The following is a 57,671-nucleotide window of genomic DNA, read 5'->3' as shown; positions in this document are numbered from 1 at the left end:
GCTGGCGTACTGGCGCATGACTGAGAATGTTGCGCATCAAATGCACCTGGCAGCGCTGCCAGGTGGCCCCCTGAAAGTGTCGCTGCACCGCTGCATACAAGCCAGCACAAAAGCCTGCTCACTTCGTTGATAACGAGAAAACAGCTCCGTTGAAAAACTGCCATCTCGCGTCTGTGGGACACGCAGTGTGACCGGACCAACACGGGTATACAGTGTCCTGGGTCGGTAACCGTTGCGCAAGCCACGACGCTCTTCGCTGCGCTCATAGCACTCGGCACCCAGCGCTTCGGTGGCCTGAAGGTCCAGAATCTGGTTCAAAACATCCGTGACTAGTCCTGCCAAACCCTCCTCGCTGTTAAACAAACCTGCCAATTGCTCTGCGTTTACGTTAATCTTGAAATCAGTTATCGCTTCGTTCTCCTAGGACTTTTGTGTGGAAACATCAGCCTAACCGAACGGGGCGGTGACTACCTCATCTCCGCCGGAAATTACAGCAGTTTAGGGGCTTTATCTCTCGAAGGTCTGAGGTTGTTAGAAGTGTCCTAATAAAGTTTCAAAATCAACTAGGGAGACAATCATGAACATCATCGGCTTTCAACAGCTATCAAAGGCATGTGTTGCGTTCTGTGTGGGATTTTTTTGCTTACTGGTTGGCTACGACAACATTATTGACTTCGAAACCAACTATGCCTTTGTGAAGGCGGTTTTATCCATGGATCAGATGGAGCCGTTTTTCTCGGGCAACAGGGATATGGAGTCCAGAGCGATTACTAATCCCAATATTCATTTGGCTGCTTACTGGTTGATTATAGTTGGGGAACTGATCGCAGGTGCGGTTTGTATGTTTGGCGCCATCGGTATGTTCGTAACCATTAACAAGCCCAAATTTGCAACCGGACAGGTAATTTACCTAATTGGCGCAACGCTTGCGATTCTAGTGTGGTACCTGGGATTTGCCGTAATCGGTGGCGAGTATTTCTCAATGTGGGCAAATAAGATGAACGGTCAGACGAAGGCCTACACCTTTGCCTCGTTTATTTTAATGACCGCGATCTATGTGGCAATGCCATATATAGGGGCATCACAAAAAAACGCCAGTGAGTGAGGTTGCCCCTCAACAACGTAGTTCTTAATTCCAGTTACATTAGAAAAAAGGAGTCTGAAATGTCTGAGTTAAGAAAACGTGCACAGTACACACCGGAATTTAAAATGGAGTGTGTGCGACAAACCTTAAGTGGTGGGTTATCCATTGCTCGTGCAGCCGATCAGCTTGGCATTCCCAACAGCACCCTAAGCAAATGGATTCGTCAGCATAAGCTTGGTGAGCCCGGCACACGTCCTGAAAAAGCTAATCAGGTGACTGCTGAACAGATGGAGATATCCCGTCTTCGGGCAGAAGTTGCTCAACTCAAGGTGGAGCGCGACATCGCAAAAAAAGCCGCGGCGTATTTTTCGCAAGACCTTCTGAAAAGTACGCCTGGATACAAAAAATGAAGGCTCGCTGGACCATTCGTACGATGTACAAAGTGCTTGAGGTCAGTGAGAGTGGGTATTATGGCTGGCGACGATCTGCTCATACTCAATCAATCCGTCGCGTTTCAGATCAACGCTTGTTAGCCGAAATACGAGCAGTCCACCGCATTTCTGAAGGTGAATATGGCTAGCCTAGAGTGTGGCATGCATTGCGTCCACAAGGCATCCGTGTTGGAAAGGAGCGCGTTCGCATTCTCATGCAAACTCATAGCGTGCGAGGCACAGTTAAACGCAAGTTCGTGATCACAACGGATAGTACTCACGGTTTGGCTATCGCGCCCAATCTCTTGCTTCGTCAATTCAACCCAGCGCAACTCAGTCAGATCTGGGCAAGTGATATCACCTATCGTACGCCCAGACAGCGAGACCTCGCAGCAAATAGGGGTAAATCCGATGTTCGGGATGTGGTTTGCTGGTGTTGGGGCCTGGCGCAATACCGACAAGCCCCATTTGACGCATCAGACGCACCACACGGTTGCGGTTGATCGTGTGACCCTTCGTGCGAAGAATGGCCGTCATACGACGGCTACCGTAGAACGGATGCTTGGTGTACTCCTCATCGATTAATGCCAGGAATGCCAGACCCGTCAAGTCAATCGATGCGGGCCGACACAGGTCATAAAAAGTAGAATTTGGCACCTGAGCAAGCTCACATTGCTGAACAATGGACAGTGGTTCATCTGCAGAAATCCATCCGATACGGGTTGATGTGCTCATAGTCCAGACTTTTTTTAAGCCAATCAAGCTCCATCTTCAGCCGACCAATCTCACTGTAGAGCATATCGACATCTTGAAATGGTTCAGTCTTGGGACCACGCTTCTGATCGAATACTGAACTGGCTTGATCGACCAGAGCTTTCTTCCATTGCCCAACAACCACGTGGTGTACGTTGTACTGCTGGCCGATCTCATTTAACGTATGTACCCCACGAATGGCCTCAAGACCAACCTTCGCTTTGAACTGTGCGCTGAACGTACGTCGCTGCTTCTTCACTGTCATATTTCCCTCCTCGGATACAGCTTAAACTACTGTCCGAAAATCGGGGACCACTACAGTTTCAATCTCACGAACACGCCCGTTCCGTCATTATGGCTTGGATCACGTTTTACAACCGAAGCCGACTGCATTCAAGTCTGGGCTATATGAGCCCAATGGAGTATGAAAACAAGTGGGACACCAAACAGCGTAAAATGGTCGCTTAACCTCTGGGGCTAAGGACTACGAAAAACGGGGGCAATATCAGGGCGACCTTGTCAGCTGGCGTGGACGCCGATGAAACGGATGTGCCCCGTTCGTGCATGCGGTTTCTTTTGGTCAATACTTCGCTACAATGATTGACAATCACCAATCAACGCCAAACTGCGCACAAACACGAGGCCGCGATGTGGAGCTTGAGTGGCGAGAGATCAAAATCGTTAATAATGCAGCAAACTTGACATGAATGCATTCTGTGTATGGCTAACGGCCGCGTGGCCTGGTCGGACAATCTTAAGCTCTTGATTCGAACGTGGCCAAAATCCGGACGTAACGCTTTGAGGCGGAACAAACATCGCCCAATTTTTCAACGCGATCTGTGCCTCGGTATTCACAGCTTCGAACCACCTTTGCAGACACAACATACAGATCTGGAGAACTCATGAAAAAACGACTAGTCGTCTGTCTCGCTGCCCTACTGTCGGTCACTGGCGCAGCGGCTGCGCGGGAGCTACCTCAATACGAATCCACCGGCACTATCGAACTTGCCATCGACGGAAAGCAAGCCACGTATCATTCCACCTCCAACACAGTGCCTGGACAACCCGGCAGATTGGTACATACCGCAAACTGGAGGACCTTTGCGCCCATGATTCTGAGCGGTATCAACATGGCACCCGAGGGTATTATGCTGTCAATCACTGCGCAGCCCACGGTCAAACCCGTTTCGTCAGCACCGCAATTGCGGATCAGCTTTTCCCTCGACGAAAACGACCGCAGCCTGCTGGATGACACACCCTTCGAGGTGGTCTACACCATCAACGACGGTCGCCAGACCGACGAGTACCAGCACGCTTCCGGCACACTGGAAATTGAATCTGCCACGTTTGAAGGCGATGTACTTCACGTTGTAGGCGCAGCCAAGGGCACACTTGCCAACACCAAAAACGACTCCGACAGCACATTGAACTATGAAGCCAAATTCAACGTCCGTGCGCCCAAACATTGATTCGCTCGGCACTGCCACGACTCACCTGGTTGACATGAGTATCCGTCTGATCCGCCCGACCTTAGTCGGTGCCGTCGCCCTACTGCTTTCGGCTTGCGCTAGCATGTCAGAAAAAGAATGTCTTAGCGCTAACTGGCTGGACCAAGGCTACCGCGACGGTCGCACCGGCAGACCAGCAAGTCTGCTTGAGGACCACCGCGAAGCGTGTGCCAAGGCAGGCGTCACCCCCAATACGCAGCAATACCATGCAGGCAGGAATCAGGGGCTGCTTGAATACTGCACACCAGCCAACGCCATACACGAAGGCCGCCAGGGAAGAAGCTATGGCAACGTTTGCCCCATGCACCTAGAACGCCAATTCTTAACCAACCATCAGCGCGGCTACCGGGCCTACGAAGCGCAACAAAATGTCGACAGGCTTTATCGCGACCTGCAACGTGCCGAACGTGATCTGAATAAAGAAAAAGACGAAAAAAAACGCAGTGAATTGCGCCAAAAAACTCAACATTTGGACAGCCGCCTGTCGCGTGCACGTCAAGATCTGCACAGCTTGGAGCGGCAACTGTATCATTATTCCCCTTAGTCTTATTAGTATTGGGCGGCTGTCATGAGTTCAACCTAACGCTGGCTGAAAGCCCTCGCCTTGCACAGGCTGAGGTTGATTCTTGCTATACGGCAAAGCGTGTGCACGCCAAATGGTCCACTATCTGTAGAGTTAACATCGAAAAGCCTAACAATGAGCCCTGTGTGTCAACATAAGCCTGAGCCACGTGATTTTGAGATAACGTCTATATCGTCAATCCTAAACAATAGATAACTTATTATTGATTTATACATATTAGATTCATAAAAACGCTACAACAACTTCCAGTTTCGGCTCTTTTCGAGCTTTTTTCTGGGAGTTTTTCGTCGAGTACTGGCGACCCTTTTGATTTCTTCCGAGGACGTTTAGATCAAATGATCGATTTACGTCACCCTTTGGCGGTATTATCTCAACGCATGCCGTGGCAGGTTCTAGAAGCATCTATTTCTCACCATTTTTCTCGTAAAGCCAAAGTCTCTAAAAAGGCCAAACAGCTCGATATGTCTGGTGAAAGTATTCAGGTTAAAGGTGGCGGTATTTCAAATGCAGGCAGACCTAGATTGCCACTGCGATTGATGATCGGTTTGCTGTATCTCAAACATGCATTTGACGAAAGTGATGAGGGGGTCGTTGCTCGTTGGGCAGAAACACCGACTTGGCAATATTTCTGTGGCATGGAGTATTTCGAGCATGGCGACACTCCTCTTAGTGATTATGGTTTAGTCGCTCACAATCAACTGAACATCCCACCTTACAAACTATTCAACCGCCACCTTCCTTTGTCACCCCATAAATTTGACCATCACTCTCAAAAGAAATAAAAGAATATTTTCAATATACTCAACGTGCCGTCACAATCCTGTTAGACTTTCCACGTCGGCAATGCGTCTGTGCACATAATAAACTCTCCATGACACGATGATTTTGACAGTATAACGACAAGTTATTTTGTTTTTGCTGCATTTATTGATCGGTGGATTTCAAACAAAATGAATCTTTTTATTCGTTGTTTGCAAGCCCTTTGTGGCTTTGGCTTGTTTTTAGGCGCGCTCGGTTTTGCAGCATCGTTGACACCCAGCCTGATTCCTCGAAACTTTATCGTACAAGGCATATTGTCAGGGTTTGCCTTTGCTATCAGCTACGGTATCGGCGTTCAGCTGCGCAATCTCTGGCGTTATTTGCAGCTACCCAACCTACCCAAAAAAGTCTTGAAATTCACATCCATCGTTTTGGGTGTTTTATGTGTATTATTGGCAGCCACCGCGCTTTATCACTCCAAGCTCTGGCAGAACTCTGTTCGTAGTTTGGTTGGAATGGAGCCTACTGAGACAGGCTACCCGCTTCTAGTCGCTTCCATCGCCGTCGTAACGTTCATCATTTTGTTACTGATCGCACGGGGATTATTTAGTTTTTTTCGTTTTCTCGCACTCAAATTTTACAATCGTTTCCCCCGGCGAATTTCAATCGTAATTGGTATAAGTTTGGCGCTTTTTCTCACCATTACGCTGACCAATGGCGTTTTAATTAATTACACATTTCAAGCGTTGGACCGATCTTTTGAGCGCTACGATGCTTTACTCGAACCGGACCGTCCACAACCGTTAATTGCCGAACGGGCAGGCAGTTCCTTCTCAAAACTCGGCTGGAATGAACTTGGTCGAGCCGGCAGAGAGTTTGTTGCATCCGGGCCGAATGCGACAGATATCGACGCCTTTAATAAAGCGCAAATGGTTGAGACTGAAGCCAAAGAGCCCATTCGTCTGTATGCTGGCTTACAGGTTGCAGAAACACCGGAGGAGCGCTCAAAGATTCTGCTCGATGAGTTGATTCGCACGCACGCATTTGATCGCTCGGCACTTGTGATTATTACGCCGACCGGCACCGGATGGGTGGATCCTTCGGCCATGGATGGTTTGGAGTATTTACTCCATGGCGATATTGCAAGTGTCGCGCTACAGTACTCATACTTAAACAGTCCAATGGCCTTGGTGTTTCAGCCTGAAAGCGGACTTGAGTCTTCGCAAACACTGTTTCGCACGATCTATGACTACTGGCGAAAGCTGCCAGCCGATAAACGGCCTGAACTATATTTACACGGCCTTAGCCTCGGCGCCTTTCACTCTCAGAGATCCTTGACGTTTTTTGACATTTTAGATGCTCCCATTAACGGCGCAGTCTGGAGTGGCCCCCCATTCCCCAGTGAAAAATGGCGCACACTCACAAATGAGCGCCAAGCAGGAACCCCTGAGTGGTTACCTATTGTTGAAGACGGTCGTTTTGTTCGGTTTATGAATCAAAATGGCACACCCAACGGCAAAGATGATCCTTGGGGAAAACTGCGTTTTGTGTACCTACAATACGCCAGTGATGCCATCACATTTTTCGATAAAAGCATTGCCTACCGAGAAGCGGACTGGATGCAAGTACCTCGTGGGCCGGACGTATCGCCTTTACTCAAATGGTATCCCGTCATTAGCATGCTGCAGTTATTTGTTGATATGCCCCTATCCGATACCGTACCCGCGGGATTTGGTCATGTGTATGCACCAGACGACTACCTGAATGCTTGGCTTGAAGTGACCGGAATCAATGATCGCTCGGCACAATACATCCAAAACCTTAAAACCCTATTACTGCGTAAGAGTGAAACGGGTGATGGCTATGAATTGCGGGGTGGGTAAGCGATTGTTATCCTAAAAACTGACACTCAACGTGAGGAACCTCTAAAAACCGCCTGAGTTTCTGTAGCGCTATTTGTGCCAGTCTGTCCAAAAGGAAAGAACAATGAACCGCTGTGTCTCCCCAACAGATCGTGCTGCGCACTCATTGAAACAGCCATGGTTCGCGCAGGGTGATCCTGTCATCAAAGGCTTTATGACAACCACGCCACGCGACTGCCCTCTAAACTGTCACTGGAGCACAGTCACATACGGGACAAGACCACCGCATGCGCTGTTGCATGGCGATGCAACGGTTGTGATTGTGGGTGCTAGCGGCACCGGTGTGGACAGACGCGAAAAGCTTCAGGATAAAGATATGTGTGGGTGTATTGCAAGGGAATCCAGCCAACAAAGTACGATCTAAAACAAACAAAGCCACATACCACCGCCCGAATTAAATCTCTGAAGGCGTCTGTACGCGCCAAACGCGTCAAAGTAAAACATTCATTTCGATCAATCAAATCGCTCATTGAAAGGATTGTAACCATGTCTAAATCATTCCGTTCCTTACGTACAACTGCCGCTGCTGTCCTATTAAGCACAGCAGCGATCAGCTTAAACACCACCCAAGCTTGCACTCGAGTTGTTTATCACGGTGTCAATGATCAAATCATCACAGCGCGCTCCATGGATTGGAGTGTTGACGTTGAAAGTAATCTTTGGATATTTCCCCGAGGGATGAAAAGAAACGGAGAGGCAGGCCCAAACTCTTTGGAATGGACCTCTAAATATGGAAGTATCATCACGTCCGGATATGATATTTCGACCACAGATGGTATGAATGAAAAAGGTCTCGTAGCCAACCTATTGTGGTTGGTTGAATCAAGTTACCCAAAGTTTGATCACAACAGCGCACCGGGTTTAACCATTGCGGCCTGGGGGCAATATATTTTGGACAATTTTGCAACTGTACAAGAAGCGGTGGATCAGTTACGTCAACACCCCTACACCCTTGTAACTTCTGAAGTGCCGGGTCAAAACCGCCTCGCGACACTTCATTTAGCCATCTCAGACGCCAGTGGCGATAGCGCCATTGTCGAATACATTGATGGTCAAGCCGTCATTCACCACAGCCCAAAATACCAAGTTTTGACGAACTCACCCACGTTCGAGCGTCAATTGGCTTTACACGCGTATTGGACTGAAATTGGAGGGACTGTCATGCTACCAGGAACCAATCGCGCGGCCGACCGCTTTACCCGAGCCGCGTTTTACATCAACGCCATCCCCAGAGATGAAGACTCTCGAAAAACCATTGCCAGTGTTTTTAGCGTGATCCGAAACGTTTCGGTACCATTTGGAATTACCACGCCCGATCAACCCAATATCTCTTCGACCCGTTGGCGTACACTCGCCGATCAAAAGCGCATGCTTTATTTTTTCGAGAGCGCACTCACGCCAAATATCTTTTGGGTCGATCTTAATCAAATCGATTTCTCAAACGAAACTGGACAAGTGAAGACACTCAACCTCGGTCCAAATCAAACCAACACGTTTAACGGTCAAGTTAATGACGATTTTAAAGAAGCTGAACCCTTTCCATTCCTCGGACTTTAAAACACAGTCAAGTGGAGCCCAGACTCGAAACAGCGGTTTTCAAGCGATCATCTGAGGAAGATATCCACTTGACAAAGATCAGGCAACGTATGGCAACACGGCGCTCAAAGCAAAGTTAAGTCTAGTAAACATACATTGCAATGAGGACAACCAACAAGATAGAATTGTCATAAGGTGCACACCCGTTCTGTTCGCTCAAAGGAGGAAAGCCATTTAAGAACAGACGGCCACGACCCTTGCCAGCGCTATGTGCCAGCCTAAGCCACCCAATTGTAAGATAACGCCTCTATCAAAGCGCTCAGAAAATCGACGATGGGGGCACGTACGCTTGCTAAACAAAAAGCATCGAACTCGATGTTGATTTGCTGAAAAAAGGTATAGACGAGCCAACCCCGAAAAGCATACATCACCCGTCGGACTTTAACCTAGGGATGAAACGGACTATGCTCAAACTGATCGCGGCGACAACATCAACCCGAGGACTCAACACAAGCGTACGGCCACAACACCTCAAAAAGTCAGCCCAAGGCTTCAAAACGCATGACACATGGTTTGTCAGATATTGATTTCAAGATCTCGGTCTTAAAAACTTGTGATGTAATGGGCTGGATTTTACGTTAAGCACGTTTGACTCAGATTACAAAGACAGGCACAAAATCATTTGAGTGCTCACATATGGAGCAAAATAACGATGAATGTCGCACATGGGTTTTGGCAAGCATTGGCAGTACACTGGGACCAACTGATCTGGCTCTGGGTCATTATTGCCCTGTTACTCACTGGACTCTTGCTACGACAACAACGGCAAGCGGCTCTATTCACGAGCATTCTGTTAGGGTTGTTTGCCGCACTCATTCTCAGCTCGTCTTTAGCTCAGGCACTGAACTCAACAAAAACTGCCACATTCACCTATCAAATCGCAATCTTTATACTGGGTATTTTGATTATCCGACTGTGCGGCATGCTGATGTTTCGACGGGTGTTGCCACAATTTGAAATCAAACCGCCACGAATTCTTGAAGAATTACTGATTTTATTTGGCTACGTTGCCTGGCTTTTAATCCGCCTTTCTTCTGTTGGGCTCGACCTAGGGAGTTTGGTCGCGAGTACGGCTGTGTTAACGGCTGTCATTGCCTTTGCCATGCAAGATACGCTGGGCAACATTCTTTCAGGTTTAGCGTTACAACTCGATCACTCAATCACAATCGGTGACTGGATTGTCTTAGAAGATGGCACACACGGTGAAGTCATCGAAGTGCAATGGCGCCATACGGCCTTACGAACCCTGTTTAAAGAGATCATCATAATTCCAAACAGCCAACTCATGCGTGGGCAGGTCAAAATTGATGGTGGCAAAGCCATTCCACGACGACGAGAGACGGTTTTCTTCTACGGCAGATTTGAAGTCAAGTCCCAAATTTGCTGTAATTTCGTTTCCTTTCAGTTGGCCAATACTTGTGGGCTGTCAGGCAGCAGCGTCACCACGTGGTGACGCTGCTGCGCGCGCCTGTTCTTGTGCCCAATCACGGTATTCATCCATGTCTAAATACCGTCGAGCTTGCCATTTCTCATTGAGCTCGGCCAACAATGCACCGATCAACCGCCAGGCTGATTCATCATTCGGAAAAATCCCAATGACACGCTCTCTGCGTCTAACCTCTCGGTTCACCCGCTCCATCATGTTGGTGGTGCGCAATCGTTTGTGATACTTCTCAGGCAACGCCATGACCGCCATGGCGTCTTCAAAGCCATTCTCCATGCATGCCACGGCCTTGGGAGCCCGTTCAGAAAACGCTTCAACAAACTCGTCCAGTTGGCGACGGGCCTCTTGCATGCTAGCAGCTGCAAAAATACGCTTGGCGGCCGCGGCCACATCCGCCCGCTGGCGTACTGGCGCATGACTGAGAATGTTGCGCATCAAATGCACCTGGCAGCGCTGCCAGGTGGCCCCCTGAAAGTGTCGCTACACCGCTGCATACAAGCCAGCATGCTCATCCGAAACCCCGTACATCACGTCCTTGAGGCCACGAGCCTTGAGCCATGCAAAGGTCTCGTCCCAGGTCGTGTAGCTTTCTATATCCGCGATGCGCACGCCCAAGACTTCGCGGTAACCGTCAGCTCGAACGCCTGAAATGATCAACGCTGCACGCTGTACAACGCGATCACCTTGGCGTGACTTGATGTACATGGCATCAACCAATACAAAAGCGTACTCACTTCGTTGATAACGAGAAAACAGCTCCGTTGAAAAACTGCCATCTCGCGTCTGTGGGACACGCAGTGTGACCGGACCAACACGGGTATACAGTGTCCGGGGTCGGTAACCGTTGCGCAAGCCGCGACGCTCTTCGCTGCGCTCATAACGCTCGGCACCCAGCGCTTCGGTGGCCTGAAGGCCCAGAATCTGGTTCAAAACATCCGTGACTAGTCCTGCCAAACCATCCTCGCTGTTAAACAAACCTGCCAATTGCTCTGCGTTTACGTTAATCTTGAAATCAGTTATCGCTTCGTTCTCCTAGGACTTTTGTGTGGAAACATCAGCCTAACCGAACGGGGCGGTGACTACCTCATCTCCGCCGGAAATTACAGCAGTTTAGGGGCTTTATCCAATCTGGTTGCCAGTCAGCAAATGCGCTGATCGCTGACCCTGCTTCTCCCTCATCACCCCTGATTCCTCGAACATCAACAATCCCTGAGATCATCCGGGATTGCGGCTCATGCTGCAACCATGGGGTAGATGAGACACTTACCCTCTTTGTGCTTTCTGGGAGCGTCACGTTCTGGGCTGCAGACCGAGAGAAAATACTCAATCAAGGAGACAGTGCCCACTTTCCTGCCAGCATCCCACACAAAATTCAAACACGAGGTGATCAACCTGCATCTGTGCTGTTGGTCACACTGGCTGGGGTTTAAAAGCCACGCTCAAACTTCGCAAGTACTACGACAACGACGGTTTGTGCTATGCATCAGAAAGCACCAAAAATTATGCCCAAGACGACATGACCAATGATTACCGAACAAGCAGTATTGGTCGAGACACGGTGCGTATCAACGACGTTGTTGTGCTTCCTACAATCAAATTACGCAGTGGTGTATGTCCGTAGGCACCCATGACCAAAGCGCTATTTTGATGTTTGTCTAAGTAGTCCGCGATAACAGTCTCTGGTGAGCCACTCAATAAACCCGTGCTCAATAAACGCCCAGCACCTTCTATGCGTTCACGTATCTTGTCGAGCACCTCACGATTCTTCTTATTATCTGCCCCAGCAAAGACGGCATGCAGCTCCAAATCTTCAAATAAGGGCGATGACGTAAACAAATCTAATGCCCGGTTCGCACAAGGGCTGCCATCGTAAGCCAAGACGACTTTCTTTATATCGCTGACATCTCGCGGCGCAATAAAAATAGGTTTTTGGCTTGCGCGCACAACACGCTCAATTTTTGAACCAAGATGCGCAATCGCAAAATCAGCACTAGCACCTCGGTTCCCCATGATAAGTAAATCGCAGTCTTTTTCACGTTCAAGAACTGTTTCAACAATATCGCCATGGCGATGTGTCGTTGTAACATCGCTCACCCCTGCTGCTCGTAACTGATTAGCTGCCGTGTCCAAAATCGCACGACCCGCTTCAATCGCTAGTTTTCCTTGTGATTCTTCCAATCGGGTTAGTTCTTCTAAAAGTTCGCTTTTAACGCCCAAACCAATGGCCCCTGTAAGGTCACGACGTTCTTGCACAGCACTTTTTCGTTGAATAACGTGCAAAATCTCTACAGTCGAAAATAACTTTTTGGCTGCCCAGGCGGCGAGTTCACAAACACTATCTGCATACGGTGATGTATCTACGCAAGCGAGTATTTTTGACATGCTAACTTTCCTTAATTTTGTGGGTTCGAGGCAGAAAGTTGATCATGAGTGGCAAAACGTCCTACGAGGGCAGCACTTTCTTTGTTCAACCCCACAATCTCAACAGTGGCTCCTTCGCGTCTCAGTTTGATGATGGCATCATCTAAAACACCCACAGCTGATATATCCCAGAAGTAGGCATCCGAAACGTCAATCACAACCTTATCAAGCACTTCCTTGAAATCGATTGATTCCGCAAAGTGTTCGGCTGACGCAAAAAACACCTGTCCAGAATAAAAGTAAGTCCGTGTTTTTCCATCATCTGATAACTGGGAATGGACCGTAAAAACTCGTTTGACCTTATGCGCAAAAAACAGTCCGCTCAGTATGACGCCCGCTAACACTCCTTTTGCCAGATCTTGTGTCCAAACAACGACTACAACCGTGACGAGCATCACCACAGATGATTGCCAGGGATATGAACGAAGGTTCTTAACGGAACGCCAACTGAACGTGCCAATGGACACCATGATCATGACAGCGACTAGAGCGGGCATAGGGATACGCACAACGAGTGGCCCTAAGACCACAATCAGAAAAAGAAGAAAAACACCCGCGACTAAGGTGGAAAGGCGTGTACTTCCGCCAGACTTGACGTTAATCACTGACTGTCCAATCATGGCGCAACCGCCCATCCCTCCGAAAAACCCAGTCACAAAGTTGGCAAGACCCTGGCCTTTACATTCCTGTCGCTTATCGCTAGGCGAATCGGTCAAGTTATCGACAATCTGCGCCGTCAACATCGATTCCAGCAATCCCACTGCCGCCATCGCTATTGAAAAAGGCAAAACAATTTGAAATGTTTCAAAGGTAAAAGGAACGTTGGGAATGAAAAATGAAGGAATTGCAGAGGGCAATTCACCCATATCACCCACAGTTCGTACATCTAAATCACCATAGATCGTTATGACGGTCAGTACGATAATGGCAATCAGTGGTGATGGAATCACCGTGGTCACACGGGGTAACAGATAAATAATCGCAAGCCCAGCCCCTACCATGGCATACGTGATCCACGTCACGTTAGTCAGCTGTGGCAATTGGGCCATAAATATGAGTATCGCAAGCGCATTCACAAACCCTGTCACAACAGAGCGTGAAACGTATTGCATCAGAAGGTCAAACCTTAAAAAACCTGCTAAGACTTGTATAAGCCCCATCAGAATGGTCGCAGCGAATAAATAATCAACCCCGTAATTCTTCACTAGAGGTACAACCAATACAGCAACGGCAGCCGTTGCTGCAGATATCATTCCTGGGCGTCCCCCCACAAACGAGATGATGACAGCGATAGAAAATGAGGCGTAGAGCCCCACCCGAGGATCCACACCGGCAATAATGGAAAAACCGATCGCTTCAGGAATTAGGGCAAGCGCAACGAGAATACCCGCAAGAATATCCGCACGCGGATTGGAAAACCATTCTTTCTGAAGGGTTGATACAAACATGAAAAGATTCCACTTGATTGGAAGTAAGTTAAAGCAACGCACCGGAGGTGGCATACCTCAAAGATGACCACGGAGCGCGTTTTTATTTACTTGGAGTTGTCCGAGGGATAGGCGCCCGGCCGAGCCACCCAGTCAGCTGGGTCCACTTATGATCGTGCGAAACGATAGGCAGTTTCCATTGCGGATACCTAACTTCAAATTGTATCAAACAATTTTTCGGGTTCAGACCCTGCGAAACTTATCACGCAACCGCCAGTCTGAAAGCACTGTTATTTAACGCTGTTAAACACCATCCTCTGGTTATTCACGCCTAGTTTCTAGTTTCTGGTTTCTCGAGCACTTTGAAATATGAATGGCCATTTGAATTGACCCACCCTCTACTGTTGAGTAGGCCATTAAAACAGCTGAATCAGGCGTTTTCGATCTGCTCAAATCTCACTGCGTTTATGGTAATCTCGAAAGCATTCTTTGCCTTTGCTCTTTGTAAATATCAGCGTGCCTGCACAAGCTTTGATTTAACAACCAAATGCTTGGTACAACAACGAATAACACCACCATCTGGAAACTAGCATGGCTGTAATTGATCTGGTTAAGTGGGACGGCAATCCCTTCATCTTGGCGTGGCACTTCCCAAGCGACCAATTGTCCACCTGGACACAATTGATCGTCAATGAAACGCAAGTCAAGTCCCAAATTTGCTGTAATTTCGTTTCCTTTCAGTTGGCCAGTACTTGTGGGCTGTCAGGCAGCAGCGTCACCATTGCATCGGATTTATACGTTCAGCTTGATTCGCCTGAACAAAATACGTATTGGTTTACGTTTAACGTCTCACAAGGGTATGGCGGCATTTCAGTGTTTCCGGTGACTGATCCTTACCAGGCTGACGGTCCTCGTGATCTATTGGGTAATCCTTTTGGTGACAATCCTAAAGGGAGCACCAGTTCCGATGTGTTTGGAGCCTTGCGAGCCCTGCCAATGGACGAATCACGCACAGTTTTATTTGAGCCACCGATGCGTACCGATCCGGCGCCACCTTACTGGATGTTTCCAGAGCTAGGGCGGGTACTGTGCTACGAACCCGGTGCACTTTCAGACAATCCGCGTATTGAACGCGAAGGCATGCCACGCGGTGCATTTAAACTGGTCAAATGCCTACCCCAACCTCACCCCGAAGCGAATCCTTAAGAGAATGAAGCTGCTGAAACCCGATTGGTATCACCCACATGACAGGGGGTATCATCAAACGGCGTACGATGGTTTCTAAACATTCAGGGGGCTATGCATGACTGCGTCAAACAATCAACAGACAGATTTTCAAGCGCTTATGCGCAGCCTTGAAGCTGCTCGCGGACAGTCTATACATCTGACAACGGCTCAATTACTCACCTGGACCAGTGGAATCTTTCAACGCGCAGGTCTTAGCGATAAAGATGCTACCACCATGGCACGCACTTGTGTTTATCCAGAACGCGATGGCGCAAAGAGCCACGGATTGTTTCGTGTGCCGAACTATCTGGATGCGCTGACAGCTGGGAATGTCAACATCAACCCAAACATCACCATTGTGCAGGAAACGCCTAGCTTGTTGGTTGTCGATGCAGACAACGGATTGGCACAACCTGCGCTACAAACTGTACAAACACAACTCATTCAAAAAACCCGAGAAACGGGACTATGCGCTCTGCTGCTGCGACGCGCATATCACATCGCTGCCTTGTGGATGGATGTTGAACCACTCGCCAAACAAGGTTTTGTGGCGCTCACTTGCGTCAATGCCAGCAGTTTTGTGGCACCTGCACCAGGTGCCAGTGCGGTCTATGGTACCAACCCCATGGCATTTGCCTGTCCAAGAGAAGGCCATGAGCCGTTGGTGTTTGATCAGGCTTCAAGTCTGCGGGCACGGGGCGATGTCCAGTTAGCCGCGCTTGATGGTGAGGCGGTTCCTGTGGGAACGGGGCTCAATCAGAAAGGCGAACCGACCCAGGATCCAAAGGCCATTCTGGAAGGTGGCACTTTATTGCCATTTGGAGGTTACAAAGGTGCTTCTATTGCCATGATGGTTGAAATCCTAGCTGCCGCATTGACTGGTGGACAGTTTTCTTGGGAGATTGAACGCTGGAATCAGCCCACACCAGAGTCTGCGTCTGCTGGACAGTTTTTATTATGTATCGATCCGACAGTGGCAGGTCAGACTCAGTTTGCACATCGTATTCAGGAATTAGCGCTAAAACTACTGACAAGTGGTCAATCTCGCTTACCAGGCGATCAACGTTATACGGCTCGCGCGCTTGCAGACAAAGAAGGTATTGAGGTCGATACTGAACTGCTGCTCAGTTGGTTTGAACGAACCGATTCGGGCAAACATACATCAACCACTGGACGCTAAATAGTGGTCTAAACAGATTATGTCGTGTATAGCGGTATATGCTAGACAGTCAGATTCATATGGCGATGACAAGCACAAGATCATTTGGGTGCTCACGAGTCAAGTCCCAAATTTGCTGTAATTTCGTTTCCTTTCAGTTGGCCAATACTTGTGGGCTGTCAGGCAGCAGCGTCACCACGTGGTGACGCTGCTGCGCGCGCCTGTTCTTGTGCCCAATCGCGGTATTCATCCATGTCCAAATACCGTCGAGCTTGCCATTTCTCATTGAGCTCGGCCAGCAATGCACCGATCAGCCGCCAGGCTGATTCATCATTCGGAAAAATCCCAATGACACGCTCTCTGCGTCTAACCTCTCGGTTCACCCGCTCCATCATGTTGGTGGTGCGCAATCGCTTGTGATACTTCTCAGGCAACGCTATGACCGCCATGGCGTCTTCAAAGCCATTCTCCATGCATGCCACGGCCTTGGGAGCCCGTTCAGAAAACGCTTCAACAAACTCGTCCAGTTGGCGACGGGCCTCTTGCATGCTGGCAGCTGCAAAAATACGCTTGGCTGCCGCGGCCACATCCGCCCGCTGGCGTACTGGCGCATGACTGACAATGTTGCGCATCAAATGCACCTGGCAGCGCTGCCAGGTGGCCCCCTGAAAGTGTCGCTGCACCGCTGCATACAAGCCAGCATGCTCATCCGAAACCACGTACATCACGTCCTTGAGGCCACGAGCCTTGAGCCACGCAAAGGTCTCGTCCCAGGTCGTGTAGCTTTCTGTATCCGCGATGCGCACGCCCAAGACTTCGCGGTAACCGTCAGCTCGAACACCTGAGATGATCAACGCTGCACGCTGTACAACGCGATCACCTTGGCGTGACTTGATGTACATGGCATCAACCAATACAAAAGCGTACTGACCGTCTAGGCGGCGCTCATTGAATGCTTGCACCCGTGGTTCAAGGTTGGCACTCAGGCGGCTGACCAAGCTCTTGGAGAAGCTCACACCACACAGCTCCTGCGTGATGGCTGCCACCTTGCGTGTTGACACGCCCTGGACAACCATCTCCATCAGAGCCAGCACAAAAGCCTACTCACTTCGTTGATAACGAGAAAACAGCTCCGTTGAAAAACTGCCATCTCGCGTCTGTGGGACACGCAGTGTGACCGGACCAACACGGGTATACAGTGTCCGGGGTCGGTAACCGTTGCGCAAGCCACGACGCTCTTCGCTGCGCTCATAACGCTCAGCACCCAGCGCTTCGGTGGCCTGAAAGTCCAGAACCTGGTTCAAAACTTCCGTGACTAGTCCTGCCAAACCATCCTCACTGTCAAACAAACCTGCCAAATGCTCTGCATTTACGTTAATCTTGAAATTAGTCATCGCTTCGTTCTCCTAGGACTTTTTGTGTTGAGACATCAGCCTAACCGAACGGGGCGGTGACTACCTCATCTCCGCCGGAAATTACAGCAGTTTAGGGGCTTTATCTGCTCACATCGGGAGCAAAATAACGATGAATGTCGCACATGGGTTTTGGCAAGCATTGGCAGGACACTGGGACCAACTGATTTGGCTCTGGGTCATTATTGCCCTGTTACTCACTGGACTCTTGCTACGACAACAACGGCAAGCGGCTGTATTCACGGGCATTCTGTTAGGGTTGTTTGCCGCACTCATTCTCAGCTCGTCTTTAGCTCAGGCACTGAACTCAACAAAAACTGCCACATTCACCTATCAAATCGCAATCTTTATACTGGGTATTTTGATTATCCGACTGTGCGGCATGCTGATGTTTCGGCGGATGTTGCCACAATTTGAAATCAAACCGCCACGAATTCTTGAAGAATTACTGATTTTATTTGGCTACGTTGCCTGGCTTTTAATCCGTCTTTCTTCTGCTGGGCTCGACCTAGGGAGTTTGGTCGCGAGTACGGCTGTGTTAACGGCTGTCATTGCCTTTGCCATGCAAGATACGCTGGGCAACATTCTTTCAGGCTTAGCGTTACAGCTCGATCATTCAATCACCATTGGCGATTGGATCGTCTTAGAGGATGGCACACATGGTGAGGTTATCGAAGTGCAATGGCGCCATACGGCCTTACGAACCCTGTTTAATGAGATCATCATAATTCCAAACAGCCAACTCATGCGTGGGCAGGTCAAAATTGATGGTGGCAAATCCATTCCACGACGACGAGAGACGGTTTTCTTCTACGGCAGCTTTGATCAAGATCCCTCCCATATCATTGAAACAGTTCAAGCATCTTTATTACGTGTTCAAATCGAAGGCACTGACCACACGCAAACACCTGTTATTCAAGCCACCAGTTTTGAGAACGGCGTGATTACTTACGCCGTTCGTTATTGGTTAACCGATCCACAACAAGTCGGTATGAGTGCCAGCCAGATTCGGTGCCACGTTTATACGGTTTTTAAGCGCCATGGCTGGGTCCTTGGTACCCCTACAATGGATTTAGGCTTGATGACACAAGCGCATAAATACAGGACTGACGCAGACCTTGAAGAAGTCAAACAAAACCAAGCCTCTTTAGCATCCGTACCCCTTTTGTCTTTACTCACCGATTCAGAATTACAAGCACTGGCCACGCGACTGAAATTACAAAGCTTTATTGCGGGCAGCGTCCTTATTCGCCAAGGCGAGCCCGGCACAAGCCTCTTTATTTTGGTGAGCGGGACCGCAGATGTTTGGTTGCGGCAAGGCGCAAAACAACACATCGTCGCTCAAGTTGGTCCCAATGATTTAGTCGGAGAGATGAGTCTGCTCACCGGTGAGCCTCGCAGTGCCACGGTCATCACAACTTCTTACGTGCAGTGCTATATCATCGACAAGCAGGATCTTGAAGAAATATTACAAAAAAGGCCTGAACTCGCACAGACGCTCGCAGATTTAATTGAGGCACGTGGGCACGCACTTGTGAATCTTCGCGACACGGCATCTAATCAAACCAACCACAAACCTTCGGAGCTGGCAGTGTTAGAACGTATTCGAAGCTGGTTTGGACTGAGCAAAAAACTTTAGACATCCCCGCAGTCATCTCTGAATCGCCCTTCATCCCTTATCTACTTACAATCGCAAACAACAATAAGCCAGCGCGCGAAAGGTATGATTAGAAAATGAATCGCCACTATCTCAACGTTCCGTTCCAAGAAAAAGATGAAGCCAAAGCTTTAGGGGCTCGTTTCGATTGGGACCGCAAACAATGGTACGTCCCACAAAACGTCAGTCTGACCCTGTTTGAGCGTTGGATGCCCGCAGAGTCTGCGACGAACACACAAGCCATCATCAAACCAGTTCAGGCAACAGTCACCGAACCCAGTCAAGATCTCACCAAACCTATTGGCATGTCGCTCTCGCAATTGCTGGCAGGCGTCTCCTCAATCGTTGCACAAGCTTGGAGTGAAGGTGTTTGGGCCGTGATGGAAATCGTCAATCTACGCGTTCCTCACAACAACCATGTTTATCTAGAGGTCTCTGAGCGCACACCGGACGGTCGTCAGGTGGCCTTTGCACGGGCTATGATTTGGGCAGACACGGCAAGCCAAATTCTGCCTGAGTTCGAACGCTTAACTGGTGCGCAACTCCAAACAGGCATCAAAGTCCTGGTGCGAGCACGCCCCGTATTTCATGTGCAGTTTGGTTTTAGCCTACAAATTGATGGCGTCGATGCCGAATTCACCTTAGGTCATTTGGAAGCGCGCAGGCGAGAAATTCGTGAACGCCTGCAACGCGAAAAGGTGTTTGACAACAACCGTCAGCTCGAACCGGTTTGGGACTTTGAGCGCGTACTCGTCGTCTCACCTAAAGATGCCGCGGGTCTGGGTGACTTTATGGCTGAAGCAGCACGTTTAGAACAATTCGGCCTATGTCAGTTTACGTATCTACACAGTCGGTTTCAGGGCGAAACTGCCGCTCGAGAAATTGCCAATGTGTTGGAACAAGCATTGGCGGCGATGCAACCACAAGACTTACCCGATGCGGTTGTCATCATCCGTGGAGGTGGCGCAGTCAATGATTTGGCTTGGCTGGACAACTATGACCTTGCGCGAACCGTTTGTGATCTGCCAATTCCCGTTCTAACGGGTATCGGACACCAACGCGACTCCACGATTATCGATGAAGTGGCCCACATGCGTTTTGATACACCGAGTAAGGTCATTGTTGCCATTGAAACGAGAATCCGCGAGCGAGCCCGCGAAGCGGCGCTGAACGCTCAAACATTATTTGAATCTATGCGGTCAATCATCGCCCAAGCCAAAGAACAAATTACACAACACCAACTCGATGTGGATCAGCTCGCTCGTGCACAAATCGTGCATGCACGTCAGAGCAATCTCAGGTTTTTAACGGAAATCCGAGCCTCTGCACAAAGTCACTTGCACGCTGCACAACTGCAGTCACAAAAACATTACGCCCAAGTTCGCGACCTGTCTGTCCAACAATTGCATCAGACCACACAAAAGCTGTCTTCCACATTTCTGCAACTACAAAGCCAGACACGCGAACAGATCAACCGTTGTGCCAGTCAATTAAACCGTGAGTATGAGTTCGTACTCAGCACGACTCGGACCATCAACCAACAACAAAACTTGTCTTTAAGCATGGTGTTACGCAATATCTTTGAAAGAGCCCATCATCAGGTCGTTCTTGGTCGCCAAGTCTCTGAGAGTTTGATTGGTGAAATCCTAGGACAAGGCCCTCAAAAAACACTCAACCGAGGGTTTGCGATGGTGCGTGACCGGCAAGGTGCGGTCATCACAGATTCCAGCCTAGCTGCTACCAAACAACACTTAACCATTGAATTTCGAGATGGTGACGTTGATGTAATCGTTCAATCATCACAGAAAGCAAATATTTCAAACTAAGAAACAAGATCGAATCGGAACTCAACGATTCATGGAGAATTTGAAATGACGACACAAACATTCAAACAAGCTTACGATGTCTTACAGCGCCACGCACAGACTCTGCGCAACAGCACAGAGCCCAACATCGACGACTTACTGGCGATTGTCAATGAATCGTCACAAGCCTACAAAGTCTGTAAAGCACGCATTGATGCTGTTGAAAAAGCCTTGGCGCAAGCCATGTCAGAACAAGACTTAGACATAGAGCTCACTGACGTACCAGCACAGCCACTCGATCAAAACGAGGGCACGCAGCCACCCGCCACGCCCGCAAGCGACTATTCAGAAATTGACGAGGATGACGTGCCGTTCTGAACACTGAGCATTCATTTCAGAAGTGCTCATCCGAGCTTTATGCAACAACAGCTGAGAGTATTATCACTGTTGCATAAAAAACATCGGCTCTGTGAGGTGTACTCAGGGAGCCGATGTTTTTTAATTAAATGACAATTTACTTGGGTTGCGTCATCGCTTTAAAGCTGTTCAAAGCTTGGGCCGCTGCCACGCGTAACAAGCCCACATCCGATCCAATCGCAATAAACTCGGCACCAATTTCATCAGCTCGGCGCAACAAGTTCGGATCACTTGTTAAGATCCCTGCCTTTTGTCCGGCTGCTTTAATCTTAATCAACGCCTCTTCGACGGCTTTGACCACAGGCTCAGCCGTTGGGTTACCCAAATAACCCATGTCCGCGGTCAAATCCGCTGGACCGATAAAGACCCCATCAACCCCTTCAACTTTTAAGATGTCGTCAAGCGCATCAAGTCCTTTCTGGCTTTCTACTTGTAGCAACAAACAGACTTCATCACCGGCAGTGCGCAGATAGTCGCTCAGCCCCCCATACTGCGAGGCTCGAGCCAGTGCCGCACCCACGCCTCGCACACCGCGGGGTGGGTAATGCATGGCTTGCACCAAGGCTTGGGCTTGCTCAGCACTTTCCACCATCGGAATCAACAAAGTCTGGCAACCTGCATCCAGAATCTGTTTAATCATCCAGGTTTCCCCAATGGGTGGACGAATCACGGGTGTCACGCCCGAAGCCGCCATGGCCTGCATTTGGGCCACTGCACTGCGTAAATCATTCGGGGCATGTTCAAGATCGATGAGTAACCAGTCATAGCCAGTGGAGGCGAGTAACTCTGCGCCATTGGCATGCCCTAACGCCACCCACAAGCCAATCTGACGCTGCGACGCATTGATCGCGTGTTTAAACTGATTCCGAGGTGCTTGCATCTGTGATTATCCTTGTGCGAAATGGCAGCTAATCGTGCCCAATGAGCCGTAGTCTGCGGTGATGGTTGTACCAGGAGGGGCTTCTAGAGGACGAATGAAGGAACCCGACAAGACGACTTGCCCAGCGCGAATCGCTTCCCCGTAGGTTGCCAAGCGTTGTGCCAACCACACCAAACCCTGAGCCGGATGATTCATCACCCCTGCAGCCAATCCAGTTTCTTCCACTTGGCCGTTCACACTCACAATCGCACCGATCCAGCGCAAGTCCAGATTGTCCACACGGATCGGTTTACCGCCGAGCACAAACCCTGCGTTGGCCGCATTGTCCGCAATCGTGTCGTAGACATTGCGCGCTTGACCGGTCTTGGCATCTTTGCGTTGAACACGAGTATCCAGAACCTCTAAGGCCGGCACCACAAAGTCAGTAGCATTGAGCACTTCATAGATTGAAGGGTTGGGTGAGACATCGGCTTTCATGATGAACGCGAGCTCAGCTTCAATCCTTGGCGCAATGAAACGATCGGCTGCAATCACTTCACCATCCTGGATGCGCATGCTTTCTAGCAAGACACCAGAGTCTGGGGTCGTGATGTTCAAAGCCTGCTGCATCGCGCGCGAGGTCAGCCCAATCTTTAAACCGACTTGGGGGTCACCGCTGGCAATCTTGCGCTGAACCCAAGCATCCTGAATCCGATAAGCGTCTTGCATATCCATGGATGGATAGGTTTGACTGAGCAAAGCCACTTGCTGACGTGTCAACTCGGCTTGCTCCAGACTGGCGGCTGCCTGTTGAATCTCTTCTGCTGTCATCATAAGGTTGTCTTCCTTAAGCGAATTAAATGAAGTGTTTAGACTGAGACACTTGGACTAGGTCTTTAGACCGTTTCGCGTCTAACCGTATTCTGTAATACACCAAGGCCTGTCGCCTCAACACGCACCACATCACCATCTTTCAAATATTTCGGAGGATCAAAGCGTGCACCCGAACCCGTGGGCGTCCCCGTCACAATCACATCACCGGGCAACAACGTCATAAACGTGGACAGGTAACTGATCAGATAGGCAAAGGGGAAGATCATGTTGGCTGTTGTGTCCGATTGACGCAGTTCATCATTCACATACGTCTTTAACGACAAGTCGGACAAATCAGGCATGTCTTCAATGGGCACAATCCAAGGACCCATGGAGCCAGAAGCATCAAAGTTCTTACCTTGCGTGACATTAAACTTACCGTGACGCATCCAGTCGCGCACACACCCTTCATTACACAAGGTCAAGCCAAACACGTGGCTCATCGCGTCTTCTTGGGAAATGCGACGACCCGCCTTACCAATCACCAGCGCAATTTCGCCCTCATAGTCAAACTGCTCAGACTCAGGGGGCAGCATCAAGGGCTGATCTTGCCCAACCAGCGAAGAGTTGGTACGGGTAAAGAGGCTAGGATACTTAGGCAGTGCTGAGTCGTCTTTGTACTCTGCATTACGATTGGCGTAGTTCACGCCAATACACAACACTTTGTCGGCGTTGGGCACAGGCGTCAAAAACTGCACTTCATCTTCACTGAAATCTGCCGTTTGAGATGCGTTCAATGCATCTCGATCCCCCGCCGCAATCAGATCGCGCAGGCTCGCGTAACCGGTTTTAGTGGATAAATCGGTAATGCCCTTGTCGTGCAAAATCCCAAAACGATTTTGCCCAGCGGCATAAAAACTAATGAGCTTTTTCAACGCGTGTACTCCTGCTTGTTGAATGAATTCGTGGCTTTGAAGCGTAAACACCCCAAATAATAAAAACGACTAGACCGACATGATCCGACGACTTTGCAAAGCCGTTCATTCTGAAGTCGTTAAAAATGTATGCGCATCCAAGGTGAGTACGCTTCACGCTGGATGACTACTTGATGTGAATGACGTATTGGTTGCAGCTGACAGCTTTACGGACTGTCAACCGCATCCAATCTCAGCGTTTAGTCGACCTGAGCACCTGCTTCCAGGATCACTTTACGCCAGCGTTCGTTCTCAAGGGTCACAAAGTCTTTAAACTCTTGAGGTGTGCTGATGAAGGGCTCTGCACCTTGAGCCAGCAATTTTTCTTGAAACTCTGGTTTGGCAAGTGTGGTGTTAAAGGCAGTTGCCAATTTCTGAACGATGTCTTCTGGCATACCTGCAGGTCCCACCATGCCATACCAAGCTTTCATCTCAAAATCAAAGCCTGATTCACGCAGAGTTGGCACTTCAGGCATCAATTTAGATCGTTCTGGCGTGGTCACTGCCACAGGACGCACCCGACCAGCTTGTGTATTGCGGATGGCAGACGGCATGTTCTCAAACATCATGTCGATTTCACCGCCTTGCAGAGCCAATGAAGCTGGCGCAGATCCACGATAAGGAACGTGAGTGATTTCAACACCTTCTTGGTTTGTCAGCTGGGCAGCGCCTACGTGTGCTGAAGAACCGTTACCAAATGAACCGTAAGTTAATTTGCCTGGATTTTTACGGGCTTCATCCAAGATATCGTTGACGGTTTTGTACGGGGAGTCCGTATTAACCATGATCACACTTGTCACAGCGGCGACCGACGCGATGTAGGTAAAGTCCGTTAATGGATCATAAGATGGTGCTTTCTGTAAGTTAGGCGCAATCGCCAATGGTGCAATGGCACCAAACAGCAAGGTATATCCATTGGGTTTGGCGTTTTTGACATACTCACTTGCGATCATGCCACCAGCGCCCGCTTTATTCAGAACAATTAAAGGTTGACTAAACAGCGGTTGCATTTCCATGGCCAGCGTACGAGCCGTAATATCAGTCCCCGCACCAGGTGGGAAGGGCACCACAATCGTAATCGGCTGATCAGGATATTCGGCATAAGCTGGCATGTGTGCAGCGGACAGAAGGGTCAATGCCGCAATTCCAGCAACACGAGGTAATGACATAATTTAAGCTCCATCAAGGCTCCCCTGAACCAACAGGGGCTTTAAAATACGAACACAATGGTTGGCGATCACAAATGATCAATTCTGACTTTCTTCGCAGATTTGACCAAATTTTCGACCCCATTGAACCATTAATGATGTCTCGCTAGGGTGTATTGCGTAAACTCGGTCAAGACAAGCTGTGCGATTCTATCAGCACAGCAAAAAATGACTTAAAACTATTTTAATATCAATGGGATAAACAATTAAAACAGTTTCACAAGCAACAATTTTCGCCCGACTAACAACTTAATGATTCGGCCGATCTAAACCAAGATGTTCGCGTAAAGTACTGCCTTCGTACTCTGTACGAAACAATCCACGTCGCTGCAATTCTGGCACCACTAGCTCTACAAAGTCTTCGATACTGCCAGGTAGTGATGGTGGCATTAAATTAAAACCATCGGCACCTTCGTTTCGAAACCAGTGTTCCATTTGATCGGCAATCTGCTCTGGTGTCCCCACCATCGTGCAATGGCCCCCACCTGCAGCGATCCGTCCGAGCAATTGACGCACGGTTGGCTGCTCTGTCTCAATAATGCGCAGCATCGTCGTATAGCGACCTTGTGGCCCCTTAAACTCCGAAGTGGGTGGCAAATCAGGAACCGGGGCGTCTAGCTCCCAATCCATACAGTCCTGACCAACAAACGTCCCAAGCTGGCGTAAAGAAGCCTCAACTGGCAACAATTCATCCAGCTCACGCTGTTTGGCACGTGCTTGCGCTTCGGTTTCTGCCACGTAGGTCACCAAACCCGGCATGATGGGCACATCCACAGTACGGCCCACAGCTTTCACACGACGTTTAATATCGCGGTAATAACTTTGGGCCGCTGGCAAATCGTAAGCCACGGCATATATCGCTTCGGCACACTGTGCCGCGAGCGTGCGACCTTGTTCCGAGGCGCCCGCTTGAAACAACACCGGATGCCCCTGAATCGGACGCGGCACAGTCAGTGGTCCATCCACCAGAAAAAACTCGCCTTCGTGATGAATCGGTTTCACTCGGTCTGGGTGTGCGTAATGCCCCTGTCGGTCAAACAACAAGGCATCGTCTTGCCAAGAGTCCCATAATGCCAGTACTGCCTGCACAAACTCCTCAGCTCGACGATAGCGATCCGCATGCGGTGGCATCGACTGATAGCCGTGATTACGCGCTTCGGCGTCAAACATCGACGTCACGACATTCCAGCCAATCCGACCTTTACTGATGTGATCTAAGGAAGCCAACATGCGCGCTGCATGGAATGGCGTAAAGAACGTACTCGAGACTGTGCTGATAAATCCGATTTTGTCGGTCGCTTGGCTCATTGCCGCAATCGCAGTCAATGGCTCCATAAACCAGGGGCTGCCATCCGACACATTGCCCACAGTCCCACCATCCGCAAAAAACACAGCATCGAATAAACCTCGCTCGGCAATTTGCGCCAGCTGTGCGTAATAAGCAATGTCACCCAGCTGTTCAACGGCTGAGTTTGGGTGTCGCCAGGCCGCTTTGTGATGGCCGCAACCCATGATGAATAAGTTCAAGTGCATCATGCGCGGCTGATTGATTAGAGTTGTTTTCATCAGTTTTTCACCAACCCGCCATCAACGACTAAGTTTTGTCCGGTCACGGCACGTGCCCAGGGCGATGCAAAAAACACAATTGCATCGGCAAACTCAGCCGGTGTGGTGACACGCCGCAAAGGTGTGTTGTCCGCGATGTAATCAAACACCGCTTCAGGCGTCGCTGCCGACGCATCGGTGGTTCGCAACAGACCGCCAGACACCATGTTGACCGTGATATTGTCTGCACCCAAATCTTGCGCAAGCGTCCGCGTCAAAGACAACAAAGCCGCTTTACCTGCGGTGTAGTCGTGATAAGGCACCACCGGATTCTGAAACAAATTCGTTCCAATGTTCACAATGCGACCAAACCCCGCCTCACGCATGCCTTCCAAGGCCGCTTGCACCGTATTGAGCGCGCCGCCCACCACACCATCAAACTGTTGATGCAAATGTGCCAGCGTCAGTTCCTCAACACTCGGTCGGGCGTCACCATTGAATGAAAAGCTTGGCAATGCATTATTGATTAAGGTCGTCACCGGCTGCCCAAAATGCGCTTTGGCCTTTGCAAACATGGCTTGCACGGCCGTTGCGTCTGTAATATCTGCCTGAATTGCCAATAGTTTTTCTGGCGCTTCGCTTTCGAGCTTTTGAGCGGCTTGGGCACTATTGGCATAGTTAATGACAACGCGTGCACCCTCACGTACAAAAGCACGCACCAGATGCTCGCCCAAGCCTCGGGCACCACCTGTGACCAACACGATCTGTTGATCGAAATGAATAGAGTTTTGCATAGACACCTCACAAAGGAGGCGAAGGTATGGGTAAGCAGCTCAGCCAGTCTGCAGTTGACATCCCTTCGCCAGCATAATCTGGATCAGGTTCAACGGGTTTTTTCTCAGTCCTATCAAGAAGACACCCCGTGTCGAATACTCACCATAGCACACAACAAGCGGTTCGCAACAAGCACTTTCCCTAGCAAAAACAAATGCACTGGGATTGACAACCAACAACAACCCTTGTAGGCTGCGAACTATCCAAGGGGCGCCAATCATTGGCTGAGAGTCTGCGTCACTGCAGTAACCCTTTGCACCTGATCTGGGTAATGCCGGCGAAGGGATGGAACTCACACAACATGGTTGCCACGCTTGCGCGTCCTTGTTTGTCTATCGTCATCCCGACACCACTGGGACATTCCGTTAATGACGAACGACAAGGGCAATAACGCACCATGCTAACCACATCTACAGCCGTGATCTGGCTGACCGTTTTTGCGGCGCTTTTTGCGATTCCTGGCCTGCTCTATGCACGTCGTACTCAGGACAAGCTTGAGGACTACCTCGTCGCACGCAACAGTCAAAGCGCAACCGCCACACTCCTGACTTTATTGGCTACCACGCTAGGCACTTGGATTTTGTTTGGTCCAGCACAAGCTGCAACCTGGGGTGGCATCGGTGCGATCACAGGCTATGCGTTGGGTTCTCTGGTGCCTCGTTTCATCATGATTCCATTAGGGCAACGTATCCGCACGCTCATGCCACAAGGACACACTCTCACCGAGTTTGTATTGAACCGTTACGGGCGCATGATGTATGGCTTTGTGCTGATCATTATGCTGCTGTACATGCTCATCAGCCTGACAGCTGGATTGACGGCCATCGCACAAATGGTTGCCCTCATCGCACCGGTTCCACTTTGGATTACAGCCAGCATCGTGATGGTCGCGACTTTGGTTTACACACTATACGGTGGCTTGCGCACCACGATTTTTACAGACAGGCTGCAGATGCTGGTCATCATTCCATTTCTGTTGGTTTTACTTTTGATGGGCTGGAAAGCGACGGGTGGTGCGGCTCCTGTCCTACAAGGCCTGCGTGAACGCGCCCCGCAACTACTCAACCCATGGGATCTAAATGGCTTGAAATCAGGTCTGACATTCTTTATCGCTGTAGTACTGACAGGTTTATTTTACCAAGGTACTTGGCAGCGTATTTTTGCGGCACGGGACAACAAAGCTCTGTTTTTTGGGTTTGCGTTTAGTGGTCTATTGAGTTTTCCGATTATTTTTGCCATGGGGCTCTTTGGCTTGGCGTTTGTCGGCATGGGTTTATCAGGTGACGGATCAGTGGCTTTGTTCAACGTCTTGTTTACACAAACATCCATCTGGTTTGCCATTGGGCTGCTGCCCTTTGGTCTAGCACTGATTATGAGTAGCGCAGACTCAACCATTAGTGGACTCTCCAGTCTTTTTATTGTCGATCTGCGCCGCTTGCTCCCGCAGCTGACAGCACGCCAGTTGCTGCTCATTGCACGCTGGTTGATCATTGTGCTATCCATTCCCGTGCTGTATGTCGCCTCTCAGGGATACAGTATTTTGTATCTGTTTTTATTAGCCGATTTACTGTGTTGCGCCGCAGCCTTTCCAGTTTTTTTTGGGTTTTACAATGCGCGCTACCAAGGTTTTCATGCAGTGTTAAGCACCCTGGGTGGTCTGATTGCTGGACTCACCCTATTCCCAACACCGAGTGCACCCACCACCCATTTATTAGAGTCTTTCCTACTGGCATCACTGGTCCCCGTTGCCATTTCTGTCGTTTTACGGATTCTGCCCAGCAAAAACCGTTTTGACTTTACGCAGCTTGCTCAAGCGGTGCGAAGTTTGAAAGGATAGTTGCGTTTTTTGAGTTAGGGGACACGCCAAGCCGATGATCAACGGGTAAAACGGGATTGACACCGAGTTGTCTGTTGCCTATGTTGGCTAGAACGGTCTATCTAAAAACAATTTAAAAACCCTCTAGAACACTCACCTGCCTCATTGATTAATCAGGCTTTACTGCGTCATCTGCTGTACCAAGCCGAACTGTTATGACAGCTTTATAAAAGTTACATCGCATCATCAAAATCTATCACTGCCTATAAAAACATCAATAAATCAGGAACTTTAAATGAAACGACTCTCTTGGTGTTTGCTTTTGAGTGGTTTGATCACAGGCGGCACTGCTTTATCGCAGCCGCAGCCACAATCAAACTCTAAGATGACCGATGCGATTCTGGTGTTTGATGCCTCCGGATCCATGTGGGGTCAGATTGATGGCGTCAATAAAATTGTGATTGCACGCGATGTGGTCAGTCAATTGTTGACCGACTTACCGGATAATCGACGCTTAGGCTTAATCGCCTATGGGCATAACCGCAAAGGCGATTGCCGTGACATTGAGATGCTCGCTCCCGTTGGTTCGGACCGTGAAACAATTCGAAAGGCAGTGATGGGGCTTAACCCCAGGGGCATGACGCCTATGACCGATGCCGTCCAACAGGCCGCTCACGCTCTTAAATTTACCGAAAACGAAGCGACTGTTATTTTGGTATCCGATGGTGAAGAAACGTGTGCTGCCGATGGCTTAGGCTCTGATCCGATCATAGATGTGATGGCTTATGAGCCTGTCGTCATGGATGACGCCATTCAATCCATGTGGTTGCGTCGCATACAAATCGAGCCCAATGTGGATTGGATGCAATTGCCCATTTATCGACCAGGGCGCAACTAAAGCCCATTTATTTAATCAACAAGGAGTTGTTCAACCATGTGGGATTTTAAGCTTGGCACCGCCATCGGCCTCATGATGCGCACTCTCAATTTTGTCTTGTTACGTCTACTGGTGTATATCGGTATCTCCATTGGCTACATCATCGTCACCGGGGTTGGCGCAGGGATTGGATACGGTATTGGGTCCATTTTCGGGGGGGATGGACAGAGTGTTGGCACGTTCTTTGGCGGAGCTCTGGGTTTTTCGATATTTGGAGCACTCATGTACTGGGCGCGCGCCTGGTTGCTTTATATGGTCAAAGCCGCTCACATCGCTGTGCTCGTGCAACTCGTCAATGAGCAACCGATCCCTGAAGGTCAAACCCATTTGGCATATGGCAGAAAAGCCGTTCAGCAACGGTTTGGCACATCCAACGCTCTGTTTGGCATCGACATCCTCATTAAAGGGGTTGTGCGCGCCCTATCTGGTTTGGTAAGCGGCGTGCTCAATATGCTGCCTGGCAGTGATCGGCTGGGTTCGATCATTCAGGCTTTTTTACGGATGGCCTTGGGGTTTATTGATGAGCTCATCTTGGCGCGCATTATTTACACCGAATCTGAAGAGCCTTGGGATTCTGCTAAAAAATCGCTGGTTCTCTATGGTCAAAACTACAAACCCATGCTCAAGAATGCAGCTTGGTTGGCCGCCATTATCTACCTTCTAAGCATCTTGGTGTTTGTGGTGATGCTCATACCCGCTGGGTTGATTGCTTACTTAATGCCTGGCGTATTCTCAGGCGCAGTCGTCATCTTTGCGATTCTATTGGCTTGGAGTATCAAGGTCGCTGTCTTTGAGCCGCTGGCACTGACTTGCATGATGCAAGTCTATTTCCAGACCATCAAAGATCAGGAGCCTAATCCAGAATGGGAAGCCAAACTGGATGGCATGTCCAAACAGTTCCACAAAATTAAAGAGCGTGCCGCTGAAGCATTTCGTCAACCAGAAAAACCCGCTCCCGCCCAAACGCCGAATACGGACGTCACGACCTAGCGAGATCACGTGTAGACATGCGCCAGGCTTCAATGCAGTCATTAACTTAAATCATAAAAAACAAACTGATCAGTAAGGAGACAACGTGAGTCCTCGATGGAAAAAACGCCCTGATGGTTCAAACTGGGGTGATTTTGGTGCGGATGACCAATTGGGGCGACTAAACCTCTTAACACCCGATCGAGTGAAACAAGCTGCGAAAGAAATCAAAGCAGGAAAGGCCTTTTGTTTAAGCCTGCCGCTGGACTATCCAGGCGGCAACTTGCTCAACGAAAACAGATATCCACCGATTCTCAGACCTAATTTGCGTCATGGCGACGTCAATATGAATTACGTTTTACAACAAAAAAATCCAGACTCACACGATGTGTTGTGTGATGATCTCGCCATTTTGCATCTTCAATACTCCACCCAATGGGATGGTCTATGCCATGTCGGATCACTCTTTGATGCCCTTGACGATGGCAACCCCAAACCGTTTTATTACAACGGATACAGTGCCGAGGACTATATCCTTGCACCTGCATCTGCCCAAGATTGTGGCGTCGGTGAAAACATGTCCTCACACAGCACTTGTGGTGCCAAAGCGTTAGGCATAGAGAACATGGCTTCGACCGGCGTTCAAGGTCGTGGCGTCATGATTGACTTGCACAAACACTTTGGCAATAAACGCGAAGTGGTGAGTTTTAAAGCACTCAGTCAGATTATGGAAAGTGACGGCATTACAGTCGAAGAAGGCGATATGCTGTGCCTGCACACGGGTTTTGCGGATCTGATCTTGCAATTGAATAAGCAACCAGATGCTGAAACGTTACACAACAGCTGCGCCGTTTTAGATGGCAGCGACATCGAGCTCCAAAACTGGATTCGTGAATCGGGTATTTCAGTCATTGCGGCAGACAATTACAGTGTCGAAAACTATTCCGCGAATTTGTCACACCATAACTGTTCCATCTTGCCACTGCATCACTTGTGTTTATTCAAGTTGGGTATCCATCTCGGAGAACTTTGGCACTTCACTCCTTTAGCAAACTGGTTAAGTGCGAACAACCGAAATCGTTTCTTCCTGACAGCGCCACCACTCAGACTGCCTGGTGCAGTCGGTTCACCAGTGACACCGGTTGCGACGGTTTAAGGCACCTTCAAAACCCAAACCTGATCTGACGCCATCCGTCAGATCAGGACTCGGTCCTAATCCATTCCCTCGGTTCTCTCAAGGCGGTTTAGCACAACATACCCAAGGCGCAAATCAGCATGATTAAACTGTCCGATTTGATGCAAGCTACGTATCCTAAAGCCTGACCGAAACATCGTTTGTAGGCGCTCACGATTGGACGCTGAGCGATCTGTCATGTATATTGGATCGTCTGTTTATCAAGGATTCACTTAATTACATGGGTACAAAACCAACAACAATAACCATCAAAGCTTTATACAAAATTCATAGTGTTAAAACCGTTTTTCTTCGCATCCCACCTCCACGCCACATCCATTTTGCTGCTTAGGTGTTTCTAATCGCCTGTCGATTTAGAAGCAGTTTGACTTAGTCAGCAACTCACTTTTCAGCAGTGGCTTCGGGCCTGATGACCAGGCCACGGAAACGTTACAAAACCCAAACACTTAATCTGTGATGATTGTCGCAACTGGCTCTATCCGGTTGGAACGACACCGTCCCTTCACATCCGCTGCGTGAAAACAAGAAATCAAGCATGCCTGGCTGTTTAAAGCCTGGGTGACGTTTGCATCACGATCGATGCCGTCTCTAATGGATGTCAATATTTATGAACGATTCAGTTTTCTACCAATTAAGCTCGCTTAATACTATTTTGTTATTAGTCGGTTTTTATGCACTAACTTTTTTACTCACTCTAATGATCAGTCGTCGCCATGAAAACGTCGATGGCTATATGGTTGCCACCAGTGAGGTTGGCTTTGGTCTGTCAGCCGCCAGTATGATCGCCACTTGGATTTGGGCGGCATCGTTTTATGCAAGCGCAACCTCCGGATTTAAATACGGACTCTCTGGCCCAATTCACTACGGTTTCTGGGGCGCCCTGATGATTCTCTTCATCTACCCTTTTGGGCGACGATTTCGTAAGCTTGCGCCACAGGCGCGCACGCTTGCCGAGGTGATTCAGGCACGCCATGGTCGCTCTAGCCAGATGATTATGGCAATCTCTAACCTCATCGGTAGTGGCATCAGCCTAATGGTGAACTTTACGGCAGCTGGTGCACTGGTTTCTATCCTGAGTCCGTTGAGCTTTATTCAAGGCGTCTTGATTGCAGGCTTGGGTGTACTCGCTTATACGCTGTGGTCAGGTTTTAGAGCGTCTGTCATGACTGACTTTGCCCAGCTTGTGGCAATGATTCTTGCAGCCGTTGTCATCATTCCACTCATCTTCTTTAACGCCGGTGGCACGGACTTCATTGCAGACAACATGTGGCGTCTGAGTGCTGAACAAGCCAACTTTTTCTCAAAAACGGCCATTCTTGAGCAAGGTGCCCCCTACTTTGTAGCGGTATTGGCCTATGCCATTGGGAACCAGACCATTGCACAGCGACTGTTTGCTGTTCGAGAAGATCTAATTAAACCCACTTTTCTGACAGCCACAATTGGTTACGGTGCAGTCGTGATCGGCTTGGGTATGCTGGGTTTACTCGCCATTTTTGCGGGCTTACAGCCAGCCGATGGTGATCTGAACAACATCATTCCGCAAATGGCGTCCTCCTATCTGCCCCCAATTGGCATTGTGCTTTTCTTTGTTTTAGTGATCGGCTCATTGTCTTCAACCGCAGACGCCGATCTTTGTGCGTTGTCCGCCATTGTCATGACCGACATTTATGGTAAGAACATTGCCAAGGGCCGCCCAGATCCCAACCGTATGTTGCTGTGGGGTCGCATGACTATGATTGTGGCCACGATGTTTGGTGTCGTGTTTGCCAGCCTGCGACTAGACATTCTGGTCATGCTGGTTTTTGTGGGTGCACTTTGGGGTGCCATTGTCTTTCCAGTAATTTCAAGTTTTTACTGGGAGCGCGTCACCAACCGAGCCTTTACGACCTCTGTGCTTTGCGCAGTGGCCTTATTTACTGTTGTGCGTTTTGAGTTGATTCCAATGACAGGCTCAATTGCCGTGTTTTTTGAAATCATCGCAGCGGTGGGCGGTGCAGTGGTTCTGGGTCTGATGACTTTTGCATTTTTCCCCCGCATTGTGGCCATTACCGTCGCTGTGATCGCATTTGCACTGCTGGCTCAATACTTTGTTGGGTTCTTGCGTGATTACACAGTCTTACTGGGCTCACTCACTTCGTATGGCGTGAGTACGGCTGTCTGTATTCTCATGAGTGCGTTTAGCAAACACCAATTCGATTTCAAACTGTTGGCCAAACGTGTGACCGCGTTTGAATAATTAAACAACCAAAGGAAAATCATCATGAGTGTGAACGAAATTGTTGCCTATATTCTTGTCTGGCCGGTCATCTCGGCTGGCATTCTGACTTTATTAGTCGTTTCACTAATTCGAGATATTCGACGGGCCCGCAAAGACGGCACATCGATGTTGTAATTCTCTGAAATTACCGATGGCCACAGCCTTTCTATTTCATGAGGCAACGGCCATCGGTAAACCCATCATCGCGAGTCAACAAACGCTCTAAGTCCACACCATTTGCGCTAAGCTTAGGATTGAAATGGATAGCCAGTTCAGATCGTCTTTAACGCTTTAAGCAAGTGTTCATCTTGTAAGTAAAACCCACACAACAATCCGTTAGCAAAGAATGCGGTTCGATTTTGATCATCGTCGCTGTCCTATTGACGGCACTGCTGGGATTTGCGGGTCTGGCGATTGATTTTGGGAATTTTTATTTACAAAAAGCCCGCATGCAAAGCTTGGCCGATGCATCCGCTTTGGCTTGTGCACAATTCGATTGTGAAGAAAACGACCCACGGTTAGATGCGGTGAAATCGCCTTACGACATGGAGGGTGTCACAGTACGAATCACGCAACTGGATGTATGCTCAGAAAAATATCCCACCGAATGCGCGATTGCTGACGTTCATAAACAATGGGACACTTACTTTATTCAATTATTCGGTGTGCCAAAACTGTCTGTCGCGACAACAGCAACAGCTTTAGCCGGGCAGGCTGAAGAAACATAACCTAAGCCATCCGAAGACCCCGTGCTGATGGCACTTGCAAGTAACGGTGCTGGGATTAACTTCACACGTCACAATGATGTGGCCGGATTCAATATTTATGGTGAGGTCATTTCCAACTCATCGAGCAACCCCAACATCTCAGCAAACGCCTATTGGGACAACTCATACCCTATTTTGGTGAATGGTGACATCTTTACACGCACCCAAACCAATCAATCAGTTCAACCTGCATCAGGCTACAGCACCAAACAGATTTCACAACCTATCGAAGATCCTTGCATCGACGACATCGAAATCCCCACTTTTCCGTCGAGCTGTAACTATCGCACCTGTCCATCGTTTGACAGTACTTTATTGAACTGCGTCACAGGTCTGACACACAAAATTCCACCTGGTACTTATAGCTGGATCAACATCGATGCCAGAAAAATGGATCACGCGAACCAAGGCATTATCTCAACGTGCAAATATCGAATGGAAGACGTCTACAAAATCACAGGTGGCTTATCCATCAGCGTCCAAGGCGTGCGTGGTGGGGTCGACGCAACCAATGCGGTGTTTCTATTTGGACCCAATGCCTCACAAATCAGTATTGATATGCGAGAGCAAGAAAATAAAGAAACCCCTGACAACCGGGTTGTGTCCCAAGCATCGACCAAGGGAGCTTGGAAAGGTATCTTGTTTTACCAACCGACAGGCAATCTTCATTTCAACGGCATCAACATGGGCCATGCCAGCAATATCGTTTCGATGGATGGATTAACGTATGCGCCCAAAGGGAACGTGTGGATCAACAAAAATGGCTCACCCGGTGCCACACTCGTTTTAGGCAACATCATTGCTAAAGACATGTCGCTCGTCACGAACAACGGAAGCAATACACTCATCCGTCCAGCCTCCATGGAAAGCGTTTGCTCAATTGGACCCGGTGGTGGAGAGGATCCAACCCCCACGCGACGCAGGCGATCGCGCTTGGTTAAATAGAAAGTTAAGTAGAAAACCACAAATTTGAAGACTGACAATCTTTAAGACTGTTCGTTTGCACGCCAAACTGATACGCTTATCCAAAATCAATCAGGACAGGAATCGCCATGGAATGGATCATCTTATGGATTCTACTCTCTGTGCTAGTCGCTTTTTATGCGTCCAAATTTAAGCGAAACGCGCTCGGTTGGTTTATCGTATCCATGCTGCTTTCACCGTTATTTGGCGCTATTACGCTTCTGATTGCTGGTTACAACCATGCAGAAGATGAGCCTCAGGATCTGAAGACTCAATTCACAAGCGGCGTCACGCGCTCAGTTAAAAGCCCTTATGTCTGGCTATTAGTCGTTGCCCTTGCTATTAGCTTATTTTTGGTAGGCTATACCGGTGGTGCGCTGCCAGATTAAAAGCACCATATTTTTACTTTAACCGTTACCCACACAAGCACTTGTATATTCAGACAGTTTTAGGCTGTCTGTCTTTTTGTTTTTATCAAACATCTCATGACCCCCGAAATCTTGTTGCTCTACGTGCCTGCTTGCTTCGCACTCAACATGGCACCAGGTCCGAATAATTTACTGTCTGTGTCCAATGCCAGTCGATTTGGCTTTGGACCGGCCTGTCGAGCAGGCGTCGGACGCATTGTGGCTTTTGCGATCATGATCGCCATTGCCGCATCAGGATTGGCGGTGATTCTCCATACCGCCGCTTTTGCGTTCACCGCCATTAAGATTGCGGGTGCTATCTATCTGTTTGTATTGGCTTGGCAACTTTGGAATGCACCGGTGTTTTTTGCACCGCAGGGATTAAACGCAGAAACCATGCCCACACACAATCTATGGCGCATGATCCGACAGGAATTCTGGATTGCCGCCGGCAACCCCAAAGCGATTCTCATCTTCACCGCGTTTTTGCCACAATTCATCAATACCCAGCAACCCGTTGCCTTTCAGTTTTTTATTCTGGGTTTGTTATTTTTGCTCTTGGAATGGGTAGCGATCGGTGCCTATGCCTACATGGGCGCCTATCTGGGCAAGTGGTTCGCACAACCCGGGCGCAAACGCCTCTTTAACCGAGTCTGCGCAGTCTTACTGGGTGGTGCAGGTTTGGGTTTACTCGCAGCCGTGCGCGAGTGATCACAAAGTGAACAACTCGCCGCTTAACTAGCTTGCTTGATCCACACATCAATGAACGTGATTGCGCGAGCAATTCGCTCAATTCAATTTAGGCAGTGCAGTATGCAAAAAGCCTTGCTGCACAGGTGGATAATCGCGCAATGCTTCTTCAATTGGCTCTGTTCCCCAACCCGGACGATCAGGAATCGTCAGATAACCATCCACAATCTCAGGCACGTGAGTAAAGATTTTCTCATCCCAGGGAATTCGATCAATATCGATTTCCATGATGCGCAGGTTCGGAACCGCTGCACAAAAGTGTGCGTTCATCATGGTGCACAGATGGCCATAGAAGTTGTGACAAGCGACGTTGGTTTCGTAGGCATCACAAGCCGCAGCGATTTTCATGGACTGCCACACACCATTCCAAGGCGTGTCGACAATCGCCACATCAACGCTGCGGTTTTCAAGGTAGGGTAAGAACTGTTGCAAACCAATCAGTGTTTCAAGGCTAGCAATCGGATTCTTACTGTGTTGACGAATCATTGCCAAACCCTTTGGATCCAACATATCGAGTTCAATCCAAAAGAGATCCAAATCATTGAGCTCACGCACAATCTCCAGATAGCCTTCAGTTCGAGCATTGAAGTTCAGGTCCACCAAAATATCCATGTCAGGCCCCGCATGCTCACGCATCACTTCTAGATGACGTTTGAGATTCTTGCGCACACTTTTCTCGACACTGCGACCTGGGTCGAACTGACGCCCAAAACCGGGTGCCCAATTAGAGATTCGATCTTGCTCGTCATACTGAAAAATGTTGGTCTTTAAACCCGTGTATCCCCAGTCGCGCGCGTCTCTGGCAATTTGCTCAACACCTTTGATGTCATGAATGGGTGGCGTAAAGTGATCGACGCGCGCCCGGTAGGAGACGCAGTGCGACCAATACACCCGCACGCGATCACGAATTTTTCCACCTAATAATTGATAGCAAGGCACATCGAGCTTTTTTGCTTTAATGTCCAGCAACGCGTTTTCAATGGCACCCAAGGCCTGGCCCACTACACCGCCTGAACCGGGTCGGGTGACATTGCGCAAATCGGCATGAATGAACTCATGCAGCATGGCATCTTGACCGATCAAACGGTGAACCAATTGGTTAATAGCCGCTTCAACCCCTGGAGAACCGAAGTTCTGATCAAACTCGCTCCAACCCACAATGCCGCATTCGGTTTCGATCTTCAGAAAGTAGTAATTGCGCCATGAATTGCTGCAACTCAAGGTCTGAACATCTTTGATAATGGCTTTTTTATTCATTGAAGCAATCCTTTGGCAATCATCGAAACACGAAGTAAGAAGCGGGAAATAAGAAACGATTGACGGTGAACCTTCACGCACGTTATCTCACGAACTCTACGCAAGCGGCGCACTTCTGACACCTAGCATTAGTCCTAGTGTGAGGAAGTGATACTTTGTGCAAAAACCATCAATCAGAACAACTTAACTTTTTGATTTATAAAAAGTTAACCTCATTACACACGCCAATCCACTTTGTCAGGCCTTATCGATCCAATTGCAAAAATGCTTGATTAGGGTGTTTGCGCCACCATCAAGCGCCTACTTGATCGCCCATTCACAGATATTTTTCAGCAGTTTTTGATGCCTTGGTTTCTATCCTAGGCTTTATGGCACAGTTTAATGATCCGTACACACTTGTGTCACATCGTGTTTTATTGACTAGGACTGTGAAAGATTATGATGCCAAGTTTTTTCTGCCCCACTGAAATTCACCCCGGTAATGGCGCTTTACAAAAACTGCCTGAACTGATGCAGCGCTTACAGTCTAAATCTGTTCTGCTGGTGATTGACGCAGCGGTTCTAAAAACACCATTTGGTCAACAGGCACAAACGCTTTTAGGCCAAAGTGGCGTCTCAGTACAAACTTATGACCACGTCGAACCCGATCCCGGTGACGACTTGGTACTGGCCGGCTTTGAAATCGCCCACAGCCACCACGTAGACACAATCGTGGCCATCGGTGGGGGCAGTGCGATCGACATTGCCAAAGCCATTGGCATTCTCGTCACCAACGGCGGCAAGATCCAAGATTACGAAGGTATTGATCGTTATACACAGGCACCCTTACCACTCATTGCCGTCCCCACTACGGCTGGCACCGGCTCAGAGGTCTCAGGTTCTTGTGTCATTACAGACAAAGCTTCTGGCCGAAAAATGTCTATCCGGCATGCCCGTATGAATCCCGCACGCCACGCCATTTTGGATCCGCAAGGGTTGGCAACCGTTCCTGCACATGTTGCAGCACATGCCGGCATCGATGCTTTTGTGCATGCGCTGGAGTCTTACACCTCACGTCAATCCAATGCCATCACCGATGCTTTGAATCTTCAGGCCATTGAGATGATTTCTGCCAGTCTGCCACTTTATGTTCACGATCGACACAACGCAAACGCCGCTCTGCAAACTTTGGTCGGCTCAACTTTGGCGGGTATGACATTTGGTCAAACAGGTTTAGGCAATGTCCATTGTATGGCTCGGTTTGTCGGCGCAAAGTATGGTCTTTCTCATGGTCTATCCAATGCGTTATGTCTGCCAGTCGTTGCGCGTTTTAATGCGGCTGCAGTTGCACCACGTTATGCCCGTGTGGCACAAGCCATGAGGGTCTGCACCCCAGACACACCAGAAGAACAAGGTGTCACACAAGCTTTGCAAGCCATTGAGCGTCTCTGTCTTGAGGTCGGTATTCCAGAAGGACTACGAGCCGTGGGTGCAAACACAGACGATTTTGCGCAAATCGCAAAAGACTGTTTAGCAGCTGGCTACAACCGTTGGAATCCTCGCACGACAACTGAGGCAGATTTTCTGGCGCTCTTACACGACGCTTACTAAATAGATAACATGAGGGGTTCAAGTGACGGGTACGGTCCATCCACAAGTTGATAATGTGCGAGCACATGCTCGCGCACGATCCGACGATTGACTTTACCTTGCGGATTGCGTGGCAGCTTTGGGAGCTGTACGTACAAGCGCGGATGTTTATACCGCGACAACGATGCGACCCGATCACGTGCTTGTTCGGTCCAATCCGAAACCGGATTCTCCGCCGCAGCAATAATGATCTCACCCCAGTAGTCCGATGGCAGTGACAAGACACTGACCTGCATGGCATCAGGCCACCCTGTAAGTAAAGCTTCAATTTCATCAGGATTGACGCGGTAACCACCGGTCTTAATCACATCAGCCACTCGCCCTGTTAACACCAGACGGCCTTCGTCGTCCAGATAGCCGAGATCCCCTGTCTGGTGCCAACCATCCGGTCCATGCGCCTTGAACCCATCAGCGGTCAACGCACCATCCGACATCTGTCGAGCTCTGAGCCAGATTTCACCATCGGCACCTTGATCGTTGTCTGGATCAGGATTATCAATCCGAAGTTCAACACCCGGCGCAGCAAATCCAACACAAGCGCCACTGGCCAGATTCTGTTGCTGATAATAAGCCTGTGTCTGCTGCGGTGTCAGAACTGTAATAGGGTTCACACACTCCGATTTGCCATAAGTGATACGCACAACCGGACCAAACATCGCCTGTGCACGCTGGTAAATCGCTGGGGTTAATGGCTGCGTCCCAGTAAACACACACTGCACATGATCAAACCGTTGCCCTTGAAACAGATCCGTCAGTTTGACTAACACGGTCGGCGGGGCAAAAACAGCTTTCACCGTGGGATCGGGTAGCAGCGCACGTAAAGCCACCTCATCCACACCATTTAAAAGCACGACCTGTGCCCCGTAATCACACCAAGCATAGGTCAGTAAAGACGAGCCGTGAACAAACGGTGTCATCAAAATAATTCGATCGCCCGGCTTTGGCACAAATGGAAACGTGGCCTTGAGCAATTGCTCACCCGTCCAGCGTTTTGCGTGGCTATACACCATACCTTTTGGGCGACCCGTGGTTCCTGAGGTAAAAATGATGCGCCCAGGCAAATGCCCAGGCACAGCCTCAAAACCCACACTAGTGTTCTGATCCAACTCGATCGTTTGAATATCGATCGGCTCCAGGCCCGCGTCTCGAAGAGCTGACATACGGTCTGCTGCCGTCAACACATAACGAAATCCAGCAAGTTGAGCGCACCACATCACTTCATCGAGCGTACTGGAATATCCGACCGGAACCTCGGTCGCACCCCCTAAACGCACCCCATAGGAAGCCCAGACAGCGGCAGGCGTATTGGGTAGCAAAGTGGCCACCGTTTCACCCGCACGAAGCTCAAGCTGTCGAAATAAGACGTTTGCCACTGCGTGTGCGTAGTCATGTAATTGCCAATAGGTTAGGTTTTGTCCATAACCATCATTAACAGCAATTTCATGACCGTATTGACTGGCCAGGCAGCGTAAAGCCCCTGACCAGTCAATATGCCCTAATAGTGGCGTATCGGGCCCATGAGGAGATCGGGTAGCCATGTCGAAATAATTGGGATGTAAGTAACCATCGCAAGCAGAACAACCATCATGATAAAGAAGGGCATTGTGCCGCGCAGAACCTGTGTCAACGGAATATTTGAAATATTACTGATCACAAAAAGATTCAATCCAACCGGCGGTGACATCAAGGCCAATTCCATGTTGATCACGAGCATGACACCGAAATGAATCGGATCAATTTCTAGCGGTGCCAACAATGGAAAAAGAATCGGCACCGTGATCAACATAATTGAGAAGACTTCAAGGAACATGCCTAAAAAGATCAAACCAATGTTCACAAGCAACAAGAACTGCCAGCCCTTGATGTTGTATTCCTTCATCACCTGCATCATGTAATTCGCGATGCCGGTCTCCGTAATCAGATGTCCGAAAGCCAATGCAGTCGCAATAATGATCATGATCGCAGCCGCACTTCGAACTGAATACGTCAGCACAAGGAAGAAATCTTTAAACTGCATGCCGCGATAGACAAAGAGCGCCAGAATCATGGCAACAACTGCGGACAATGCAGCCGTCTCTGTCAAAGTCACAAAACCGCCATACAACCCACCCAACACGACAACGGGCACGGCCAATGCCGGTAGTGCAACGACCGTTTTATGGATACGTTCTTGGAGCGGAATGACTTCGCGAGCGACATAATTGTTTTTCTTTGCAAAGAAATACACATAGACGCACATCATCCCTGCACTAATAAGTCCGGGGATCACACCAGCCAAGAAAAGGCGCGGAATCGACGCATCCGCCAGAACACCGTACACAACGAACGTGAGCGAAGGCGGAATCAAAATACCCAGCGTGCCAGCAGCTGCCAGAATTCCGCCTGCAAACGATGATTTATAACCTTCACGCAACATCGCCGGAATCAGGATCGTACCCATCGCAATCGCAGTCGCAACGGACGAACCACACATCGCCGCAAAAATGGAACAAGTCACCACAGAAACCAGTCCCATTCCACCAGGCATACGACCCAGCCAAGATGTCACGGCTTCAATCAACGCTTTCGCAACACCTCCTCGCTCCATGAAGATGGCTGCAATCACAAAATACGGAATTGCCAGAAGTGTCGGTGAATTAAGCTCATCCAGAATTTTCTGGGCAAGCGGCATCAAACCATCTTCGGCTGCAAAAACCACGCCTGACGTAATACCCATCGTCAGAAAGATTGGAACGCCTAGAATCAGCAGCAGGACAAATATAGGTAGCATCATTCCCAACATATTATTTCCCCTGTCCTGTCAATCGGCGCTTGATGCGCATAAGGTACGCCACACCCATAACCAAAGCACCTGCTGGCAAAGATGCAAAATAAATCCATAAAGGTGTACGTAACATGGTGGTTGAAACGTCACCAAACTCCCAAGACTCATAGGCCACTAGGAAACCGTAGTACCCGATAGTGACGCAAAAAAGCAGTCCCAAAAGATCAGCCAACCACCCCACCAGCTTCTGCATAAAAGGTGGGAACATATTGACAAAGAAGTCCGACTTCACATGTCGATCCGTCAATGTCAATGTCCCTAGCGAAAGAAACACCGCCCAGATGACCATATAGACTTGAAACTCTTCAATAAAGTCGAAGATGTAGTCATGTAAAAACCATCTGGAGATCGCGTTATAAGCACAGAGGATTAGTGCGATAAAAGTCAACCCTCCAACAAAAAACACCTCAATCGGATTTGATGCAGGAATTGCATTGGCTCCTTCATCTAAGTCCTCCTGTGCTTTTTTACGTAAAGCCTCATAAAGCCGGCTTTTGTCTTGATCAGACGTGTCCTGGGCGATGTTTTCTTTTTGCATAATGAATAGCCTTCAATCAGTACTCGACACCTGCTTCTTTAAGTGCTTCGTAGATCTTATTCGTGACTTCTGGGTCGATCTTCATTTCTTCAACCAACTGAGGCTGAATCTGCATGAGCTCTTTACGTGCAGCCGTAATTTGCTCTTTGCTTGGAACAATGACCTTCAAGCCCTGATTAATCAGATTCTCTCTGGCTTTGTCCTGAGCCTTAAGGGCGTTTTCACGCTCCCAAGTCACAGCAATATCCCAAGATTCCAAGATGGCATCCTGAACATCCTTAGGTTGTTTTTTCCAGAAAGCATCCGAGATCATCGGCACATATTGGTTAAACATGTTCTCGTCATCAAACGCGTATTTCATGCCTGAATCCATGAGCTTGGAAGAAGACGCACTTTCATACGTGGTAATCAGACCATCCATCACACCTTGGCTCATGCCCAGCGGCACGTCAGGCCAAGGCACCAAAACAGGAATCCCTCCCAATTTGCTGATTCGGGCCGCATTCCCTGTACCCCCGGGGTAACGAATCTTCTTACCTTTATAGGTGTCGTAGTCAATTTCATCGCTCACACCGAATGTGTGTTGCATTCCCAAGGCCATCCATTTGCCAGGGATTTTGACGCGCATGCGCTTTTCAAAGACTTCATTCAGATAATCACCGATCTCACCGTCCAGCACTTTGTAGACCGTTGGGATATCCACGCCGTAAAACATGGGCAACGTGGGCAACGCGGCGGTCGGCTCAACCGAGTCTAACTGCCATGTACCGGGCACACCCATTTCCACAGCACCTTGTCGTAAAGCGCGGGGAATGTCACGATCTCGGAACAACTGCCCACTGGGGTAGACCGTAATATCAAAACGGTCACCAGTGCGCTTTTTAAGCTCGTCCACAAAAACCTCGACCCCTTTGTTACGCACGTGCACCGGGTTGGTGTCTAGGGCGATACGCATTTTCTCTTGGGCCATGGAGGGTGTTGCCATCAATGACGCGGCCAAACCGACCAGTGCGACACCAACTATTTTATTTTTCAGAATACTCATTGTTGCTCCTCTCTCATAAAGCAAATGACTACATAAAAACGCTATTCACGAGCTTGATTTCTCCAGGCAACGTGATGTCTGTGAAACTCACTCAATGTGTTTTGTCGATCTCCTTTCTGTCATAAATGATTAATCACTCTCAAAAAGCCGTTGAAGATTATCTAGACGCTCCAAATGCAGCAAGCGTTCGTAGAGCGCCTGTGGGTCTGATTTCATGCGGGCCACACCCATTGATTTGGCATACGCACAGCAGTCTAGGAATTTGGCACGCAAATCGGCGTCACTCATGGGATTTTCTGCATTGCCTAATGGAAAGCGGATTTCCCCAGAATCGAGCACACGCCCATCTTTTAGCGTAATGGTCACTCGATCTGAATACGCAAACGCAGGCTCCAGTGGGCAAGGTTTGTCGTTAATTTCACTGGTAACGGTTTCAAACAAGGCTTGAATCTGTGGCGTACGTACAAACTCATCTGTCAGCTGCAACAAGCCTACTTCGCGCGCAACAATCGCACTGGATATCGCAAACTCAATGCTAAATTTGGCTTCCAGTCCGGTTTGCGGACGATGATTACGCAGCATTAATGCCTGAGCGGGTCCGAGTGTGACATGTACCGACTGCACATCATCCGCCTGCAAATCATATTCATTCGCGAGCGACAATGTGCCATCAATCACACGGTGACACGAATAGCAAACGGGATAGCGTTTAATCGACAATCCGGTTTCCAATATACGTAACTCGCGCCCAAGACGACTCGCTGGTGAAGTTCGATCAGCATTTTGTTCAACAGACAATGCATTGAGGTAACCCGCCCCATGCTCAAACACATCGGGTGAAGCCGTCATTCCTAACTGCGCGAGCTGCACTGCCTCGATGGCATTGGCCGCTGCACGACCAGCGTGATACGGCTTGGTCATCGAACCAAAGTTAGCCACCAAGCCACTGGCCATACTGGCTGCAATCGCCAGTGCCACCGAGCTTTGCTGAGCATCTAAGCCATTGAGGTAAGCCACTGACGCTGCCGCCCCGACAACCCCGAGGACCGCTGTTGGATGCCATCCTTTCAAATGGTATTTACCCGGTTCGCGTGCGATCAGTTCTGCCCAGACCTCATATCCCACGATATAAGCTTTCAGCGCTTGCTCACCTGTGATCTGAAGCAAATGACCTTGAGCAAGAATAGCGGCCGTTAAGACCACACTGGGGTGACCCGCGAGTGCCACATCGTCATAATCCAAGGCGTGTCCAGTCGTTGCATTCAGACAAGCTGCAACTGTGGTTGGCTTCAGTAAGTTATCAAAATACGGCAATGGGGCCTGCGCAGGCTCATTCACCGATTCAAAATGGCGCATCAAAATGTCGACCACCGGCTCATTGGCACCGGCCATCATCGTACCAATCGTGTCAGTCATCCCGGTTTTAGCGATCGCATACGCCCGCTCACGTTCTGAGCCAAAAGTGGGTGAAGCGACAAACTGCGCTAAAGCAGCAGTTAGTGAGTCAGTCATAAAAATTCCTTCGAAAAACTCGGTGATTAAGGTGCAAACCCTTCCTCAAAACGATCTGGGCATCCCCAAAATATGTTCCGCGATATAAGACAACACAAGATTGGTTGAAATCGGGGCAATCTGAAACAGCCTGGTTTCACGCCATTTACGTTCAACATCATATTCACGCGCATAGCCAAACCCGCCATGGTTTTGCAGACAGGCTTCTGCTGCCATCCAGGTTGCTTCAGACGCCAGCAACTTGCCCATATTGGCGTCATCTCCACAAGGTAGTCCGGCATCAAATCGGGCTGCTGCCCGACGCAACAACAAATCAGCCGCCTGTGCATGCGCCCAAGCCCGCGCCACTGGAAATTGCACGGCTTGGTTTTGGCCAATCGGGCGCTGGAAAACGACACGTGAACTCACATAATCCACAGAGCGCTGTGTAAACCAACGTGCATCTCCTAGCGCTTCTGCAGATACGAGAATACGCTCAGCATTCATTCCATCTAAGATGTACCGAAAACCACGTCCTTCTTCACCAATTAAACTATCGGCTGGAATTTTTAGCTCTTCAAAAAACACTTCCGTGGCATTGTGATTCACCATGGCTTCAATCGGGCGGATCTCTAATCCATGACCTAGTGCTTCTCGGATATCAATTAAAAACACAGACAGTCCATCACTTTTCTTGGTGACCTGCTCGAGTGGTGTTGTGCGCGCCAACAACAGCATTAAATCCGAATGTAATGCCCGTGAAGTCCAGACTTTCTGCCCATTGATGACATAGTGATCACCCTGCCGAACGGCTCGGGTTTTTAGGCGTGTGGTATCCGTACCCGTTGTCGGTTCAGTCACACCAAACGCCTGCAAACGCAGTTCTCCGCGTGCAATCGCTGGTAAGTATTTCTCTTTTTGTGCCGCACTGCCATGGCGCAGCACCGTGCCCATGGTATACATCTGCGCGTGACACGCCCCGGCATTACAGCCACTGGCATGAATTTCCTCAAGAATCACCATCGCAGCGCGAAGCGGCATGCCGCTGCCGCCATATTCTTGTGGGATCAGCGCTGCCAGATAACCGGCATCCGTCAAAGTCTGTACAAACTCGGTCGGATACGCTTGCTTCGCTTCGAGCTCACGCCAATAACTGCCCGGGAAATCCGCACAAAGCCGTCGCACACTTTCACGAATTTCTGGATAATCCTCACCGCCATCCAACATCAACGGCCCTGTTGTTGCATTCTCCACGCTAAAAGTCCCCCCCTTTATGTTTGATCATTCAGATCATCAACACACCCAATTTGTATGCATCTGCCTAATTTTTTATGCGCTTATTTTATTTTTATGCGCTTACTTAATGCTTTTGGGTTCTGCTCTTTTTAAGCAGCCTGAACTCGCTGTGCGGCCGATACATAATTTGTTGGTAAGCCTGCTCTGGCGATCGCACCCTGCATTTCAATATCGGGCAGACTCGCGGCCACAATCTGACGGATCTGAACCAGTGCATCCAGATCTACACCAGTTTCATAACCCATGGAATCCAGCATGTAACACAGGTCTTCCATGACGATATTGCCCGTGGCACCTGGTGCAAATGGACAACCACCCAATCCGGCCAGTGACGCATCAAAGCGCGTCACACCGCAATCAAGCGCCGCGCTCACATTGGCCAGACCCGTGCCGCGAGTATCATGGAAGTGCGCCGCAACAGGCACATCACCGACTTCCCGCAGAACCGCTGTAAAGACATCGCGCACTTGCAAGGGATCCGCATAACCCACCGTATCGGCAACCACAATTTCTTCGGCTCCAGCTTCTACAAGCTCCACGGCCAATCGCACCACGTCATCGACTGAAACACGTCCTTCGTAAGAACAACCCAAAGCGGTGGACAAACCACCCCCCAAAAGCGGGCGCTGATCCGCGGGCTGTTCAGCGATGAGTTGCGCAATCGCTTTAAAGTCCTCAATCGACTCCTCGGGCGTGCGTCGTACGTTTTTCATATTGTGCGTGCGGCTCACTGACATCACAAAATTAAGCTTACGAACACCCAGCTCAATGCCTCGTTGCGCGCCACGCAGGTTGGGAATCAATGCAGAAACCATCAAATCCGGTATTTGCAACGCAGCCTCAGTCACTTGTGCCGCATCTGCAAACTGCGGTAAAAGCTTGGGCGGCACATAAGAAGTGACCTCAATCTCACCGACACCCGCTGCCGCTTCTGCTCGGATCCAGCGCAATTTATCGGCTGTTGGCATGACGGTCGGATGTATCTGCAACCCGTCTCTCAATCCAACTTCGCGAACAATAATTTTATTTTTCATCTCTCCCCTCTTTATGCGAATTTTGTTTGATACATTTTATTCGCCTCGAAAGACCGGCTTACGTTTCTCAACAAACGCAGCCACACCCTCCATGCGATCTTTGGTATCAACCAAATGGTTATATGCCTCAATCTCAAACCGAAACGCTGTTCGCAGCTCCATCTGTGAACCGTAACGAACTGATTTCTTAATCTGACGCACCGACAAGGGTGCATTCCCAGCAATCACGCGTGCTGTTTCAAGCGCATCTTCATAGGCTTTACCGGGCTCACTCAAATGATTAATCAATCCCCAGTCACTGGCTTGTTGTGCATCGAATGGTCGGCCTGTCAACAAAATCTCTTTGGCCCGCCGCTCACCAATGGCACGTGGCAAATTCTGGGTTCCACCAGCACCCGGCATAAAACCCAGCGTGACTTCGGTCAACGCAAAGCGAGCGGGTCGACTGGCATAGATGAAATCGCACGACAAGGCGAGTTCTAACCCACCGGCATAAGCGTGGCCATTGACCGCAGCGATAATCGGCAATGGCAAATCTACTAAGGTCCAGAACATTCGCTCGAACATTTCATGCTGCAAAGTCCAGTCTCGCCGACTCATGCCATTGCGCTCTTTCAGATCACCGCCCGCACAAAATATACGATCACCCGCACCCGTCAAGACCAGACACCGAACATCACCAGCATCTGCGGTCAAACGATTCCAAAGGTCTAACAAATCAAGCCCCATCTGGGTATTAATGGCATTGCCCGCTTCAGGCCGATTTAACGTGACCTTCAACACATGGGGTTCAACCATGGTTGCATCGATCGTTTCATAGTCCGGCAATTCTTTCATGATTTTGATTCATCCTTTTTCAGTAAATCATTATGCTCGCCCAGCTTTGGTGGGGCAAATCGTGGTGTAGGCCGCTCTCCACCAAAGCTCAGGGGCAGACCGAGAAACTGCATGCCTGTTCCTGGTACATCCTGCAACAACCCTAAAGCAGCTGTCTGCTCATGCGCAAGCATTTGTTTCAAATTATTCACAGGTGAACACGGAATACCAGTGGCTTCCAAAGCCTCTTGCCACCAAGCGGTTGATTTGAGACGCACCTGCTCTTCGATTAATCGATAAAGTTCGACCTGATGACGCACTCGGCTTTCATTATTCATAAAGCGCGCATCATCAACCCATTGCTCACAGCCGAGAACCTGGCATAGTTTTTGAAATAAGCGATCGCTACCGGCAGCAATCACGATCTCACCATCAGCCGTCTCGTACCCTCGGTAGGGCACAATGCCTGAAGCCCCAGAGCCTTGCCGTTGCGGCACTTCACCACTGGCTAGAAACTGTGCTGCCATTAATGAAACCCAACAAGTGGCGGTTTCAAACAAGGACACATCGACCACCTCACCTTGACCGGTTTGCATGCGTCGCATCAAGGCACACAGCACACCAATCACGGCCCACATGCCGGTTCCCATATCCACCAACGACGCGCCCACCCGAACCGCAGGACGACCTTCTTCACCTGTGGTGCTCATAATGCCAGCAAAAGCCTGCATCAAAGGGTCATAACCTGGGCGATCTTTTAATGGCCCTTCACGACCAAACGCACCCAAATTGCAATAAATCAAAGAGGGCTTTAACGCCATGAGTGTCTGTGCATCCAGACCCAGGGTTTCCATTTGACCCGGTCGCAAGTTCTGAATCACCACATCCGCTTGCTCCACAATAAAATCCACGAGCGCACTACGTTGCGCATCATCGCGCAATTCACATACCACTGAATACTTGTTGCGGTTGAGTGATTGAAAATAAGCAGACGCACCTTCCCAGAAAGGTGGCCCCCACCCGCGGGCTGCATCACCCACTGCGTTTTCCACTTTCAATACACGTGCACCCAGCTCACTGAAAATCTGACCCGCGAAAGGACCTGCCACGCTGGTACTGATTTCAACGATCGTCACACCCTCAAAAGGGCGTGTCTTGTCACTCTGGATTTTGTCGTGCCCATTTTTATTCATGGTTCTCGAGTCAAAAATTTAAAATTCAAACCTACAAAGACTTGCTCAATCAAGCTTTCGTAATGAACAAGCTCAATCCATCATAAATATAAAAACAACCTACGAAATCATATTTTTATCGGTATTAACCATGAGATTTCAGATAAACACGACAGTTGTTCGTCAGGTTATACAGAAACCTAAGCACATTCATTCGTGTTCAAATTCTTCCTAACCACTTCTCGAACAAACGATCATCCCATGCCTATTTCTGTCCTTGAATCCCGTCTTTATAAAGATATGTTCGGCAGCGAACGTATGCGCGCCATATTTAACGATGAAGCCACTATTGCTCGATATACAGAGGTGGAAGTCGCCTTGGCCAAAGTGCAAGGTGAACTGGGTGTCATCCCAAAAGAGGCCGCCAAAGCAATCATCCAACACGCAGACTCCTCCAAACTGGATTACGACCTCCTAAAGCAAGAAACCGAAATCGTTGGCTATCCGATTCTGCCTCTAGTCAATCAACTCGCCAAAATCTGCGGTCCACAAGGCGAATATCTACACTGGGGCGCGACGACACAAGACATCATGGATACAGGTGCCGTCCTTCAGGTTCGTGCCGCTCTAGAAGTCATCGAAAGTGAACTCGAGACTTTAGACGGCATTCTGGACGCATTGGCAGAAAAGTACCGAGACACACCCATGGCTGGGCGCACTCACCTGCAACACGCACTGCCCATTACCTTCGGATACAAAGCAGGCATCTGGTTACTGATGATTCGACGCCATCGTGAGCGACTGCAGCAACTCAAACCCCGTGCCTTGATTGGACAGCTTGCAGGGGCTGCGGGTACGCTCGCCTCTCTGGGCAAAGATGGGCTGGCAGTCAACGAAGCGTTGATGAAAGAACTGGGCTTAGGGAGTAGTCCGATTGCTTGGCATGTTGCGCGTGACGGTCTGATCGAAACCGTTCAGTTTCTGGGGCTCGTGACCAGTTCACTTGGCAAAATCGCCCTCGATATCATGCTCATGATGTCCAATGAATACGCTGAAGTTTTTGAACCCTTCGTCAAAGGACGGGGCGCATCCAGCACCATGCCACAAAAGCGCAACCCCATCTCTTGCGAGTTGATGTGGGCCGCAGCCAAATCTGTCCGAGAAAAAGCCAGTCTCGGTTTAGACGCCATGATGCAGGACTTTGAACGAGCAACTGGCCCATGGCACTTGGAATGGTCTGTCATTCCTGAAGCATTTATCCTAACGGCCGGTTCTCTGGCACAAGCCAACTTTATGCTCGCTGGTTTAGAGGTCGATACAGAACGTATGCGTCGCAATCTGGATATCACCTCTGGTCTGATCGTTGCTGAGGCCGTTATGATGGGTCTCGCGCCTCACATTGGTCGACAAACCGCCCATGACGTCGTGTATGACGCCTGCAGAAAAGCCGCACAAAGCCATCGACCATTAGCCGATGTTTTAGGCGAAGACCAGAAAGTGTCTGAACGTTTGAATCAAGCCGAAATTGCCGCACTTTGCGATCCACAAAACTATCTCGGGAGCGCACCCCAAATGGTTGATCGGGTACGCGCTTTCCGACCAGATTAATCGCTCATTTAAAAATCACACAAAAACCAGTTACTTATGTCTACTCTGACCATTGCCGCTAACGACATCATCGACAGCATTGCCGATGCCTTACAGTTTGTCAGTCATCACCATCCGGTTGATTTTATTGAAGCACTCAAGCGCGCTTATGCCCGTGAAACAAAGGCACCGGCACGTGCAGCGCTGCAACAACTCCTCATCAACAGTCGCCAAAGTGCGTTTGCACAGCGACCTGTCTGTCAGGACACGGGGGTGGCACATGTGTATTTTCGGGTGGGTATGGATGTACGCATCAGTGCACCAGACGAGCCCTGTACGCCGTCATTTCAGACCATGGCCAATCGAGCCACTGCTCGTGCTTATTGCTTCCCACAAAACAAACTACGCGCATCCATGATTGAAGATCCACTGGGTGCTAGACGCGACACCCATGACAACACACCAGCTGTCGTGCATGTGGAACTCGTCGAAGGTCAGACCTTTGAAGTCACAGTTGCCGCCAAAGGCGGTGGTGGTGATGTCAAAGCCCGCTACGCCATGCTCAATCCCAGTGACTCCATTGCCGACTGGGTGATCTCTCAGATCCCAACCATGGGTGCAGGTTGGTGTCCACCCGGTGCCATTGGCATTGGGGTGGGTGGCAGCCCTGAACAAGCCATGTTTCTTGCCAAGCGAGCGGTTTTGAATCCCATCGACATTGAGGAGTTAATTGCACGCGACCCTTCCAACCCAACCGAAGCCTTACGACTTGAACTCTACGAGCGCATCAATGAACTTGGGATTGGTGCACAAGGGCTTGGGGGTGACACCACGGTTCTGGACGTCAAAGTCGAATCGTTGCCATCACATGCTGCGCTCAAACCCGTTGCCATCTTGCCCAACTGTGCAGCCACCCGCTTTATCAAATTCACACTGGATGGCAAGGGTCCCGCACAATTCGAACCGACCCCGATGTCTGTCTGGGACGATATTCCAGACACGCTTCCAAACACAGGTGGGCGTCGTGTGAGCCTTGATGGCATCACCAAAGAAGAGATTGCAACCTGGCAAGCCGGTGACACTTTGCTTGTGTCCGGTCGAATTCTGACAGCCCGGGATGCCGCCCACAAACGAATGGCCGATACGCTGGCACGCAACGAGCCTTTGCCTGTTGACCTGACCGGCAGAACCCTTTTCTATGTCGGCCCGGTGGATCCGGTCGGTGATGAGGTGGTCGGTCCAGCAGGCCCAACTACCTCCACGCGCATGGACAAATTCATGCCGCAACTAATGGGTGAATGTGGCTTGCTGGTGACAATCGGCAAAGCTGAGCGCACGCCAATCGCCATGGATGCCATTAAAGCAGCCGGTGGTGCTTACCTGATGACCACAGGGGGTGCCGCTTATCTGGTTTCCAAATCAATTCGCAGTGCAAAACTCCTCGCCTATGAAGACCTTGGCATGGAAGCCATCTATGAGTTTGAAGTCGTCGACATGCCCGTGGTTGTGGCCGTTGACGCAAGCGGCACCACTGTCTACCGACACTTCCATCTAGTTGAGGCGTAAACGATGATCCGATGGATGCGGTGATCCGAGCTAAAACTTCGACTGTTCAGGCACCGTCCTTGTGCTCATGGATCACCAACCGTTTGATTTCCAGCTCATCGATTTGTGCACGTGCGATGCGCAAGCGACCAATGGTTAAGGCGCCAATGGCCAGTGCACCCAGCGCAAAAGCACCGATTGCAACTGCACCGATCGCAACACCCGTCACTACACGCGGCGCTGGTATCTGAGCCATTGTTTTAAGAGAAGGTTTCATAGATGTGTGGCTCCTTCAGGACTTATTTTTTGGAGTGAGAAAACACGGGGTTCTGAACAGCCTGATCCCAGTCTGCATCTTCAATGCGTTGCAGGTATAGGCGGTACAGCACAGAATCAGGTTCAGCTTGCAGTAAAGCTTCAAACAGAGCTTGCGCTTTTGCTAGATCACCTGATCGATACGCATCGAGTGCCACCCCAAACCCTTGGGTCTGCGCTTTCTTAACTGGATCGGCATCTGCGGCAATTGGTTCGTAAATATACAGAGGTGCACTGCGACCTTTGACCCGGACATAGTCGATGTCCTGATAGATGAATTCTGGCGCTGCTTCCCGCGTCACATCACTCACCAAAATCGGCACACCATAATGTGCAGTCAGACTCTCAAGTCGAGCGCCAAGGTTCACCGCATCTCCCAGAACGGTATAAGCGCGCCGGTAATGCGAGCCCATGTCGCCCACGTTCATCATACCGGTATTTAGACCGATCCCAATACGTAAAGGCGGCCATCCTTTGGCGACAAATTCTTTGCGCAAGTCCTCCATCCGAGCCTGCATGGCAAGTGCCGCAGCCACAGCATTTTTTGCGTGATGGGGATCGTTCAGTGGTGCATTCCAAAAAGCCATCACCATATCACCCACGTACTTATCGATCGTCCCATGATGATCAAAAATCACTTTGGTCACAGCTGAGAGGTAATCATTCAGCATCGATTTCAATTCAGAAGCGGTGAGCTTTTCTGAGACCGCTGTAAATCCGCGCACGTCCGCAAACAAAACCGTCATCTCACGCTGCTCACCATCAAGGGACACTGCTTCAGGATCTTGCAACATACGCTGCACGTGTTGCTCAGGCACATATTCACCGAAGAGCCTCTGAATCATGTGTTTTTGATGGGCGGTTTGGAGATACCCCATGGTGATATTCAGGCCTGCTACAGCCATCACCGTCAATACCTGCAAAGCCAGGGGCAATGCTAAATGGAACACCTGCCAAGACACGATGTTAAATAAAACCAGTCCACCCATCACCAGACCAGACTGAATGATCGCCACAACGGGTGCTCGACCCGGCAATAAAAACGCGAGTAGAAACCCTGCGGCCAGCAACAGAATCAAATCAGCACCCGACTCCCAATCAGGCTGGTGATAGAGTGGCGAAGGATGACGCCATGTATCAGTCCAAGACGACACCGTGTTTTGTGTTTCATGCTGATGGACGGCTGCCTGTAAAAGCACATCCAACACATTGGCGTGAGCTTCGACGCCTGGATAACCAGTTTGCAAAGGCGTTGTCCGCAAATCAGCTAGGCCCAACGCAGAAGTACCCACTAAAACCACTGCCCCTTCTAACTGCGCCAGTGTGGCCTCATCAGCGGTTCCTCGCAGCACATCGGTTGCAGAAATCGTCGGAAAACTCTGCGCCCCACCCTTATAAGGTACAAGCAAGCTCGCACCTCGATCGAGGTCAATCACGACGGAGCGACCAATAGCTACGCCAATCACAGGCCCATCGTCTGAGCCTGCTTGCACAAGCCGCAGCCAAGGTGCATTCAACAGAATTCGCGCCATTTCAAGGCTTAATGAACTATAGATCCCTTGCCCATGACGAAGCAAAAGCGGCATGCGTCGCATGACACCATCCACGTCAGGAATGGCCACGATATAGCCACTGGTCAACGCATGTTCCGTCAAGACCGAAAGGTTAGCCGTATAGTCTGGCATCTGTAACAAACCAAGACCCGTACCAGCGCCGTCAAACTCCATCAGCGGGGGTGGTAATTCACCCGTGCTATAGCCATCTCGATGAAAAAAATAACCTAAAACTGTTTGTTCTGAGAGCACCTCAGCCAACTGCGCATCACTGTCAAAGCGATCGGTCATTGGCGCCAGTTCAGACCGTAACTGCTCGGATAAGAGCTCATCATCGAGCAATGCTTGAATCGGGTTTAAAGAGGCTTCAGAAAAAACCACATCCAAGCCAGTTAACACAGCGCCTCTGGCAGCCAATGCATCAATCAAGGCACCCACTTTAGCTCGGTCCCAAGGCCAACGACCCTCGTTTTGTAGGCTGGCCTCATCAATATCAACGATGACAATAGGCACCAAGGGTGGCCGTTCGGGGGGCCACAATCGGAATCGCATGTCATACCACACCGCATTAATTCGAGACACGACCGTGTCTTGTGTACCTGCCGTATCGGACGTCATCTGGATCAAACCCATGATGATCGTCAGCGCCACACTCATTGCAATGAGTCGCCACCGCATGCTTTTTATTCTCCAGGTCGTTTGCCCGACTCAGTCTTTTAAAACCAAAAGGTCACACAAGGACGACTGGGCGATTAAGTACCACTAGAGCCGGGAGGTAAATCATCATCCTCAAGCCCACCTCCACCTCCAATATACTCATTTTCTGATTCTGATCCACCTGTCGGACTCGTTGGGTCAAAACCTGGCAATGTTCCATATCACTCACACTGGTCACAAAGTCCTGGCCAACCATACCATCGGTACTGACGATATCTCCATAGTTATTTTGTGTATCCAGCGCCATTTCACTATCCATGCTCTCAGCCAAAGGAGATGATGATGGCAAAGAGGCAGGTGCCAAGCCAAGGTCAACCGGTGCTTCCTCAGACAAGCGAGGGGCTGATTCAAGTGTCACTTCAGCATTATGGCCAGATGGCACATCCAGTGTGCCGTGATCGTTCGTCAAAACGACTCGACCTTCACCCACATGAACCCGTAGCGTATCGGCAGGAAATAAAACAGCGGTGTATTGTGTGCCTCGAATCCCCAGTGTGGCAACCGGTGTTTTGAGTTGATAGTCTTCATGACGGACTTTACCGATAGCACCAGACACCGTGCGCAATCCGCTTTTGAGTAAACCAAAGACCGCCGTCTCAGTCTCCCCTTCTTTGTAGAAATAATCTTCGACCACAAAGACGGAATCAGCCATCAACGAGACCAAACCGCCATCCGTAAATCGCATCTGAACACGAGAATAACCCCCCGTTTCAATGCGTTCTTTGCGGTAAATTTGGTCAGATTTCTGCAGTGTGCGATTCACCTGACCGTAAGCGCCACCGCATCGGCGTGATGACACCGCACGTCAGATGATGCATACTTGCTGAGCAGGATATTGTCTGTCAGATTATTGTGACTTGCGAGGTTAAGGGCTGGTCAGCGAAGTGTTGCTTCCACAGCCTTGGTATGAGAGTGTGGACCTGGCTGTCTGGCTGCATTGAAACGCGTTGCAA

Annotated in this window: 52 protein-coding genes, 4 pseudogenes, 2 riboswitches and 1 other annotated feature (1 of these 59 running past the window's edge); of the genes and pseudogenes, 30 read left to right on the top strand and 26 right to left on the bottom strand. The window is 49.6% G+C overall.

Annotated elements, in window-relative coordinates; translation table 11 throughout:
- A pseudogene (locus tag ACOI06_RS11715) lies at positions 1 to 408 on the bottom strand (IS256 family transposase) (it extends 416 nt beyond the left edge of the window).
- 169 nt (positions 409 to 577) lie between these two features.
- On the opposite strand from ACOI06_RS11715, the gene ACOI06_RS11710 reads away from it, so the two are divergent.
- Genes ACOI06_RS11710 through ACOI06_RS11700 form a run of 3 tightly spaced genes read left to right on the top strand, consistent with a single transcriptional unit; the run spans position 578 to position 1,664 of the window.
- Positions 578 to 1,105, top strand: coding sequence for a DUF2165 family protein (locus tag ACOI06_RS11710; RefSeq protein WP_420662773.1), 528 nt, complete (start codon positions 578 to 580; stop codon positions 1,103 to 1,105).
- A gap of 59 nt (positions 1,106 to 1,164) precedes the next feature.
- Positions 1,165 to 1,494: a transposase gene (locus ACOI06_RS11705; protein ID WP_420662772.1), complete on the top strand. Its 330-nt coding sequence runs from the start codon at positions 1,165 to 1,167 to the stop codon at positions 1,492 to 1,494.
- Positions 1,491 to 1,664 (top strand): hypothetical protein, encoded by a 174-nt coding sequence (locus tag ACOI06_RS11700; protein WP_420662771.1) that lies wholly within the window; start codon positions 1,491 to 1,493, stop codon positions 1,662 to 1,664. The genes ACOI06_RS11705 and ACOI06_RS11700 overlap by 4 nt, the downstream gene beginning before the upstream one ends.
- Positions 1,665 to 1,872: 208 nt before the next feature.
- Here ACOI06_RS11700 and ACOI06_RS11695 read toward each other — a convergent pair whose 3' ends face one another.
- Positions 1,873 to 2,250 carry an IS3 family transposase gene (locus ACOI06_RS11695; RefSeq protein WP_420662770.1) on the bottom strand — a complete coding sequence of 126 codons (378 nt, stop codon included), beginning with the start codon at positions 2,248 to 2,250 and terminating at the stop codon, positions 1,873 to 1,875.
- Complete coding sequence (locus ACOI06_RS11690) at positions 2,210 to 2,533, bottom strand: transposase (protein WP_420662769.1); 324 nt, start codon at positions 2,531 to 2,533, stop codon at positions 2,210 to 2,212. Before ACOI06_RS11690 ends, ACOI06_RS11695 begins: the two co-directional genes overlap by 41 nt.
- Here ACOI06_RS11690 and ACOI06_RS11685 point away from each other — a divergent pair.
- The 8 genes and pseudogenes from ACOI06_RS11685 to ACOI06_RS11650 all read left to right on the top strand — a co-directional run bounded on the left by ACOI06_RS11685 (position 2,527) and on the right by ACOI06_RS11650 (position 10,089).
- Positions 2,527 to 2,736, top strand: coding sequence for an integrase core domain-containing protein (locus tag ACOI06_RS11685; protein ID WP_420662796.1), 210 nt, complete (start codon positions 2,527 to 2,529; stop codon positions 2,734 to 2,736). The two genes, ACOI06_RS11690 and ACOI06_RS11685, sit on opposite strands and share 7 nt — an antisense overlap.
- A gap of 434 nt (positions 2,737 to 3,170) precedes the next feature.
- Positions 3,171 to 3,737 carry a hypothetical protein gene (locus tag ACOI06_RS11680; protein ID WP_420662768.1) on the top strand — a complete coding sequence of 189 codons (567 nt, stop codon included), beginning with the start codon at positions 3,171 to 3,173 and terminating at the stop codon, positions 3,735 to 3,737.
- Entirely contained in the window at positions 3,700 to 4,320 is a 621-nt protein-coding gene (locus ACOI06_RS11675) for a DUF2799 domain-containing protein (RefSeq protein WP_420662767.1), read from the top strand. The genes ACOI06_RS11680 and ACOI06_RS11675 overlap by 38 nt, the downstream gene beginning before the upstream one ends.
- A 374-nt stretch (positions 4,321 to 4,694) precedes the next feature.
- Positions 4,695 to 5,012, top strand: a pseudogene (locus ACOI06_RS11670) (transposase); the annotation flags it as partial.
- Between the two features lie 297 nt (positions 5,013 to 5,309).
- A complete protein-coding gene (locus ACOI06_RS11665; protein WP_420662766.1) occupies positions 5,310 to 7,001 on the top strand; it encodes an alpha/beta hydrolase in 1,692 nt (563 codons plus the stop codon).
- 103 nt (positions 7,002 to 7,104) lie between these two features.
- A complete protein-coding gene (locus tag ACOI06_RS11660; protein WP_420662765.1) occupies positions 7,105 to 7,404 on the top strand; it encodes a hypothetical protein in 300 nt (99 codons plus the stop codon).
- 122 nt (positions 7,405 to 7,526) lie between these two features.
- Positions 7,527 to 8,597 carry a linear amide C-N hydrolase gene (locus tag ACOI06_RS11655; protein WP_420662764.1) on the top strand — a complete coding sequence of 357 codons (1,071 nt, stop codon included), beginning with the start codon at positions 7,527 to 7,529 and terminating at the stop codon, positions 8,595 to 8,597.
- Positions 8,598 to 9,288: 691 nt separating this feature from the next.
- The gene (locus ACOI06_RS11650) at positions 9,289 to 10,089 is read left to right on the top strand and encodes a mechanosensitive ion channel family protein (protein WP_420662763.1); all 801 of its coding nucleotides are present in this window, start codon (positions 9,289 to 9,291) and stop codon (positions 10,087 to 10,089) included.
- Here ACOI06_RS11650 and ACOI06_RS11645 read toward each other — a convergent pair.
- Positions 10,063 to 11,100, bottom strand: a pseudogene (locus ACOI06_RS11645) (IS256 family transposase). The gene ACOI06_RS11650 and the pseudogene ACOI06_RS11645 sit on opposite strands and share 27 nt — an antisense overlap.
- 254 nt (positions 11,101 to 11,354) lie before the next feature.
- On the opposite strand from ACOI06_RS11645, the gene ACOI06_RS11640 reads away from it, so the two are divergent.
- The gene (locus tag ACOI06_RS11640) at positions 11,355 to 11,510 is read left to right on the top strand and encodes a cupin domain-containing protein (RefSeq protein ID WP_420662762.1); all 156 of its coding nucleotides are present in this window, start codon (positions 11,355 to 11,357) and stop codon (positions 11,508 to 11,510) included.
- Between the two features lie 97 nt (positions 11,511 to 11,607).
- Here the strand turns inward: ACOI06_RS11640 and ACOI06_RS11635 are convergent, their stop codons facing one another.
- Positions 11,608 to 12,462, bottom strand: coding sequence for a universal stress protein (locus ACOI06_RS11635; RefSeq protein WP_420662761.1), 855 nt, complete (start codon positions 12,460 to 12,462; stop codon positions 11,608 to 11,610).
- Positions 12,463 to 12,473: 11 nt separating this feature from the next.
- Positions 12,474 to 13,949 (bottom strand): SulP family inorganic anion transporter, encoded by a 1,476-nt coding sequence (locus tag ACOI06_RS11630; protein WP_420662760.1) that lies wholly within the window; start codon positions 13,947 to 13,949, stop codon positions 12,474 to 12,476.
- 94 nt (positions 13,950 to 14,043) lie between these two features.
- Positions 14,044 to 14,096 (bottom strand) — a sequence feature (sul1 is cis-regulatory element that is thought to sense ions involved in sulfur or methionine metabolism; They are found in Alphaproteobacteria).
- 423 nt (positions 14,097 to 14,519) lie between these two features.
- Between ACOI06_RS11630 and ACOI06_RS11625 the strand changes: the two genes are divergently transcribed.
- The gene (locus tag ACOI06_RS11625; RefSeq protein WP_420662759.1) at positions 14,520 to 15,134 is read left to right on the top strand and encodes a hypothetical protein; all 615 of its coding nucleotides are present in this window, start codon (positions 14,520 to 14,522) and stop codon (positions 15,132 to 15,134) included.
- A 97-nt stretch (positions 15,135 to 15,231) separates the two neighbouring features.
- Positions 15,232 to 16,335, top strand: a complete 1,104-nt coding sequence (locus tag ACOI06_RS11620; RefSeq protein WP_420662758.1) for an Ldh family oxidoreductase — start codon at positions 15,232 to 15,234, stop codon at positions 16,333 to 16,335.
- Between the two features lie 158 nt (positions 16,336 to 16,493).
- Here ACOI06_RS11620 and ACOI06_RS11615 read toward each other — a convergent pair.
- Positions 16,494 to 17,708: pseudogene (locus ACOI06_RS11615) on the bottom strand (IS256 family transposase).
- 130 nt (positions 17,709 to 17,838) lie between these two features.
- Between ACOI06_RS11615 and ACOI06_RS11610 the strand changes: the two are divergent.
- The 3 genes from ACOI06_RS11610 to xseB all read left to right on the top strand — a co-directional run bounded on the left by ACOI06_RS11610 (position 17,839) and on the right by xseB (position 21,566).
- Positions 17,839 to 19,365, top strand: a complete 1,527-nt coding sequence (locus ACOI06_RS11610) for a cyclic nucleotide-binding domain-containing protein (RefSeq protein ID WP_420662757.1) — start codon at positions 17,839 to 17,841, stop codon at positions 19,363 to 19,365.
- A 95-nt stretch (positions 19,366 to 19,460) separates the two neighbouring features.
- A complete protein-coding gene (xseA, locus tag ACOI06_RS11605; RefSeq protein ID WP_420662756.1) occupies positions 19,461 to 21,209 on the top strand; it encodes an exodeoxyribonuclease VII large subunit in 1,749 nt (582 codons plus the stop codon).
- 45 nt (positions 21,210 to 21,254) lie between these two features.
- Entirely contained in the window at positions 21,255 to 21,566 is a 312-nt protein-coding gene (gene xseB / locus ACOI06_RS11600; RefSeq protein WP_420662755.1) for an exodeoxyribonuclease VII small subunit, read from the top strand.
- A 136-nt stretch (positions 21,567 to 21,702) separates the two neighbouring features.
- Here the strand turns inward: xseB and ACOI06_RS11595 are convergent, their stop codons facing one another.
- The 6 genes from ACOI06_RS11595 to ACOI06_RS11570 all read right to left on the bottom strand — a co-directional run bounded on the left by ACOI06_RS11595 (position 21,703) and on the right by ACOI06_RS11570 (position 27,798).
- Positions 21,703 to 22,485 carry an aldolase/citrate lyase family protein gene (locus tag ACOI06_RS11595; RefSeq protein ID WP_420662754.1) on the bottom strand — a complete coding sequence of 261 codons (783 nt, stop codon included), beginning with the start codon at positions 22,483 to 22,485 and terminating at the stop codon, positions 21,703 to 21,705.
- A 6-nt stretch (positions 22,486 to 22,491) separates the two neighbouring features.
- Entirely contained in the window at positions 22,492 to 23,298 is an 807-nt protein-coding gene (gene hpaH / locus ACOI06_RS11590) for a 2-oxo-hept-4-ene-1,7-dioate hydratase (RefSeq protein ID WP_420662753.1), read from the bottom strand.
- Between the two features lie 62 nt (positions 23,299 to 23,360).
- Positions 23,361 to 24,212, bottom strand: a complete 852-nt coding sequence (locus ACOI06_RS11585) for a fumarylacetoacetate hydrolase family protein (protein WP_420662752.1) — start codon at positions 24,210 to 24,212, stop codon at positions 23,361 to 23,363.
- Between the two features lie 239 nt (positions 24,213 to 24,451).
- Positions 24,452 to 25,420 (bottom strand): Bug family tripartite tricarboxylate transporter substrate binding protein, encoded by a 969-nt coding sequence (locus ACOI06_RS11580; protein WP_420662751.1) that lies wholly within the window; start codon positions 25,418 to 25,420, stop codon positions 24,452 to 24,454.
- A 288-nt stretch (positions 25,421 to 25,708) separates the two neighbouring features.
- Entirely contained in the window at positions 25,709 to 26,995 is a 1,287-nt protein-coding gene (locus tag ACOI06_RS11575; RefSeq protein ID WP_420662795.1) for an LLM class flavin-dependent oxidoreductase, read from the bottom strand.
- Between the two features lie 29 nt (positions 26,996 to 27,024).
- Complete coding sequence (locus ACOI06_RS11570; protein ID WP_420662750.1) at positions 27,025 to 27,798, bottom strand: 3-oxoacyl-ACP reductase; 774 nt, start codon at positions 27,796 to 27,798, stop codon at positions 27,025 to 27,027.
- Positions 27,799 to 27,841: 43 nt separating this feature from the next.
- Positions 27,842 to 27,937: riboswitch (TPP riboswitch) on the bottom strand.
- A gap of 97 nt (positions 27,938 to 28,034) precedes the next feature.
- Positions 28,035 to 28,141: riboswitch (TPP riboswitch) on the top strand.
- Positions 28,142 to 28,235: 94 nt separating this feature from the next.
- Between ACOI06_RS11570 and ACOI06_RS11565 the strand changes: the two genes are divergently transcribed.
- From ACOI06_RS11565 to ACOI06_RS11520, 10 genes are all read left to right on the top strand, one after another.
- A complete protein-coding gene (locus ACOI06_RS11565; protein ID WP_420662749.1) occupies positions 28,236 to 29,675 on the top strand; it encodes a sodium:solute symporter family transporter in 1,440 nt (479 codons plus the stop codon).
- 274 nt (positions 29,676 to 29,949) lie between these two features.
- Positions 29,950 to 30,552: a vWA domain-containing protein gene (locus ACOI06_RS11560; RefSeq protein WP_420662748.1), complete on the top strand. Its 603-nt coding sequence runs from the start codon at positions 29,950 to 29,952 to the stop codon at positions 30,550 to 30,552.
- 36 nt (positions 30,553 to 30,588) lie between these two features.
- Entirely contained in the window at positions 30,589 to 31,581 is a 993-nt protein-coding gene (locus tag ACOI06_RS11555) for a hypothetical protein (protein WP_420662747.1), read from the top strand.
- 85 nt (positions 31,582 to 31,666) lie between these two features.
- The gene (locus ACOI06_RS11550; RefSeq protein ID WP_420662746.1) at positions 31,667 to 32,716 is read left to right on the top strand and encodes a cyclase family protein; all 1,050 of its coding nucleotides are present in this window, start codon (positions 31,667 to 31,669) and stop codon (positions 32,714 to 32,716) included.
- Between the two features lie 646 nt (positions 32,717 to 33,362).
- Positions 33,363 to 34,991, top strand: a complete 1,629-nt coding sequence (locus ACOI06_RS11545; protein ID WP_420662745.1) for a sodium:solute symporter family protein — start codon at positions 33,363 to 33,365, stop codon at positions 34,989 to 34,991.
- Between the two features lie 24 nt (positions 34,992 to 35,015).
- The gene (locus ACOI06_RS11540) at positions 35,016 to 35,147 is read left to right on the top strand and encodes a putative transporter small subunit (protein ID WP_420662744.1); all 132 of its coding nucleotides are present in this window, start codon (positions 35,016 to 35,018) and stop codon (positions 35,145 to 35,147) included.
- Positions 35,148 to 35,371: 224 nt separating this feature from the next.
- Complete coding sequence (locus ACOI06_RS11535; protein ID WP_420662743.1) at positions 35,372 to 35,740, top strand: pilus assembly protein TadG-related protein; 369 nt, start codon at positions 35,372 to 35,374, stop codon at positions 35,738 to 35,740.
- A 27-nt stretch (positions 35,741 to 35,767) separates the two neighbouring features.
- The gene (locus tag ACOI06_RS11530; protein WP_420662742.1) at positions 35,768 to 36,724 is read left to right on the top strand and encodes a hypothetical protein; all 957 of its coding nucleotides are present in this window, start codon (positions 35,768 to 35,770) and stop codon (positions 36,722 to 36,724) included.
- A 107-nt stretch (positions 36,725 to 36,831) separates the two neighbouring features.
- Positions 36,832 to 37,131: a hypothetical protein gene (locus tag ACOI06_RS11525; RefSeq protein WP_420662741.1), complete on the top strand. Its 300-nt coding sequence runs from the start codon at positions 36,832 to 36,834 to the stop codon at positions 37,129 to 37,131.
- 96 nt (positions 37,132 to 37,227) lie between these two features.
- A complete protein-coding gene (locus ACOI06_RS11520; protein ID WP_420662740.1) occupies positions 37,228 to 37,860 on the top strand; it encodes a LysE family translocator in 633 nt (210 codons plus the stop codon).
- A 78-nt stretch (positions 37,861 to 37,938) separates the two neighbouring features.
- Here ACOI06_RS11520 and ACOI06_RS11515 read toward each other — a convergent pair whose 3' ends face one another.
- Entirely contained in the window at positions 37,939 to 39,156 is a 1,218-nt protein-coding gene (locus ACOI06_RS11515) for a mandelate racemase/muconate lactonizing enzyme family protein (protein WP_420662739.1), read from the bottom strand.
- A gap of 438 nt (positions 39,157 to 39,594) precedes the next feature.
- On the opposite strand from ACOI06_RS11515, the gene ACOI06_RS11510 reads away from it, so the two are divergent.
- The gene (locus ACOI06_RS11510) at positions 39,595 to 40,746 is read left to right on the top strand and encodes an iron-containing alcohol dehydrogenase (protein ID WP_420662738.1); all 1,152 of its coding nucleotides are present in this window, start codon (positions 39,595 to 39,597) and stop codon (positions 40,744 to 40,746) included.
- Here the strand turns inward: ACOI06_RS11510 and ACOI06_RS11505 are convergent.
- The 9 genes from ACOI06_RS11505 to ACOI06_RS11465 all read right to left on the bottom strand — a co-directional run bounded on the left by ACOI06_RS11505 (position 40,743) and on the right by ACOI06_RS11465 (position 51,022).
- The gene (locus ACOI06_RS11505; RefSeq protein WP_420662737.1) at positions 40,743 to 42,323 is read right to left on the bottom strand and encodes a class I adenylate-forming enzyme family protein; all 1,581 of its coding nucleotides are present in this window, start codon (positions 42,321 to 42,323) and stop codon (positions 40,743 to 40,745) included. The genes ACOI06_RS11510 and ACOI06_RS11505 overlap by 4 nt on opposite strands.
- A complete protein-coding gene (locus tag ACOI06_RS11500; protein ID WP_420662736.1) occupies positions 42,281 to 43,567 on the bottom strand; it encodes a TRAP transporter large permease in 1,287 nt (428 codons plus the stop codon). Before ACOI06_RS11500 ends, ACOI06_RS11505 begins: the two co-directional genes overlap by 43 nt.
- Position 43,568: 1 nt before the next feature.
- Positions 43,569 to 44,147, bottom strand: a complete 579-nt coding sequence (locus ACOI06_RS11495) for a TRAP transporter small permease (RefSeq protein WP_420662735.1) — start codon at positions 44,145 to 44,147, stop codon at positions 43,569 to 43,571.
- Positions 44,148 to 44,163: 16 nt separating this feature from the next.
- The gene (gene dctP, locus ACOI06_RS11490; RefSeq protein WP_420662734.1) at positions 44,164 to 45,192 is read right to left on the bottom strand and encodes a TRAP transporter substrate-binding protein DctP; all 1,029 of its coding nucleotides are present in this window, start codon (positions 45,190 to 45,192) and stop codon (positions 44,164 to 44,166) included.
- A 129-nt stretch (positions 45,193 to 45,321) separates the two neighbouring features.
- On the bottom strand, positions 45,322 to 46,704 hold the full coding sequence (locus ACOI06_RS11485; protein ID WP_420662733.1) for an MmgE/PrpD family protein: 1,383 nt from the start codon (positions 46,702 to 46,704) through the stop codon (positions 45,322 to 45,324).
- A 45-nt stretch (positions 46,705 to 46,749) separates the two neighbouring features.
- The gene (locus ACOI06_RS11480) at positions 46,750 to 47,910 is read right to left on the bottom strand and encodes an acyl-CoA dehydrogenase family protein (RefSeq protein WP_420662794.1); all 1,161 of its coding nucleotides are present in this window, start codon (positions 47,908 to 47,910) and stop codon (positions 46,750 to 46,752) included.
- Positions 47,911 to 48,068: 158 nt separating this feature from the next.
- On the bottom strand, positions 48,069 to 49,013 hold the full coding sequence (locus ACOI06_RS11475) for a hydroxymethylglutaryl-CoA lyase (RefSeq protein ID WP_420662732.1): 945 nt from the start codon (positions 49,011 to 49,013) through the stop codon (positions 48,069 to 48,071).
- Positions 49,014 to 49,049: 36 nt separating this feature from the next.
- A complete protein-coding gene (locus ACOI06_RS11470) occupies positions 49,050 to 49,850 on the bottom strand; it encodes an enoyl-CoA hydratase/isomerase family protein (RefSeq protein WP_420662731.1) in 801 nt (266 codons plus the stop codon).
- On the bottom strand, positions 49,847 to 51,022 hold the full coding sequence (locus tag ACOI06_RS11465) for a CaiB/BaiF CoA transferase family protein (RefSeq protein WP_420662730.1): 1,176 nt from the start codon (positions 51,020 to 51,022) through the stop codon (positions 49,847 to 49,849). Before ACOI06_RS11465 ends, ACOI06_RS11470 begins: the two co-directional genes overlap by 4 nt.
- Before the next feature lie 240 nt (positions 51,023 to 51,262).
- On the opposite strand from ACOI06_RS11465, the gene ACOI06_RS11460 reads away from it, so the two are divergent.
- Together ACOI06_RS11460 and ACOI06_RS11455 are read left to right on the top strand one after the other, a co-directional pair.
- Positions 51,263 to 52,609 (top strand): class-II fumarase/aspartase family protein, encoded by a 1,347-nt coding sequence (locus ACOI06_RS11460; protein WP_420662729.1) that lies wholly within the window; start codon positions 51,263 to 51,265, stop codon positions 52,607 to 52,609.
- A 36-nt stretch (positions 52,610 to 52,645) separates the two neighbouring features.
- Positions 52,646 to 54,154, top strand: a complete 1,509-nt coding sequence (locus tag ACOI06_RS11455) for a fumarate hydratase (RefSeq protein ID WP_420662728.1) — start codon at positions 52,646 to 52,648, stop codon at positions 54,152 to 54,154.
- A gap of 46 nt (positions 54,155 to 54,200) precedes the next feature.
- On the opposite strand, the gene ACOI06_RS11450 is transcribed toward ACOI06_RS11455, so the two are convergent.
- Genes ACOI06_RS11450 through ACOI06_RS11440 form a run of 3 tightly spaced genes read right to left on the bottom strand, consistent with a single transcriptional unit; the run spans position 54,201 to position 57,481 of the window.
- Complete coding sequence (locus tag ACOI06_RS11450) at positions 54,201 to 54,410, bottom strand: hypothetical protein (protein WP_420662727.1); 210 nt, start codon at positions 54,408 to 54,410, stop codon at positions 54,201 to 54,203.
- A gap of 22 nt (positions 54,411 to 54,432) precedes the next feature.
- Positions 54,433 to 56,679, bottom strand: a complete 2,247-nt coding sequence (locus ACOI06_RS11445) for a CHASE2 domain-containing protein (RefSeq protein ID WP_420662726.1) — start codon at positions 56,677 to 56,679, stop codon at positions 54,433 to 54,435.
- A 52-nt stretch (positions 56,680 to 56,731) separates the two neighbouring features.
- Positions 56,732 to 57,481 carry a FecR family protein gene (locus tag ACOI06_RS11440; RefSeq protein WP_420662725.1) on the bottom strand — a complete coding sequence of 250 codons (750 nt, stop codon included), beginning with the start codon at positions 57,479 to 57,481 and terminating at the stop codon, positions 56,732 to 56,734.
- Positions 57,482 to 57,671 lie beyond the last annotated feature (190 nt).

The organism is Orrella sp. 11846 (assembly GCF_048820935.1).
Lineage (GTDB): Bacteria > Pseudomonadota > Gammaproteobacteria > Burkholderiales > Burkholderiaceae_B > Algicoccus.
The sequence above is the reverse complement of the archived record's forward strand: the minus strand, read 5'-3'. Positions and strand labels throughout refer to the sequence as shown.

Bases quoted from the DNA above. Each gene is read 5' to 3' on its own strand.
- ACOI06_RS11510 (WP_420662738.1), top strand. From the start codon at position 39,595: ATGATGCCAAGTTTTTTCTGCCCCACTGAAATTCACCCCGGTAATGGC.
- ACOI06_RS11560 (WP_420662748.1), top strand. From the start codon at position 29,950: ATGAAACGACTCTCTTGGTGTTTGCTTTTGAGTGGTTTGATCACAGGC.
- ACOI06_RS11595 (WP_420662754.1), bottom strand. From the start codon at position 22,485: ATGCAAGCACCTCGGAATCAGTTTAAACACGCGATCAATGCGTCGCAG.
- ACOI06_RS11635 (WP_420662761.1), bottom strand. From the start codon at position 12,462: ATGTCAAAAATACTCGCTTGCGTAGATACATCACCGTATGCAGATAGT.
- ACOI06_RS11540 (WP_420662744.1), top strand. From the start codon at position 35,016: ATGAGTGTGAACGAAATTGTTGCCTATATTCTTGTCTGGCCGGTCATC.
- ACOI06_RS11695 (WP_420662770.1), bottom strand. From the start codon at position 2,250: ATGAGCACATCAACCCGTATCGGATGGATTTCTGCAGATGAACCACTG.
- dctP (WP_420662734.1), bottom strand. From the start codon at position 45,192: ATGAGTATTCTGAAAAATAAAATAGTTGGTGTCGCACTGGTCGGTTTG.
- ACOI06_RS11705 (WP_420662772.1), top strand. From the start codon at position 1,165: ATGTCTGAGTTAAGAAAACGTGCACAGTACACACCGGAATTTAAAATG.
- ACOI06_RS11515 (WP_420662739.1), bottom strand. From the start codon at position 39,156: ATGAATAAAAAAGCCATTATCAAAGATGTTCAGACCTTGAGTTGCAGC.
- ACOI06_RS11460 (WP_420662729.1), top strand. From the start codon at position 51,263: ATGCCTATTTCTGTCCTTGAATCCCGTCTTTATAAAGATATGTTCGGC.
- ACOI06_RS11680 (WP_420662768.1), top strand. From the start codon at position 3,171: ATGAAAAAACGACTAGTCGTCTGTCTCGCTGCCCTACTGTCGGTCACT.
- ACOI06_RS11675 (WP_420662767.1), top strand. From the start codon at position 3,700: ATGAAGCCAAATTCAACGTCCGTGCGCCCAAACATTGATTCGCTCGGC.
- ACOI06_RS11485 (WP_420662733.1), bottom strand. From the start codon at position 46,704: ATGACTGACTCACTAACTGCTGCTTTAGCGCAGTTTGTCGCTTCACCC.
- ACOI06_RS11525 (WP_420662741.1), top strand. From the start codon at position 36,832: ATGGAATGGATCATCTTATGGATTCTACTCTCTGTGCTAGTCGCTTTT.
- ACOI06_RS11655 (WP_420662764.1), top strand. From the start codon at position 7,527: ATGTCTAAATCATTCCGTTCCTTACGTACAACTGCCGCTGCTGTCCTA.
- ACOI06_RS11575 (WP_420662795.1), bottom strand. From the start codon at position 26,995: ATGATGCACTTGAACTTATTCATCATGGGTTGCGGCCATCACAAAGCG.
- ACOI06_RS11690 (WP_420662769.1), bottom strand. From the start codon at position 2,533: ATGACAGTGAAGAAGCAGCGACGTACGTTCAGCGCACAGTTCAAAGCG.
- ACOI06_RS11480 (WP_420662794.1), bottom strand. From the start codon at position 47,910: ATGTTGGATGGCGGTGAGGATTATCCAGAAATTCGTGAAAGTGTGCGA.
- xseA (WP_420662756.1), top strand. From the start codon at position 19,461: ATGAATCGCCACTATCTCAACGTTCCGTTCCAAGAAAAAGATGAAGCC.
- ACOI06_RS11625 (WP_420662759.1), top strand. From the start codon at position 14,520: ATGGCTGTAATTGATCTGGTTAAGTGGGACGGCAATCCCTTCATCTTG.
- ACOI06_RS11580 (WP_420662751.1), bottom strand. From the start codon at position 25,420: ATGTCATTACCTCGTGTTGCTGGAATTGCGGCATTGACCCTTCTGTCC.
- ACOI06_RS11570 (WP_420662750.1), bottom strand. From the start codon at position 27,798: ATGCAAAACTCTATTCATTTCGATCAACAGATCGTGTTGGTCACAGGT.
- ACOI06_RS11710 (WP_420662773.1), top strand. From the start codon at position 578: ATGAACATCATCGGCTTTCAACAGCTATCAAAGGCATGTGTTGCGTTC.
- ACOI06_RS11565 (WP_420662749.1), top strand. From the start codon at position 28,236: ATGCTAACCACATCTACAGCCGTGATCTGGCTGACCGTTTTTGCGGCG.
- ACOI06_RS11620 (WP_420662758.1), top strand. From the start codon at position 15,232: ATGACTGCGTCAAACAATCAACAGACAGATTTTCAAGCGCTTATGCGC.
- ACOI06_RS11555 (WP_420662747.1), top strand. From the start codon at position 30,589: ATGTGGGATTTTAAGCTTGGCACCGCCATCGGCCTCATGATGCGCACT.
- ACOI06_RS11665 (WP_420662766.1), top strand. From the start codon at position 5,310: ATGAATCTTTTTATTCGTTGTTTGCAAGCCCTTTGTGGCTTTGGCTTG.
- ACOI06_RS11545 (WP_420662745.1), top strand. From the start codon at position 33,363: ATGAACGATTCAGTTTTCTACCAATTAAGCTCGCTTAATACTATTTTG.
- ACOI06_RS11475 (WP_420662732.1), bottom strand. From the start codon at position 49,013: ATGAAAAATAAAATTATTGTTCGCGAAGTTGGATTGAGAGACGGGTTG.
- ACOI06_RS11630 (WP_420662760.1), bottom strand. From the start codon at position 13,949: ATGTTTGTATCAACCCTTCAGAAAGAATGGTTTTCCAATCCGCGTGCG.
- ACOI06_RS11455 (WP_420662728.1), top strand. From the start codon at position 52,646: ATGTCTACTCTGACCATTGCCGCTAACGACATCATCGACAGCATTGCC.
- ACOI06_RS11450 (WP_420662727.1), bottom strand. From the start codon at position 54,410: ATGAAACCTTCTCTTAAAACAATGGCTCAGATACCAGCGCCGCGTGTA.
- ACOI06_RS11505 (WP_420662737.1), bottom strand. From the start codon at position 42,323: ATGGCTACCCGATCTCCTCATGGGCCCGATACGCCACTATTAGGGCAT.
- ACOI06_RS11650 (WP_420662763.1), top strand. From the start codon at position 9,289: ATGAATGTCGCACATGGGTTTTGGCAAGCATTGGCAGTACACTGGGAC.
- ACOI06_RS11610 (WP_420662757.1), top strand. From the start codon at position 17,839: ATGAATGTCGCACATGGGTTTTGGCAAGCATTGGCAGGACACTGGGAC.
- ACOI06_RS11445 (WP_420662726.1), bottom strand. From the start codon at position 56,679: ATGCGGTGGCGACTCATTGCAATGAGTGTGGCGCTGACGATCATCATG.
- ACOI06_RS11520 (WP_420662740.1), top strand. From the start codon at position 37,228: ATGACCCCCGAAATCTTGTTGCTCTACGTGCCTGCTTGCTTCGCACTC.
- ACOI06_RS11470 (WP_420662731.1), bottom strand. From the start codon at position 49,850: ATGAAAGAATTGCCGGACTATGAAACGATCGATGCAACCATGGTTGAA.
- ACOI06_RS11660 (WP_420662765.1), top strand. From the start codon at position 7,105: ATGAACCGCTGTGTCTCCCCAACAGATCGTGCTGCGCACTCATTGAAA.
- ACOI06_RS11465 (WP_420662730.1), bottom strand. From the start codon at position 51,022: ATGAATAAAAATGGGCACGACAAAATCCAGAGTGACAAGACACGCCCT.
- hpaH (WP_420662753.1), bottom strand. From the start codon at position 23,298: ATGATGACAGCAGAAGAGATTCAACAGGCAGCCGCCAGTCTGGAGCAA.
- ACOI06_RS11700 (WP_420662771.1), top strand. From the start codon at position 1,491: ATGAAGGCTCGCTGGACCATTCGTACGATGTACAAAGTGCTTGAGGTC.
- ACOI06_RS11500 (WP_420662736.1), bottom strand. From the start codon at position 43,567: ATGTTGGGAATGATGCTACCTATATTTGTCCTGCTGCTGATTCTAGGC.
- ACOI06_RS11530 (WP_420662742.1), top strand. From the start codon at position 35,768: ATGGCACTTGCAAGTAACGGTGCTGGGATTAACTTCACACGTCACAAT.
- ACOI06_RS11495 (WP_420662735.1), bottom strand. From the start codon at position 44,147: ATGCAAAAAGAAAACATCGCCCAGGACACGTCTGATCAAGACAAAAGC.
- xseB (WP_420662755.1), top strand. From the start codon at position 21,255: ATGACGACACAAACATTCAAACAAGCTTACGATGTCTTACAGCGCCAC.